Source organism: Ferruginibacter sp. HRS2-29 (assembly GCF_024343615.1).
Lineage (GTDB): Bacteria > Bacteroidota > Bacteroidia > Chitinophagales > Chitinophagaceae > Ferruginibacter.
In genome coordinates this window covers 1-57,671 of sequence record NZ_RJUB01000039.1, presented here as the reverse complement: position 1 = coordinate 57,671, position 57,671 = coordinate 1, and the positions used below count along the sequence as shown (strand labels likewise).

Sequence of the window (57,671 nt, the reverse complement as noted above, 5' to 3'; positions counted from 1 at the left end):
TCCCTTCGCAGGAAAGGATAGGTGCGTATTATGCGTCGGATAATTATGTGTCGCATAGCAATACACAAAAAGGGCTGGTCAACAGGTTGTATCACCGCATCCGCAGGATCACATTGGTTTCCAAAAGAAAACTCGTGCAATCGCACACAAAAAGATTCAGCGGGGAGATATTGGATGTAGGATGCGGAACGGGTGCTTTTCTCAACGAAATGCGGGGGGCAGGGTGGAGCATCACCGGCCTCGAACCGGATGATACCGCAAGAAAGAACGCGAAACAATTATTCAACATAGAGCCTCAGCAACCGAATGATCTTTTTACATTACCCGAAAAAAAATATGATGCCATCACGCTGTGGCATGTGCTCGAACATATACATCAGCTGCAGGAATATGTGATCCGTTTCAGGGAATTATTATCGCCGGATGGCGTATTGTTCATCGCCGTACCCAACTACACTTCCTATGATGCAGATGTATATAAGGAGTTCTGGGCGGCCTACGATGTGCCGCGCCACCTCTATCATTTTTCTCCCAAAAGCATGCAGATACTGATGGACCACAATGGGCTGGAGGTAGTAAGGATGAAGCCGATGTGGTTTGACAGTTATTATGTAAGCATGCTCAGCGAGCAATACCGTACCGGCAAATCAAATATCGTAAGGGCATTTTTTGTAGGGGCTATTTCAAACCTGAAAGCATTGTTCAATGTAGGGAAATGCAGCTCGGTGATCTACGTAATAAGGAAAATTAAGAATTAAGAATGTGTGAGGAGATAGAAGCGGAAAAAGGATCGCAGATTTCAAAGGGATGAAGGGGATTGCACAGATTGTTTTTACTTCGTAAAAACGAAAATGCAGTTTATAAGAAATTGAATGATTATTAAAAGTTCAACGCCTTATAAACTGCATTTCCATTTTGCGGCAGCAAAATAATCTGTGTAATCCTTTTATCCCTTTGAAATCTGCGATTTTCTCTTCGCTTTGATCCTTCTTAATTCAGCTTTAACTCAAACATCTTCGGCCACCTTTTTCCCGTTACAAACATCGTCTTTGAAGCGCTGTCATAAGCAATGCCATTCAGCACTTCATCACCGTCGATGGGAGTATAATCGGGGGCATATTGTTTGATCACACCGGTGAAATCCATATTGCCTACCACTTTGCCGGTTTCAGGATCGATCTTCACAATGTTATTGGTTTCCCAGATATTAGCATACACAAAGCCATTGATAAATTCCAGTTCATTGAGGTTCAAAACGGGTCCTTTATTATCCGTTATCGGCAAAATATTTTTCACCTGGAAATTATCAGGATTTACGAAGTAAAGATTTGGGTTAACGCCCGTGCTGATGATGAGATCGGTCGCATTATGGGTGATGCCCCAACCCTCGTAAGGCCATTCAAACGTTTTGATCGGTTTGGTGATGTCCTTGATATCGTACACATACACGATATTGCTTTGCCAGGTCAGCTGGTAAATTTTATCTTTGAAAATGGTGATGCCTTCGCCGAAGATCTTATCGCTTCCGATCGGGTGGTTGATCTCCACAGCACCCGTTTTATGGTTGGTGATGCGTAAAGCCGATTTGGCCCAATCGCCTGTTCCCTCGTACATTTTACCATTGTGCAGTTCTAATCCCTGCGTATAAGCGCCGCGGTCGTGCGGATATTGTGCGATGATCGTGTAAGGGATATTTGCAGGGGCGGCTACTGGCGCTACAGCAATATCCGGATCGGTTACCGGCTTGTCGGATCCGTTGTTACAAGCTGAAAATAAGAGAACAAGGGCAGTTACAGGCGCTATAAATTTCATCAGTATTTTTTTGAATAATGTGGTGCAAATTAGTGAATAGTGAATAGTCAATAGTCAAACCTTTGAATTTTATTCTTTTTTTTAAGATTTCTTATTGTCAGAGTTAACGTAAATACCGGTTTAAAAAATATAGCAGAACTATATGAACTTCAAACATTTGACTATTGACTATTGGCCATTGACTAAATAATATTTGTTTTTTCCAAAAACATTGCTATTTTTGACCACCTCTGAATCTGTATTTCCATTTCCCCAAAACTGGCAAATAAGATTTGAACCTTCCAACAGTTCCCCTGCTGAACTGATAATTCTATGTTTTCCCACTGATTATTTCACATTTTTTCCAAGTATCTGCTGATAAGATCATTCCTGTTTACTTTTTATTCTACAGAAATGAAATCTATTGTAAGTATCTTATTGCTGTTACTCTGCCAATGGGGAGCTCAGGCGCAGCGTGTTTGTGGTACGGATGAATATGCACGGCATATGCCGCTCCAGCGTGGAGGCGAAAGTACAGAAGGCATTCTCCGGGATACTGCCACTAACGAAAATATCATCATACCGGTAGTGGTGCATATATTGTACAACACGGCCGACCAGAATATTTCCGACGCCCAGGTGATCTCACAGATCACAGCACTCAACAATGATTACAGGTTGAAAAACCTCGATGCAGCCAGCATTCCCGACGTTTTCAAAGGTTTGGCGGCAGATACGCGTATCAATTTTTGCCTGGCCAAAGTGGATCCCAATATGCGGGGCACCACGGGCATCATTCATAAAAATACTTCTAGAACTTATTTTCTCGCTGATGACAAGATGAAATTTTCCGCCTCCGGTGGTGATGATGCCTGGGACAGGAAAAAATACCTGAACATCTGGGTGTGCCGGATCTTTGGCCGTACGCTGGGTTATGCTACGCCGCCGGGTGTGGCCGCCAACGTGGATGGGGTAGTGATCACCACCACATCTTTCGGAACTATCGGTAACCTCAATGCTCCTTTCAACAAGGGACGCACCGCTACACACGAAATTGCCCACTGGCTCGGTATAAAACATATCTGGGGCGACGAAGACTGCGGTGATGACGGCATTGGGGATACACCCAAACAGGAAACCTACAACTACAATTGCCCGGTTTTTCCCTCTGTAAGTTCCTGCTCGCCCAACTCCAATGGCGATCTTTTCATGAATTTCATGGACCTCACCGACGATGCCTGCATGAAATTATTCACCCACGGACAAAAAAAGAAAATGCGTGGGCAGTTTGCTATCAACGGCCCGAGAAATTCGTTCCTGAATGGATTCGCCTGCGACAGCTCGTATGCTCAAGGTGGCCCGCTGCCGATAGATACCGTAGCCAAACCGGCCGAAATACCCGCGGACCCTATTTCCCTCTTCCCCAATCCTGTTGATAATGTGCTCAATATACAGTGTAAGTCGGCAACAGCCCTTACTGGTAAAACAGCGCTTTTATTCACCGCCACAGGCCAATTGGTAAGGCAACAAACCCTTCAATCCTCCTCAGAAAAAATGTTGCTGGGACAATTACCCGCGGGGTTGTATGTACTTCAGATCGGCGAAAGGGCGGAGAAGAAAATATTTAAAGTCATTAAGAACTAGATGATAGATTAAAGTTTAGGGTTTAGGATCGAAGCGGGAGGCATTTAATCATCAACCCTAAACCCTGATCCCTAAACTTTTCTTAATCACATCTTTTACACAAACCGTGGAATTACGGAAAACGCTGTGGTAATTTTACTAATTTAGCCCCAAATGATCATTAGAATGAACTGCTTTTTACCTAAAAATATTATTGCTGTTTCACTGGCGTTTGCCTGTTTTATTCCGGCGGCGATGGCGCAGCCCAAGCTTAACCTGAAGTATAAAAGTTCGACCGTATATGCCGGTATAGAAGTGGGGTCTAAAGGGGTGAAGATGAGCATTATTGAAGTAGGTAAAAATTCCAGGAAAGACGGGAGTTTCAATGCATTAAAAGATACTTCGGTGAATACCGATTTCATATCATTTACACCGGCAACGTTTGCAGCTACGCTCAACGGGCTTACCGGATTATTCAATGCCGCGTTGAAAGATTACAGGATCAGTTCTGATAAGATCTATACCACTATCAGCAGTGGCGTGAAGATCCAGGCCGATAAGGAAAAGAAAGTGGAATGGCTGAAAAACCTTTCCGATTCGTTCCGCAACCGGATCAACGAGCCTAAACGCGAGGTAGCGGTGATCGATGTTATAGAAGAAGCCCGGTTGTCGCACCTGGGTATTGTACCCGAAGACAGGCGTTATACCACTTTCCTGATAGATATAGGAAGTGGCAATACCAAGGGTGGTTATTTTCCTTCAGGCAATACAAAAGATTTTAAACTGTTTCAGCTTTCGTGGGGTACCAAAAGCACTACCAATGCGGCAGAGAAACGTATGGGCGATGATAAGACCCTCGCGAATTACAACAAGAACCTTTTCCGGGTTTTGTCGGGCGATGCCAACAACGAGATCGTTTACGCAGTTAACATCAGCAACGCTTTCAACATGAGCGACTATGTGGCTTTCAGTGGTGGTATAGCCTGGGCAACCGCCACACTGATGTATCCCGAGCTGCTCGAAAACCCTGTGGTGCCGGTTACTTATGATGAACTGATGAAATTCAATGAAAAATTGTTCAGGGATTATTCTTCGGTTTCCGACAAGATGGTTGCGAAAAACTCCGCCGATCCATCCAATAAAGATGCGTTGGCAGTAGCAAAAGAAACGGCTACCGTAAATAAGGTTTTTGATCAGAAAGCCATGCTGGCCGGAACAGCGCTTTTGCTCAACATCATGCGCCAGTTTGATGGGGTGTACGATAAAAAACAATTTTACCTCGTGAAAAACGGGCAGGTTGGCTGGATATCCGCTTATGTGAATCAAAGCCTGGCTACACAATAACCAATTATGAAAGATATAAAAACATTGCTATTGTTGGTAGTGTCGATACTGCTGATAGTGGTGTCTGTCTTTCTGTTATGGACCTGGACGTACCGGGTCAATTCCATCACGGCTACTGTTGAAAAAAAAGGTAGCGGATCTTCTATGCCGGCCACTACGGCGGTTATTTCCAATGATGTCAATAATGCCGCGGTCACCGATTCGCTGCAGCGGTTTTACAATAGTGTGCTCGGTAATATCAACCGCAGCATCGATTCTGTAAAGAACAGCACCGATTCGCTGAAAGGCGGACTGGATGTGAAGCTTACGGAGTTTTACAAATTGCGCACAGAGATCAGCGAACTGCTGAAGACGAAATTATCCGACCAGGATATCGTGGTGGCCAAGCAAAAGATCATCGAACTTCAGCAGCGTGTTACGCAATTGCGCATCGCCAATACAGATATAGAGCAGGAAAATAAACGGTTGAGCAGCCTCGTTGCCCAATTGACTTCTTTCCAGAGAACGGTTGCTGCGCAAAACCAGGCAGCCACCACACAGCCAGTGGCGCAGCGTACCAGCGCTACTGCAACAGATGTTTCAGCTTCCGATATCCGCCTCAACGCGGTGATGGAAACGGATGATAACAATGAGCAGGAAACGGTGTGGGCGCAACAGACTTCCAAGTTTGTAGGGTCATTTACCGTAAAAAACAACAGCCCCCAGACCAGTATGATCGAAATGGTAGTGGTGGTATTGCAGCCCGATGGAAAAGTACTGCAAAAATCCACCTGGGAAACCGGCACGTTTGATACCAGGGAAGGCAAAAAGATATACTCTTATAAATTACGCGCCGATTACAATGGCGGCGAAGCCAAGCGCTTCCAGTTTTCCCTCAGCAATGATCGCTACCAGAAAGGGAATTACACCATGCAGGTGTACAATAAGGGAGTGATGATAGCCCGCATCGTGAAAAGTTTAAGCTGATAAAGTGACGGGGTGCGGGTTATTGATCGTTTATAAACATTGTGGTTCTCTGCGGTAGAACATCGCTCTCATCTTCACGAACGATCAAAACCCGCCACTCTTATTCTCTTATAAAAATGTGAAAACTTATCCCTCACGTCTTTACCGTATAATATTTGCGCCTCAAGATCGTTCACTTAGTTTGTATTCATTATTAAATCGCTACCAATGAGCACTTATTCCAACACACCGGTGCATTCCGCATCCGAGCAAACAACCAATAACTCTACCAGCTGGGTTGGCCACGCCAAAGGAGACCCGGCAGATGTCATTAAAGGGCAGACCTTCATGCCATCTAACGAAGGCGACCTGCAAGCCATCGAGGTATTTTCAAATATCGTTACCGCCCCGGGTAAAGTGATCATGACAGTTTATAAACTAGATGAGCAAAAAGAGTGGGGCAATCCGCTGGGGATGGCAAGCCTGCAGTTTAATCAATCCGATAGCGGAAAATGGATATCTTTTCCAATAAAAGGGCTTCATCTCGATAAAGGCCAGTCCTACGGTTTCCGGCTGGAGAGCCACGATTCGCTGATTGGTGTAGGTGAAGGCGCCGGAAGTGCCAGCGCCCCATTGTTCGGCAACGGGCAGGAATGGCGTTTTGTAAATAATGATAAAAACGGGGATAGTTTCTCCTACCTCAGCCTGGCATTCAAAGTGGCCATCAAAGATTGACAACGTATACTTCATCAACCATTCCCATAAATTCTGCAGGATGCCTGAGCATCCTTTTTTATCGGGGGAAATTTTTCTGTGTGGATTTTTTTGTGTGAATCTGGATTCACACAAAAAAATCCACACAAATTGTGTGAAAAAATAATTTGTAAAGAAAATCCACACAATTCCTTCAATTCAGCTAGCGTAAGCGCCTGATCAATGTGCCATCCAAATCAATGGATGCAACCACGCCATTTGGCGGGGCACGCAAAGGCACGTACCTACTAAACCCTAATCCCATATCGGCATTGATTTTGCTCCGCATTAACAAATTCTATATTTATGCGCCAAATCTACCTACTCATCAAAGCCGCCGTTTTTACCTTTAGCCTGCTGATCATTTCAACCCAACATTCTTCCGGCCAGATGGCCATCAGCTATGGCACCCCGCTCGTTACAGGGTTGGTCAATGCAGTAGATGTTGTGAATGCAGGCGATACCAGGTTATTCATTGCGCAGCAGAACGGGTTGATACGTATTTATGATGGTACCACCACGCTCACCACTTTCATGGATCTGTCGGGGCAGGGTTTGTTTCCCAATCCCTTGGGCAGTGAGCAAGGCTTGTTGAGCATCGCGTTTCATCCGCAGTTTGCTACCAACCGGTATTTTTTCATCTGGTATACCGCTTGGGATGGTGCTGTTACACTCGCCCGTTACCGGGCAAATGCGGGGCTTGCCACCGGCGACCCCGCCAGCGGTGTAATATTATTTTCTGTCGCCAAACCGGGCACGCCTTATTTCACCAACCATAACGGAGGGAAACTGAATTTTGGCGCCGATGGGATGTTGTACATCGGCCTGGGGGATGGGGGTAATGGTGGCGATCCGTTCAACAATGCACAAAACGTAACCAGCCTTCTGGGAAAAATGCTTCGCCTGGATGTAAGCGATTTCGCCATTGGCGCACCATATTACACCATTCCTGCAGATAACCCTTTCCTGGCAGCAGGCGATGGTATACGCGATGAAATATTTGCCCTCGGCCTGCGCAACCCCTGGCGCTGGAGTTTCGACAGGGCCAATGGCAGCATGTGGATAGCGGATGTGGGCCAGGGAAATTATGAAGAAGTGAATTATCGTACAGCTTCCGGCTCATCGGGCATTAACTATGGCTGGCGGTGCAGGGAAGGAAAACATGATTATAATACCTCGGGTTGCGGTTCGCTCACGCTTACGGAACCGATCTTTGAATACGATCACACCCTTGGGCAATCCATCACGGGTGGTTATGTATACCGTGGCCCTGATGCCGGCAATGCCGCACTGCTGGGCACTTACATCTGCACCGATTTTGTGAGCGGACGGATCTGGCTGTTGCAACCTGACGGCAGTTTCATCCTGCAGACTGTAAACACGGTTTCGAACATTTCAGGTTTTGGGGAAAGTTCCAATGGCACGCTGTATGCCATTCGCAGGGCGGCCAATGGTGGTTTGTATAAGATAAATTTATTGAATACCACCCCAGTATCCATCACCAACCTTTCGGGTACGCATGCGGCTGCATATAATACATTGACCTGGTCTGCCGGCAGTGAGGTCAATACAGCTAAATACATGGTGGAATACAGTGTGAATGGAAACGATTTTACAACAGCAGGGGAGGTGACCGCTATGGGCAACAGCGGCAGTGGCGATTACACATTCCGCCACGATATTGTAATGAACAACACCGGTTACTACCGCCTTAAGATCATCGATAACTCCGGTGCGTTCAAATATTCTTCCGTCCTAAGGCTGACAGCTCAGAATGACGATGCCATCCGTGTAACGCCGACTTATATCACCAACCGTTCGGTAAATGTTTCCTGGAATTTACCGGTTACAAAAGTTCAGTTGTTAAGTTCCGATGGAAAGATCGTTTTTGAAAAAGGGTTACAAAGCGCTTCGGGAACTATGGTGCTGAGCCTTCCGCAGTTGCCATCGGGTATATACATCCTGCAGGTAATTGGAAATGAAAAGGTGAAGAGGGAACGGGTATTCATACAATAATTTTACGCCGGGGCTCCGGCTTGTCACATAAATCTTATAAAAAACAAAAGACTCCGCAGGAGTCTTTTGTTTTTTATAACTGATCGAAGCAATGGCCTCGATGTCGGTTTTATAAAGTGATCGAGTCTTTCAGCAGCACCCCTTCTTTACTGAAATAAAGATATTTCTTCTGAAGGTCACTTTTCTTTACATATACACGATACATTTCTTTGCCATTGTCTTCGGTTACCAATACATAGGTCCTGTCTTCCCAGTCGTTGTATTTGCTTTTCGCGAGGCCATCTTTTACTGCTGCCGGAATTTCCTCTGTAGAAAGGGTAACTTCTGTTTTTTTCCAGGTCCCTTTTTTGTTGAAAGTAGCTTGTTGCTTATGAGAATTGGCTTCAAAAGTGGCTTCAAATCCGGTGATCTTGTCAGACCACTCTACGCTTTTAGCCTCAGGGAATTTTGCTGTAAAAGCATCGGTCACTGCGGCAGGGATTTTACGGATCTGTGCATCAGCGCTGGTGGTTGCACCAAAGACCAATGCCGCGGTCAGTACATAAATTAATTTTTTCACGTTGTAAATTTTAGAATGAATAATACGGACAGAAAAAATTATGCCATTCATAAATTTTTCATTTCGTAAGTTGCTAAATTAGAAGTATTTAACGAATTAATTGCAAACGACGGAAAACAGACCACGGACCACGGACGACGGAAAAGAGACCACCGACAATTAAAGGGAGAACTAAACTTTGAGCGAAGCACGCGCCTACAAACCTCTAAACCCTAATCTCTAATCTCTAATCTCTAATCCCTAATCCCTAATCCCTAACCTCCTCCCGCTGCTTCTTTATCTTTCGCCAGTTGGGTTTTCAATTCTTCCAGGCCATTAAATTTTATTTCATTTCTCAATCTTTTGCGGATAGTGATTTTCAGTTCACGCCCATAGATCATTTCATCAAAATCAAAAATATTCACTTCTATTACACGTTTCGTTCCATCAACAGTGGGCCGGACACCGATGTTCATCATGCCTTTCAATAGCACCGCTTTATCGCCTTTTGAAGGATCGAGCAACACGTCCACAGCGTATACGCCATTGGCAGGGATCAGCTTTTGTTCATCCTGTATCTGCAGGTTGGCGGTAGGATATCCGATGGTGCGGCCGAGTTTGTTGCCTTCGATCACCGTACCGGTGAAAAAATAATCGTACCCCAGGTAGGCCGATGCGGCCGTTATATCGCCATCGTGCAGGGCGTCCCTTACTTTGGTAGAACTGATGATGATATCCTGCAAAACTTTTTCGGGGATTTCTTTTACAATAACCCCATAATGGGCACATTCCTTTTCCAGCAACCTGAAATCACCTTCCCTGTTGCGCCCAAAACGATGATCGTAGCCGATAATGATTGTATGCGGATGAAATTTATCTACCAGGAAATTTTTGATGTATTCCGCCGCAGGCTGCTCTGCAAAATCTTTATTGAACGGCACTTCTACAATATGATTGATCCCTTTTTCTTCGAGCAGCCTGTATTTTTCGATTTGCGAAGAAAGGGTGTAAACAGGGTTCTTGTTGTTGATCACCACCTGTTTGGGATGCGGATAAAACGTGATCAGCACAGGCGTACCATCCACGGCTTTGGCCTCCTTTACCAGTTGCTGCAAAATTTTTGCATGCCCCAGGTGCACACCGTCAAATGTCCCGATGGTGACCACAGCATTCTTAAATTCCGGAAGTTCGGCGATGTTTTTATATACCTGCATATTGAAGTTGCAAAGCTAATGGATAATGGATAATTGTATAGTGGATAATTGATAATAATACTTTGGTTCAGCAGTATTGTAAGTTAGCCAAAGTCTTTCGAATCGAAAATATTGTTCATTGTACCATTATCCATTATACTAATATCCATTGTTTTAAGAAATGCGTTGTAAATTTGCCGCATCGATCATAGATCACACATCACACATCACACATCATACATCATTATGTCTTTATACGATAAACGGGGGGTTTCAGCACAAAAGGAAGAAGTTCATGAAGCGGTGAAAGCACTCGACCAGGGTTTGTTTCCGAATGCATTCTGTAAAGTTTACCCGGATCATCTCGGTAATGACAAGGATTTCATCAACGTGATGCACGCGGACGGAGCCGGCACAAAAAGCATTCTCGCTTATTTATACTGGAAAGAAACCGGGGATATCAGCGTCTGGAAAGGCATTGCCCAGGATGCTGTGGTGATGAACCTCGACGATCTGCTGTGCGTAGGGATCTATGACAACATAGTTTTTAACAGTACCATCGACCGCAACAAACACCTGATCACCGGTGCGGTATTGGAGCAAGTCATCAACGGAACGCAGTCATTGTTTGATACATTGGCATCTTATGGTGTAAAAATTCATTACCTCGGTGGAGAAACGGCCGATGTAGGCGATGTGGTGCGTACGGTGGCTGTCAACGGAACCATGACCTGCCGCTGGCCGAAAGATAAGATCATCAGCAATGATAAGATCGCCGCAGGCGATGTGATAGTCGGTTTTGCGAGTTATGGACAGTCCAGCTACGAAACCGAATACAACAGCGGACTCGGGAGCAACGGGCTTACCAGCGCCAGGCATGATGTGCTGAGTAAATTTTACGCAGAAAATTTTAAAGAAAGCTTTGATAATAACCTTCCGGATGATGTGGTGTACATCGGTAAAAATAAGCTGACGGATACCATCACTATCGGAAACGAACAGATCACGATCGGCAAACTGGTGCTCAGTCCTACACGCACTTTTGCCCCGGTGATGAAACCATTGCTGGAAGATCATTTTGAAAAAATACACGGACTGATCCATTGCAGCGGCGGCGGGCAGACAAAATGCCTGAAATACCTCCCCGGAAATTTCAGGATCGTAAAGGATAACCTGTTTGAAACTCCACCGGTTTTTAAACTGATACAGGAAAACAGCGGGACCAGCCTCAAAGAAATGTACGAAGTATTCAATATGGGCTGCAGGCTCGAAATATATTGCAAAGCCGAAGATGCGCAATTGATGATCGATGCAGCAAAAGCCTTTAACATAGATGCGCAGGTGATAGGAAGGGTGGAAGCGGCGGAGAAAAAGCAACTGCTGATAAAGGCGGGAGGAGAAGAAATACTTTATTAGTTTAGAGATTAGGGTTGAGGGGGAAACAAACTCTAATCCCTAAACCCTAATCCCTAAACCCTATCGTGTATCAGCCGACCAGCTGATGGTATCAGGAGCAACTTTGCCAGGCGTTTTGCGGTATTCGGTTACCGGTAATTTTTCACTTTTTGTCCTGATCTCTATTACTCCATCCTTTGCCTTGTCGCCGTACTTTCCTACAGCGCTGGAGCCTTTGAGTACGTTCACTTCCTTGATGGTGTTGGGATTAAGCTGCGACAGGTCTGCTTTCTCGATGATCGCACCATCCAATACATACAATGGTTCTGCCTGGCCGTTACCACGGATGATAATATTCCTGTCAGGCGAAAAACCTTTTTCACTGGCATTGATATGGAATGTATCGTTGTGGCGCGAATCGGTTGGGGCGACCCGAACGAGTGTTGCATTTCCTTCCAGAACGACCTTATTGCCATCGGATGATGTGAATTCCGGCCCGGTTTTTTTTCTTTCCTCAACTTTTAAAATTTCCTGTGAAACTCTTGTATCTCCAGCAGTAAGAGAAGCGGAAGCGTCCGGACGGCCGTTGATATTTTCGGCGAACCGGTAGATGGCTGCCAATAAATTACGGGCAAATTTTTCCTGTCCTTCTTCAGAATTAAGATAAGCCACATCTTTTTTATTGTTCATGTATCCGGCCTCGATGATCACCGCAGGGCACGCCGCTTCCTGTAAGATCCATACACCGGTGGTTGCCTGCATAGGATTTTCGGCCACGGGCAAACCAAAGCCGGATTTGAAAGAAGAGATGATGGCCGATGCGAATAATTTGCTCTGGGCTGTGTTGGCGTAATTGTCTTTTGCTACAAAAACTTCGAGCCCGGATTTTTCCGTTTGATCTGTTCCGGGGCCGCTATTGCCATGAATTGAAATGAAGAGGTCTGCGCCCATCCTGGCAGCCAGCGCCGCTTTTTCTTTCGGGCTCTGGTAAATATCACTTTCGCGTAGCAATAAGATATTGATGGAAGAATTGGTATTGAGTGATTTTATTTTTTTTACCAGGTTAAGGTTCAACTCTTTTTCATACAAACTAGCAGAGCGGGCAAGGGCGCCATTATCAGTTCCGCCATGTCCGGCGTCAAGCACCACGGTAAGTGTTTTTGTGGTTCCGGGAATGATTGTTTTTTGCGTTTTAAAAGTAAATGCCGCAAATACGATAGCTGCCAGTGGCAATACCAGCAACCTGCTGATATAACTGACTTTCTGGTTATTTTTTGTAAGCATAGCCAAACGACGTTTTATGGGTGAATAGAAAAAATTATTAGCAAGGGCAAGCTGATGATGGGGGTAGGCGGCTTGTAATATCATGGCTGCAAAAGCCGCGGTATCACCGTTTTCCACAGCTTTTTTGTCGGCGGTAAATTCGTGGATCATGTTGAGCTCTTTGCGCAGCAGCCAGAAGATGGGGTTGCACCAGAAAAAGATCAGTACGATATTGATGAAAAGTTTATCATGACTGTGCTTCTGCTCCACGTGAGCGAGCTCATGCCTGAGGATACGACCGCCGTTGTCGGTGTTCATATTGATGGCATCGTTCCAGAAAATATTTTTCAGGAAAGAGAACGGCGTGCTTTTATCAGTAGTATTGATAAGGCTGATGCCTTCATATTCCAGTGTAGGATTATTCTTTTTGAGCGACCATATCTTCAATAAGGTACGAAAGAATGCCAGGGCAAAAAACATACTAACGGCAACGAACACCCACAATGCGATCTGCTCTTTCGAAATGTGATTGGAGTTACTATATATTACTACATCCATATACTGATCGGTAGTATCCACCACCTGGAGCATTTTTATAACACCTGTTTCCGCCACTTTGTTTTCCTGCCAGATATTGAATTTGAGCATCGGCAGGGTAAGCGAAAGCACCAGTACAGCCAGCAGGTAAAAACGGTTGTAATGGTGAAACACTTTATTGCGAAGAAAGAACCAATAATAACCATAGAGCACTATTGAGCAGGTAATTACTTTGAGCAGATAATAAATAAATGGCAACATAGACTAATCAATTAAAAATTAAGAATTAAGAATTAAGAATTAAGAATGCGAATCAAGAATTAAGTCCTTCCACATGAAGGCATTCTTAATTCTTAATTTTTTTTCTTTAGTTCTTTCAACAGCGCTTCCAGCTCACTCACACTCAGATTATTTTCTTTGACCATGAAAGAGACCGCGTTGCTGAAACTTCCTTCAAAATAACCTTTCACAAAACTCTTCATAGTGCTTTTGCTGTAGGCATCTTTTGAAACGATGGGATGGTATTGATGTGTGCGGCCGAAAACCGTTACCGCGATGAATTCTTTTTCTACCAATATCTTGATGATAGTGGCAACCGTGTTGTTGTGCGGTTTTGGATTCGGCAATGCTTCAATGATCTCCCGCAGAAATGCTTTGTCGAGTTTCCACAACACCTGCATGATCTGTTCTTCCGCTTTTGTTAATGGCTTCATGTATGACTGATTTGATCTCATAAAACTAAATCATTAGTTTTAAAACTAAATAATTAGTTATCCACATTTTTAACATTAAAGTTTAAAAATATTTTAGTGTAAGCAGGTGAATCAGTTAAATTTGCTGTTCGGGCAAATGATAAACTCATCACCCATCAATTATCACTTATAACTTTTACCATGTCTCAGTCCATCATAGAATTAACCAACGTAAACATTTACCAGGGCCAGAGCCTTATCCTGGGTGATGTAAATATTTCGGTAGGCAAGGGGGAATTCGTTTACCTGGTAGGGAAAACCGGTACAGGAAAAAGCAGTCTGCTGAAAACCTTGTATGGCGACCTTGAATTGAGGGAAGGACAAGGTTGGGTAGCGGGCCATAACCTCAGCGAACTTACCTGGAAAACAGTGCCGTTCCTGAGAAGGAACCTGGGGGTGGTGTTCCAGGATTTTCAATTACTGACCGACAGGAATGTGAATGAGAACCTGAAATTCGTGTTGAAAGCAACCGGCTGGAAAGATGAAAAGCTGATGGATGAAAAGATTGCCGACGTATTGGATAAGGTGAACCTGAAAACGAAAGGTTTTAAAATGCCTTTTGAATTGAGTGGTGGCGAGCAACAGCGTATCGATGTGGCACGTGCATTATTGAATTCACCGAAGCTGATATTGGCCGATGAACCCACTGGTAACCTCGATCCGGAAACCAGCGATGAGATCATGCAGCTGCTGTTCCATATCTGCCGCGATTACAATACTACCATCGTAATGGCTACACACGATTATATGGTGATCAATAAATTTCCTGCAAGGACCATCAAGACGGAAAGAGGCAAAGTGATTGACAATGCTAGTGTAACAACTTTATAAATAATTCTGCATTTTTTTGATTGCTGTACTTTTCATAGAGTACAGCTTTTTTATGCTCTATATCTTCCTGGGTGAAAGGACGTTGTATTAATGTTTGTATAGCTGTTTTAAATTCTTCTTCGGTATCAGCAATGGTACATAATTCTTCGAGACCGGAACCTTTTACACCTGCAGAATTTACAACACAGTAGCGACTATTATAAAGAGCGTTCAGGAGTTTTAGTTTAACTCCTGTGTTATTAAAAGAAGGAAGTGCATTTATTAAAACATGTTGCAAACATTCATGAATAGTTGCATCTGTCGGATTTATCTCAAGGCTGATCTGTGGATATTTTTTTAACTGTGAAACAAGATAAGCTGATGGCGATTTTCCCAATATCATCATACTTATGTTCAGAGGGACAAATACTTTTTCCACAAGCCATAGAGCCGATTTCTCATTTTCGTTTACAGATAAATTTCCATGATACATACAAAAAGGAACTCCTCCTACTACAGATTCTACTTCATTCCAGGGAGTAAAAACTGGCAGTTCATGTACTTGTTGAGCGGCAAATTCTTTTAAATATAGCTGTTGATCATTTGTGCTCAGCGTTAATAAAATTCCTTTTGAAGCGGTCTGCCGCTCATAATTTTTCAAGGCAGTTGCTTCCAGTTTATAATAGCACCGTTTGAAAAAATTTCGCTCAATTTTCGCCAGTTGAGTGTAATACTGGTGTTCCACATTATGTATGCGAATGAATACCTGCCGGTTTGGAAATTTATTTTTATGCAACCAGTACGTTGTATGCACGCCTTCAAATAAAATAGGGTAATTATCTTTTGCAAGATTCGTCAGCAGCTTGTGGCTTTTGCGTGAGCTGACAATATAAGGTAGTGTGAGTGAAAAGCCCCGGAGGCCAGTTTTTCGTGGATAATAATGCACGCTTACGCAATACTTTTCCAGTTCAGGTTGTGGCTCTCTTCCTTTTGTAAAACAATGTAAATGTATTTTTACCCCTTGCTTGTGCAGCCAGACGATCTTGTAAAATACATCGATCACGCCGCCATAATCGGCAGGATAGGGTACATCAAACGAAACGATATGTAAATGTTTATCCAAAGATGTTGTTGTAAAATGCGATGAGTTTTTTTTCTTCGTTTTCCCAATTTAAAACTTTTGCCGCTTCCAGGCAATTGTTGTGCAGCAGCTGCCATGCAGCGTCATCGTTGAGCAGTTCATTCAACCTTGCGGCAATGCTTACGGGGCTGAGATTATTGATCAGTACCGCAACCTTGTATTGATCATTGATCTCCCGGTATACCGGATAATCTACACAAAGCTGTGGGGTGCCAGCCTGTATATAATCGAAAAAACGATTGGCCAATGAAAAGTAATTACTCAACCCTTTGTTCTCAAATATCGTGATGCCTATGTATGCTTTATTGGTAAAATCTTTCAGTTCTGCAGGAGCTATCATTCCTTTAAAGATCACTTTGTCTTCTACCTGGTGTTCTTTGGCCAATAGTTTTGCCTGTTCCATAAAATTGCCATCGCCACAAACGATCAATGTCCCGCTCACCATCCGCATAGCAGGGATGAGTGTTTCAAAACTTCTTCCTTCATTTACGGCTCCCTGGTAAAGGATATATTTTTCCTTCGGGTATTGGTTTCCGTTATACCGGGCGATACTGCGTACCACTTCATACTTGCTGCCATACATTCTGCGGAATTCATCGGCAATCGGCTGGTTGACGGTATATCCATGCGTAAAATGCGGAACAGTTTTTTGTTCGGTCTTTTTCCAGAATTTATAGATCGCGGGCCTTGTTACGATCTCTTTCATCTCGCAAAACAATTCATGGGCATCATAGATCCGTGGAATTTTTTTTAACCTGGAAATATAATAACAGGGGAGTATCGTATCCAGATCAATGGCACAGATGCCTTTCATTTTTTTGAACAAAAGATAAAAAAACAGCCGGGTATTATATTCTGCGTAAAATAATTTGCCTTTGTCAAATAAACAACGGATCCTTTTTTGCCTGTAGGGACGTTTCTCCAACTCCACAGAGGACGGGCGTTTGCGGCCAACCAATGTTACATCATAACCTGCTTCTGCCAGCGAAGTGCAGATGCGGGTCATGCGCTGATCGTAAGTGAGATCGGTAGTGACGGTGAAGAAGATCATTCAAATAAGGAATAAGAAATGTAAAATGAGAAATAAGAAATGTAAAATAAGGAATAAGGAAGTGTTGAACGTCAAAAATATTTTTACAAACTCCGTTTTTTGAATGTTGGTCCCAAAATGCGCCCCACCACTTCCTTATTTTATGTTTGGTATTTCTTATTCCTCATGTTGGCCCCATATGCTTTTGAAAACTCCATGGCCCTTTCCATATCGGTGTCGCACACGGCGGCAAGTTTTCCCACTTTGATGATCTGCTCTGCATGGCGCTTCGCGATCCTCAGGCATCCTATGATGGCGAATATCGGTTTCATTGGTTAAAGGGCGCCAATTTTGAAGGGAGAAGTGTTAAATAATGGATAATGCTATAGTAATGGATAATGTTATAGTGGATAATTGACAATGTTTTCGATCAGATGGATCCTCCCTGAACAGAAATAATTTCTGCCGGAAAGTTTATTGTCCATTATCCATTATCCATTATCCAATATCCTCATTCTATAAGCGTTCATGGCGGTAACGCCGAGTTTTTTGAGCAGACGATAATTGACCACGAATCCCACTGCGGCACCGATCACAGGGATCAGTTGCGCCAGCTTGGCAAGATCGATGTAATCGCGGTATTCCTGCTGAAAGCTGCGCCAGTCGAACTGGTGGACATCATCCGGCAGCGAAGCGGCTTTCTGATCCCAATCCCTCATCTGGTTATATACCTTATTGCGCTGCTCATGGCTGCAGAATGCCAGTTGGAAAATATGAAGGATATAGAGGCGTTCCTTGTAATCTGAAGTATCAAAACCATACCTGGCGGCAATATCAAACAGCATTTTGATCTTGATACCGATCAGCAGCGGAAAGTCGGCGAACGCCAGCAGCAATCCACCGGCGCCTGTGATGCCACCTTCGGCTGCGGCGGTCTTTTTATAGAGCTCAATTTTTTCCTGTATCACTGCTTCTGTTACTTCCAGCGAAGATGTTTCGGCGGGTTTGGAAGTGGTAATGCCCGCGGTAAACAATACGCCCCGGATCATCTGCTTGATAGCTGTGGTGATGGCGGTATGCACTTTTTCGGGGATCACTTTGTTGATCCTATCCTGCAGCTTCTTGGCCAGCCGGTTGGGCAGGGAAGGGCTGCGCTGCATTTCCCGCTGCCATTTGTGGAGTTCCTTGCGGGCAGCAATTTCGTATGAGGTCATATAATGGATAATTTTACAATGGATAATGAACAATGTGCCCGATTTGAAATATTCCAGTGATTGGGAATGTCTTACAACAGCAAATCATTATCCATTTTCCATTGTAAAATTATCCATTAAGAAACTTATCAACGTACTGTATATAAAAAAAGCGTGAATTTAATGTGCATAATCTTCGTTCGTTTAGATTATTTATAGTACTTTTGCACCCAATTATAAAAAGAAATTAAACAACCGGTTTAAAAAAAACAAAGAAATGCCGTATTTAACATTAGAGAAAAAAGCAAATATTTTTGCAACACATGGTGGGAAAGCCACTAACACAGGTTCTATCGAAGGGCAGGTAGCGTTATTGACAGAACGTATCAACCACATATCTAACCATTTGAAAACCAACAAGAAGGATTTTTCTTCTCAGCGTGGTTTGATGATGATGGTAGGTCAGCGTAAACGTTTATTGAGCTATCTCAGCAAACATAATCTTAGCGGTTACAGGGCACTGATTGAAAAATTAGGTCTGCGTAAATAATATTATAGAGTATGAAAGTATAAATATTCCCAACAGTTCTTACGTTGGGAATATTTCTTTATACCTACCTTCCTTAAACCAGGTGGGGTTCTCCCGCCTACAAATTATCAGATTACATGTCATTATTACATCCAAAATCAGTTAAGTTCGATATAGGTGGCGGCCGCGAGGTAACCATCGAAACCGGCAAACTGGCCCGCCAGGCTGATGGCGCCGTTACAGTTCGCCAGGGCAACTGTATCTTACTGGCTACAGTAGTAGCAAACAAAGAACCTAAAGCCGGACAAAGTTTCTTCCCGCTTTCGGTTGATTACCAGGAAAAATTCGCTTCAGCTGGTCGCGTACCAGGGTCTTTCTTCAAAAGGGAAGCCCGCCTGAACGATTACGAAATACTTACTTCACGTTTGATAGACAGGGCTTTACGTCCTCTATTCCCCGAAGATTACCTGTGCGATGTACAGGTATTGGTTTCCCTGATCTCTTCCGACGACCAGGTTATGCCTGATGCATTGGCCTGTCTGGCTGCATCAGCTGCATTGGCTGTGTCCGACATTCCTATCCAGGAGATCATCTCTGAAGTGCGTATCGGCCGTGTAAACGGTGAATTCATCGTAAATCCTACCCGTGCACAACTGGAAGAAAGCGACCTCGAATTTATCATTGCCGCTACCAGCAAGAATATCATGATGGTGGAAGGTGAAAGTAACGAGTGCCAGGAAGAAGACCTGATCAAGGCGATCGAACTGGCGCACGATGCAGTTCGCGTTCAGGTGAAAGCACAGGAAGATCTGCGTGCGCTGGTTGGTATCACCTCAAAAAGGGACTACGCAAAACCTTACCGCAACGAAGAACTCAACGAAAAGATCAAAGCTTTCGCGAAAGATAAAATGTACGCCATTTCTGCTGCCGCAACCGGTAAGCACGAAAGGAGTGACGCGTTCAAAGCATTGCACCAGGAAGTGGTAGAGTTCCTTGGGACTGAATTGCCTGATGAAGACAAGGCTTTGATAGGGCATTACACCGGCGAATTGCAATATTATGTAGTGCGTGATATGATCCTCAACGATCGTAAACGCCTTGATGGCCGTGGTACCAGCGATGTACGCCAGCTGGAAATGGAAACGGATATCCTTCCAACGCCACACGGCTCTGCATTGTTTACCCGTGGTGAAACTCAGTCACTTACGACAGTTACCTTGGGTACACCTTTAGATGAATTATTGATAGAAAGTGCACATTCTTCCGAATACAGCAAATTCATCCTGCATTATAATTTCCCTCCATTCAGCACCGGCGAAGTGAAAATGATGCGTGGTGTCGGCCGTCGTGAAGTTGGGCATGGCAATCTTGCTATGCGCTCTTTGAAGAAAATGATGCCTGGTTCAGATTATCCTTACACCGTTCGTGTGGTAAGTGATATCCTGGAATCAAACGGTTCGTCTTCTATGGCAACTGTTTGTGCAGGATCTCTTGCGCTGATGGATGCGGGTGTTCCTTTAAAGAAACACGTAAGTGGTGTGGCCATGGGATTGATCACCAAAGGTGACCAGTTTGCCGTGCTGACCGATATCCTTGGTGATGAAGATCACCTGGGTGATATGGATTTCAAAGTGACCGGTACACGTGATGGTATCTGCGGTGTGCAGATGGATATCAAAGTGGATGGTTTGAGCATGGACGTAATGCGCCAGGCGCTTGCACAGGCTAAAGAAGGCCGTATGCACATCCTGGATGCCATGTACAACTGTACCACAGCAGCAAGGGAAGAAGTGAAACCACATGCACCACGTATGGTGAAACTGATCATCGATAAAGAATACATCGGTGCAGTGATCGGGCCAGGTGGTAAAGTGATACAGGAAATTCAGCGTGAAACAGGCGCTACTGTAAATATCGAAGAAGTGAACAACCAGGGTGAAGTGAGCATCTTCAGTAAAGAGAAGACCAGTCTTGACAGGGCAGTAGCCTGGATCAATGGCCTGGTAGCTACACCGGTTGTAGGCGAAACGTACGAAGGAACTGTGAAAAGCATTAAGGAATTTGGTGCTTTTGTAGAATTCCTGCCGAAGAAAGAAGGTTTGTTGCACATCAGTGAAATAAGCTGGAAACGCCTCGAAACAATGGATGGCGTATTCAAGGAAGGCGATAAGGTAAAAGTGAAATTGCTGGAAGTTGATCAACGTACCGGTAAATTCAAACTGAGCCGTAAAGCACTGATGCCGAAACCAGAAGGACAGGGTGAAAGGCCTCCGCGTGAGCCAAGGCCACAGCAGGACTAATTCATTTTGAGATGATATAAATTACAACCTCCGCAGGAAACTGTGGAGGTTTTTTGTTGGAGTTGTATTTATAGGTTTTGATGATTTTACGCAGAACCAGGTTAACTGAGTAATCTTTCATCCCAAAAGTAATAAGATCGTTTTGAGGATTATTTTAATTGCAATTTGAACGTTGTCCCAACCCCTGGTGCAGAAGAAAACTCAATTACACAACCAATCGCCGCCGTCAGGTCGCGGATGAGATGCAGCCCAAGTCCATTTTTGCTGTTCACCTGCGCCCCTTTATTGTACAAAGCTTCCAGCTGTTTTTCATTTACGCCCGGCCCGTTATCGGTGATGGATAAAATTATTTTTCCGTCCTCGCGGAATGCTTTCCATTCTATGAGGCCTTGCTTATCACCCTGCAAAGCCTTGATGGCATTGGCGGTAAGGTTATGAACGATCGTTTTGAGATAATCTATATCGCTGATGAGGTTCAAATGTTCAGGATCCTGGAAAGTGAGCGTGTAGTTTTTTTCATCCGGAAAATTAACGCGGATATGATCAAACAATTCACTCACGTTTGTTTCCTGCTTCCGTGGTTTAAAATTGTCCATCTGGCTCTTGCTCCATTGCAGCATCGCTTCCATGGTTTCCAGCAGCGATTCGGCGGAGCCGGTGAGGGATGCCCGGTGTTTTTCTTCCTGTTCTTTGCTAAACACGCCGGGCTCTTTTTGCTGAACGTTTAAAAAATTCACCAGGCTTGCGACAGGGCTGCGCAGATCATGGCTGATGATCCCGAAGAACCTCGCTTTTACCTTGTTGGCTTCATCGAGTTCATTGTTCAATTTGAGCAAGGTAGTATTCGTCCTGCGCCTGATGCGGCTTTGCCGGTAGAGGAGTGCCCCGATGACGGCGAGTAGCAACAGCCCGGCAATGAGATAGATCCTGACTTTTTTTTGCGCAGCGATCGAGATATTATTCAGCTCGATCTGTTTATCCCTGATCGCCACTTCGCGTGCGCCTTCAACAGCCGCGATCTTATTTTTATTTTCCTGCGAATAGATCGAATCATTGAGTTGTATGAATTCATCCTGGTATTTGTAGGCAAGTGGATAATTCCCTTTTGCAGCTTCCACTTTTGCCAGCAACCCGGTAAAAAGATGCAGGTCTTTTTCGAGGTTCATTTCCTTACACTTATCATACGCTTCTTTCAGGTATAGTTCTGCTTTGCTCAGCAGGAATGCTTTGTCTTTTACAATTCCTTCTGCCGGTTGCAGGCGTTGAAAATTAGAATCTATGGTAGCAGAAAAATACGCATTGCCAAGATTGCCGATATTGCCGATAGCATTGGGGTGGTCGGGGGAATTTTCATCCCATATTTTTTTTGCGGTTAATAAATAACCGATCTGTTTATTCACACTATTCGATCTCAACAAGCTAAGATTGCCATATACGGTAGCCAAATGCAGTTTGTTGTTGGATTTTTCGAGAATACTAATGGCATTCCTGTAATATTCTTCCGCTTTCCGGTCATTGCCCATGTCTGCATAAATAAGCCCTACATTCAGGTAACTCCCGCCTTTACTGGCTTGGCTGCCTTTTTTTAGTATTATCTGTAAGGCTTTTTCGCCATAGATCAAAGCCTTTTCAAAATTGGATTGATCATAATATAATGCACAGATCGAATTATAGGTGTTGCTCATGGCAGTAGAATCTCCGGAAGCTTCACTCATCTTCAGTGCCTCAAATAAATTCTTCGCAGCTTCTTCATATTCCGCGTTGCGGGTATTGATGAAACCGATCTGACTCAAAGCCCTGATCTGCTGGCCAACATTTTTAAATTTTTTGCCCTCATCAAAAGCCTGCCTGAGGTAAAGTTTGGCTGTATCAGATTTTCCTTGCTGGGAGTACGCATTCCCTAACAACAGGTATTGATTTCCGATCATTTTGGAAGGCCCCTTTTCAGTAGTTATCGCCAGGCCCTGCCGGATATATTTTACAGAAAGCGATGGCTCGCTGTTCATATGGAATTTAGCAAGTTCATTCAGCGCCTTTATTTTAACGGTATCGATATTCGTTGTGTTGACGATATTCAACAGGGAGTCGGCTTTCCTGGTATTTTGTGCCACGGCATGTGCAACAAAAAAAACTAAAAGCAGGCTTGAGGAGAATTTCATGCAGATGGTTGCGGGGTGAAGAGATAAGTCGTATCATTTAAAAATACGGAAAAATCTATCTTTCTCCAGCACAAGTTTTTCCCGCAGGCTAACGCAGATGAATATACGCAGATGCCCGCTGAGTTGAAATATGCGAAAATCTGCGTGTATTCGTCAGTGCTTATCAACGGGAAATCTCTTATCAATCCATCCTTACCGGATGTACATTATCATATACATTGATGGTTATGGTTTTTCCTTCACTCATAGCTTTTATCGCGAAACTCTCTTCCCAGCCGGCATTGCGAAGCTCAATACTTTTGAGTGTCCACGTACCATTACGATCGGCAGTAAGTGTAAACTTCCGGTTCATGCGGTTGAGCGGCCCTTCTCCTTTGGATATCCTGTCCTGATTATCATGTGCAGTCTTGAAATATTTGCTGGTGACCGTAAGCTTTACTGTTGCGCCAGGAGAGGCTTTTCCGTACACCTTGTATTCACCGCGAACCTTCTGATTATTTTTGGGAAAAATGATGGAAAGCTGTGATGCCCTTTCGGGAATCATTCCTGTTATTTCCCAACTGTTTACTGGTAAGGGATTGACGGTTTCGGTAAAATAAAATTTACCCATTAGCAAACAACTGATCATTAAAAAAGTATTCATCGTAAAATGATTTAAATGTAAAATACCGGGGCTCATAATTCTGTCAGCTGATAGGCTTTTTTCCAGGGGATGCGCATGGTACTGGCAGGTTTGTTCAGGTACGAATACCGGTTGATGGAAACAAAGAATGTATTGTTCCTGATATCAATGAAACGTTGTGAACCATCGAGGTAAAATACGACTTCATTTTTATCAATAGTAAAACAGGGCGCTACCTTACATTTCGCTTCTATGGTAAAGATGGCCAGTTGCGGAAGTATCTTGTAATTGTTTACCAATACATTATTCCGGTAATGCCGCAACCCGTTCCTCGTTGATATTCTGATGATGTCGCCTGTTTTAAAATCCAATGAATTGTCTTCCTTTTTTCCGATCCGGAAAGTTTTTTCTACCGGGAAAGGGTTACGGACCTTCGCGTTATTTTCCTGCGTTGTTTTTGCAAGTTCTGCGAAATAAACAGGGTAGTCGCCTGTTGACGCTTCGGGAAAATCGGTTGGTTCGTATTCATTTGCAACAAAGGGTTTGAAACCTTGCCTGATGGAGAACCTGCCGGGAAAATAGGCGATCATCCTGCAGGAGTCATCGAAATATTTCGTGCCAGCAGGCTGATTGGAGTTGCAACCGATAGAGGCTTCCGAATTAAAAGCAAATACTGTTTTACCATTCTTCAACGTGTACGGTTTAGTAAATTGTTGACCGCCATTGTAAGAGCGGATGCTTTTGGATCCCGGGCGGCTGAGTTTTTTGATGCATTCGGGCACATTCACCGAATCGTTACCAGGCCGAAAAGCCGTTGCCACCAGGGTTGACCCGGTCAATAATAAACAGAGCAAGAGTATTTTTTTCATTGGAGGAAAATTTAAAGGCGATCTTTATGGCTTGGGCAATGTCATTCCTACGGGAACCGGCCCAACCAGCTCTGCACAGAAAATTTTGGCAGGTGTGCCTTTCGGATAGGCGCCGCCTTTCTGAGAAACAACCACGCCATTTTTGTCAAAATCATAAACACTGAGAGAATGTGTAAACATCACCGTAAAACCGCCTTCTTCGTTGAAGCTATAAATAGTACCCAGGTATGATTTGTTATCCGGGAACCTTGCTATCACTTCCGTATTCTCTTTCCTGCTTATGAGACAGCCATAAGTGTCGTCTGATATCTGGTATTCTACAAAAAGAAATTTGGTTCCTTTGGCGTATTTTCCGCCTTTGCTGCTCACCACGGTGCCTTCTCCTTCTTCGTTAGAAGTAAAAACATATTCTACATTCGATTGTACAAACCTGCAGGTAAATTGTTTTCCGTTTACGGATGTTACTGCGGCAACAAATATTGTTTTGGTATTATTATCAAATTGTCCGGCGATCAACATCCCCGGTTTTAGTGCTGCTTTCGCAAAGAAAGAAGACAGTATCACAAGGATCAGCAGGGTAGCGCTTTTGGCTGCAACAGATATTTTTTTCATAATGATTATTATTTTTTTTGTTTACACTGTGATATTTGAAAAGAACAGCTAACGTAAGAGCCATTCGTAATTCTTAATTTTCAATTCGTAATTGATTACTGCGTGGGTGGGCGCTGCATGATCTTCACTGTATAATTGAAGCTGAAGATCCTTCCGTTTATATTGGCGGGCACATCAAAGCTGGACACGGATTCCATGTCTTTCAACCGCACATCGTACTTCGGCACTTTGGTGTTGTCATTGGTACTTCCGCCGATACTGGTGCGATAGGTGACAATTCTTTTTGTATCTACCCTGAAGATCGGATTGCTCTCATATTCATCATTGCTGATTGTGTATTTCCTCGTAGTGCCTACACGATAGGGTTGTTTGAAATCTATTTCCGGCGGTACCTGGCAACCGCTCCAATCCTGCATCCAGCAGATGATCGGTTTATCGTTGCCCGAATTTTCATTCTTCCAGGTGCCGTTCGCCTGTATTCCTACTGATTGTGAGATACCCAGCTTTACACCTTCTCTTTTATTATTACTGATGCTGTTAAGTGTAACCGTAATATCCCATGGCTGCGGAGCTGCGGCCGCAGGTGGTTTGGGTACACATTGCTGGTAATTGATATTGCTGGCAACACTTTCCCAGCGCATGCCGATGTTGCGCATGTTCTTAAATGTATATTCGATAGGCACGGCAGCCTGTGCCGAGGTGTTCGTCATCCATTGATTGATGGTAGCCTGTACAGAAGCTGCTGTGGGATTTGGGATGGTGATCACTTCTCCATTGCCGCCAATAAATAACAGACGGACAGTAGTTTTTCCGCGACTCATCTTGTCAACAATGCCCAACCCAAGATTGGCGGACACACCGAAACCATCGTAGGATGCTTTCACACCCACTTCCATGTGCTCCTGGTCGAGTTCGGTCTCGATAATACCGATCACACGACGGCCATAGGTAACCGAAGACATATACACATTTTCATTTTTTGCATTTTCCGCAGGGTCTTTGTAAAACCCGCTGTCGGCACGGTCTGGCAGATTAGCGGTGATCACATAATTCTTTTGTTTGGCATCAATGCTCATGTATGTTTTTCTACTGTCGTAATTCAGGCCAAACTTTGCACTTGCTTTAAAACCATAACCACCGCCGCCGGCTTCCACGTTCAGTGCAAATGAGGCTTCATTCACGATCGTCTGTACATAAATTTCCGTGCTGAGATTATTGGCTTGTCTGGGCAAAGCATATTTCAATTTACCCACTTCTTCATCCAGGTTGTTCCGGGTAGGGTCCTGTACCAGTACCTGCTTTCCGTTACCGGAACTTGACGAGACCTGCAGTATGATGGGGTTTCGCGGCGACCGGTTATGAGGGGGCTGCACATTATTTTTGATATAATCATTGTAATTGTATGCCGCACCCGGATAAGTGAACGTCATCTTATCTGCCAATGGTGCATCAAAACTTTCGGACTCGGGGCTGAGTGACACGGAATAATTTTTACAGATAAGCCCATTATCCTCCGTAGTGCCTTTGTCTTTTGGCTTGGTCTTCCTGTCTCCCGCCTTATTGGTAGCCCTTACCTGGTCGAGCGGAACGATGACTGTCGATATCTTCTGGCCATTCAGGGTGGTTACCATCGGGTTGATATATCCCAGTGCTCTTGCCGCACCGGCATTGAGTTCGCCGACTTTTGCCTTTGACAGATCAGCAGAGCCGACTCCATTCTTCTTTGGCGGTTCCACCACCTGTACCTTTGGTGTAACTTTTGGATTCGTCAATACTTTGGTACTTTTTTTTAATTGTGCAGAAGCAATGCTGCAGGCCAGCAATAAAGGAAGAAATACGAGCGGTTTCATAATGAGAATTTATATTGTGAATTCATGTTGGGAATCCAACTTGCAATTATTATACAAGAGTAGGCTTTGCAGGAGTGGCCGGGGTGTTCAAATCGACGAACGACTAAAATAATAGACAAGTTGTTACTGTAGTTTAAAAACACAATATCTTTGCTGAAGAAATCTCAAAATTCTCCCTTCATCATGTTTCATGTTATTACAAAAAATATCCTGCTTGCAGTAGTGATATGTATTGCAACGCAATCAGCCTTTGCACAAAAACAAATAAAGAAATCCCTGTCCGAAAAGCCCGAATGGAGCCAGTCTTATCAGCCTTTTCGCATTGCAGGAAACCTTTATTATGTGGGTACAAACGATCTTGCCTGTTACCTCATCACCACTAAAAAAGGCAATATCCTTATCAATACCGGGCTGGCATCTTCGGATACACAACTTGCGACGAATATAAAAGCACTGGGTTTTAAGTTGAAGGATACGAAGATATTGCTGAACACACAGGCACATCACGACCATCTGGGGGCGATGGCTTCCATAAAAAAACAGACCCATGCAAAATTCATGATCAATGCGCCGGATGCTGCATCGGCATTAGATGGCGGCAGTTCGGATTATGCGCTGGGCGGGGATAGCATGAGCTTTGAACCGATCAGGCCGGACCGTTTGCTGCATGATGGTGATGTGATACAACTGGGTGATACAAAACTTACGATGCTGAGCCATCCCGGGCATACAAAAGGTTCCTGCAGTTTTTTACTGACCGTTAAAGATCCGGTACGTTCGTGGAAAGTGCTGATCGCAAATATGCCTACGATCGTTACGGACAGCGCATTTGACAGGATCCCGGCTTATCCGCAGATCACTGCCGATTACACCTACACCATCAAAGCCATGAAAGGGCTTGAGTTTGACATCTGGGTAGCTTCACACGCCAGCCAGTTTGAATTGCATAAAAAACATCAACCCGGAGATGCCTACAATCCTGCGGCTTTTGCAGACAGAAAAGGGTATGACGAATACCTGGATGAATTGCACCAAGAACTTAATGAGAGGCTTAGGAAATAACCCCATATCATCATCTGGTTCCTGCCTTCATTGTAATTCATGAATACTCCGTACCAGGGGCTTATTTCTGTTCCGTCTTTGATATCATTGCTGAAAAATTTTCCTCTAGGCGCACCATCTGTAGAAACATGAGGGAAACCTTCTCATCCGTTCATCCCATTTAACAAATCACTATTCCTTCATCTTTTATTTCATATTATATTGCGCTAAAATAAGCCTGCATGAAAGCTGTGTATTCGTTCTTTCTTACTTTTCTTTTCTTTTTCGCCACCGGCCAATTGGCCGCACAAAACATCACCGGCTCATGGGAAGGGGTGATGAGTGGAACCGGTGGTACTTTCATCCAGGTGAATATTCAGCAGCAGGGATATGATCTTTGTGGATTTACCTACGATTATGTATTATCCAATCCGGCCAGTTATTGCCGGGCAAAACTCGAAGGCAGATACGATCAGTCTAAAAACCTCGGACTGATGTTCGGCACCGTTTTTCTGCAAAACAGTGGTACGCATGTATTGATGCGTATAAAAATCTGGCGCCAGGAAGGGGATAACCGCAATACTTTACATGCCATGCGGATACACGAGGACCTGCTGTCTTCCTTCTTAGGCAGCAGCATCGATGAAGAAGATATTTTCATCATTAAAAGAGTATCCTCAACTCCGAAGAAATTTTCTTCCATGCCGCCATGTTTTCCCAAAACAACCAGTAGGACAACTCCGCCAAAACCATTGGTAAAAAAAGTTACTCCGGCCCCGCCGCCTGTTGTGGCCAAAGCGCCTGAAACAAAACCGACGGTAAAACCGGTAACTCCCAGGCCTGTAACGAAACCAGTGGTAAAACCTGCAGACAAGCCGATCGTGAAAACACCGGAGAAAAAAGAACCTTTATTGCCTGCCAAACCTGTGCAGGTACCGGTACAGATAAAACCAACTGAAACCAACAGCGCAATTTTGCGGCAAATGAATGCGAGGAAAAAAACAGAGCAAAGCAGGGTTACGGTCAGCACCAATCATCTAAACCTGAAGCTGTATGATAATGGTACGGTTGACAATGATACGGTCTCGGTTTTTTACAACGGCCGTTTACTGGTCAGCCATCAACGTTTGTCGGAAAAAGCCATCGAGCTCAACATCGACCTGGATGAAGGAAAAGAGATCCACGAGATCACCATGTATGCAGAAAATCTTGGCAGTATACCGCCTAATACAGCATTGGTGGTAGTTACAGCAGGCAAACAACGGTATGAGTTACGTTCCAAAGCAAGCATGGAAGAGAATGCAGTACTTGTATTTGAATATAAACCCTGAAGCAATTAAGAATTAAGAATTTTAGCGGAGCGAAGAAGGATAAAAATCGCTGATTTGAAATGGATGAATGGATCACGCAGATTATTCCTCCAAAGCAGGAAATGAAAATGCAGTTTGTAAAAATTTGAGTTAATGAACAAACTCAAAATTTTGCAAACTGCATCTTCGTTTTTCACGCAGTGAAGAGAATAATGTGCGTGATCCGCGTAATCATCTTTAATCTGCGATTTGCGTTTGTTTGTTTAATTTCGGGTTCTATTTATTTTATCATGGACTACAATGGTTTTCAACTCCGCCACGTGAACCTTACACGTTATGTCACACCGCTGCGTGAAGGTGGTTCGCTTCCGGCGATCATGGAAGCGGATGATGAATTTTTGTATGTAATAAAATTCAAGGGGGCGGGGCAGGGAGTGAAAGCATTGATTGCCGAACTCATCGGTGGAGAAATGGCCAGGGCATTGGGCTTGCGTGTGCCGGAGCTGGTGTTTGCCGAACTTGATACTGCTTTTGGCCGCACCGAGCCGGATGAAGAAATACAGGATCTGCTGAAAGCCAGTCATGGGCTTAATCTTGGCTTGCATTATCTTTCTGGTTCCATCACTTACGATCCTGCAGTCAATACCATCGAACCGTTGCCGGCATCAGAGATCGTATGGCTCGATTGCCTGCTGACCAATATGGATCGCACGGTGCGTAATACCAATATGCTTTGGTGGCACAAGGAGTTGTGGCTGATCGATCATGGTGCCGCTTTATATTTTCATCATAGCTGGCAAGGCTGGGAGGAGAAGGCGGTTCAGCCATTTGCGCTGGTGAAGGATCATGTATTGTTGCCGCAGGCGTCGGAACTTGATGCGGTGAATGAACGCTTCCGTAAAATGATCGATGGTGATACGATCCGCGCCATTGCGGCCTTGATACCCGACGAATGGCTGGCGGCTGATACGACATTTGCAACCATAGACGAACACCGGAATGTTTACATCCGCTTTTTAGAAACAAGATTGGCTCACTCGGAAATATTTGTAAAAGCAGCGCAACATGCCAGAGAATCACTTATTTGAATATGCTGTAATCCGCATTGTGCCTCGTGTTGACCGCGAAGAATTCCTGAATGCTGGAGTGATCCTGTATTGTCCTAAATTGAAATTCCTGCAGATACGTTTTGTTGTAAATGAAGAAAGGGTTCGTGCATTTTGCCATAAGATAGACCTGGATGAATTGAAAAACAACCTGCTGGCATTCGAACATATTTGTGCCGGTAAAAAAGATGCAGGCCCTATCGCATTACTGGATCTTCCATCAAGGTTCCGCTGGCTCACTGCTACCAGGAGCACCGTACTTCAATCTTCTAAAGTGCACCCAGGGTTTTGTATAGATCCTTTGGAAACACTTAATAAGTTGTTCGAACAACTTGTGTTGTAAACTCTTTATTGCCAAACGTTTCAGGCTCATCATGGCATTTTTTTTACCCATTTCCTTGTCTTGGCATGGATATTGGTTAATGTGTAAAAAATAATTTACTATGAAAAGAATATTCTTGTTATGTGCAGCTGCAATGTGCTTGTTTGCTGCGGAAGCCCAGACAACCAAAAAGGGTAAAAAATCTAAAAAAACAACTATAAGCGCTGAAGCTAAAGCAAAGGCAAATGCTGCAAAATTACAGGAAGAAAGGCAGCAGAAATTTGAAGAGGAAAGGCTCGAACGTATGCATTATGATTCAGTGCGTCACGAGAACGAACGCCTTGCAGATATGCGCCTTGACAGCGAAAGGGTAGCTTTCAAAGAAACAAAGTTCAAAGAGATCGACAGCACCAATAAAGAAACATGGAAGTCTGCCAGCATTCAGAAAGAAAATGCCTTGAAAGCGGAACGTAACAGGGACCTGATCGCCAGCAAAGCCAACCTTGGCCCACTGCAAAGCAGGCAGGTAAGGGATATCAACCAGACCTACAATGATAAAGCGAAAGCTGTAACTGATAATGCATCATTGTCTGAAACTGATAAACAAACACAGTTAGCCGCTTTGAACACAGAGAGAAGGGATAAGATAAAAGCAGTACTTGGAAAAGCAAGGGAAAGGCGTTATGAAAAAGAACGTAAGGAATTCGTTCAGAAAAATGGTGAAGATACCGAAGCTGCCTGGATCGATCAGTCTTCTATGGTAACTACAAAATCAAACTAATAAGGATACTAAATCCTCCTGAATAAAGAAAAATAATCTGGCCGTGGTCGTTCATCCGACTATGGCCTTTTTATTGGAACAGTTCAAGGGGTTCAAAATGTTCAAGAGGTTCAAAAGTTTGAAGATGCTTTTCTTAAAAACAACATTTTGAACTTTTGAACTTTTTACTGGCTCATTTTTTGAAGTAATATATCATACCCATGACCCTTACAGCTTCAGTTAATTTTTGTAACCGGTGACCACATCACCATAAATAATATTGATATGAAAGCAGTAAAATTAATTCTTGCCGGCGGCCTTATTTGTTTTTATTCGATAAATACAAATGCCCAAACACAGGCCAGCCCTATCACCAATGCACCTAAAGAAATCACGTTGCCCGCTGATACCAGCATGAAGGAATTTGTAAGCATGCAGGCCGGGCAAATGATCTTCGTTTCTGATAAAAAGACTTCAAAAATGAGCAAGGATATGGCGATGAGCGATGGTACAGTTGTTAAAACAGACGGAACAGTGATCACGAAAGACGGAAAAAAGATCGAGTTGCACGAAGGCGACAGGGTTTACATGAATGGAAAAATTGAAATCCAGGTGAAACCAAATGTGGGATAGTCAATCGGTAATAGTCAATAGTTAAATCTTCGGAGGTTATAATCTTCAGGGAGTTGGTGACATCAGCATGAAAAGCCAATAGTCAAATATTCGAAATTTATTTTCCATGAAGTTGGTAATTAAACAAAGGCTCATGATTTTCATGAACCTTTGTTATAATTGCCAGTAAATAGATTTCAAATCTCTTATATACTTTAATGATTTGACTATTGACTATTCACCATTGACTTTTACAAGCCCAGGCCTATTGCAAACCCACGGATCAAACCATTTACCTGTGGCCCCTGCGCAGCCGCACCGGTTGCAAGATTTACAGAATACAAACGTGCAGCCCCACCTACGGTGAATATTGCATAACCGACCGTATTGCTGCCCCCGGCGATATCAAAACCATTGGCTGCATCTACGTTGATGCCCAGCGCACCGATATCCACGATAGTTCCTGCATTTGGCGGATCTTGTTTTACCAGCCTGTCTGTTTGCGAATCAATATCAAACAGTACAGTAGTGGCAGCTCCGGCAAAATTGTTGGTATAAGCCGCACCGGTGATGACAGATGCTCCCGGATTGATAGCTCCATCTACAGCTGCAACTGTACCGTCTAACGGATTAAGACGAAGGTTCTGGCCGGTGTTGCTCACCACACGTATGCGATCAACGGTAGGATTGAAATCGAAACCGAAACCTGTTCCGTTCAGCAATGTTGAAAAAGTTCCTGTGCCAACCTGTGTCGCAATTCCTGTGTTTATATTGATGGTATACAGCCTGCTTGTGCTACCCAACCCGAAGAGTTGCCCTGTTGCAGGGCGCATATCGATACCCAGCAGGTTTTCTCCGGCTTGCAAACCAGTAATTGTTTTAGTAAAAACAGCAGTACCACTATTGAGATTAAGTACCTGCAACTCATTGGTGGTGGTGAGTGCGTATCCTACTGCATCTGTCGGGATAGCAAGTCCGATGATCACTTCGCTGAAGTCGCCCACTTTGGTGGCAGCGCCGCTGGTAAGATTGATCGTATAAAGACTGTTCTGAGAGCCCACGGTCATGGATGCCAGGGCGTAGGCGCTGTCGGAACTGATATCGAATCCTCCGGCTGAAACCACATCAACACCCAGATCTCCTACAGCTACCAAAGTACCCGCATTCGGCGGATCCTGGCGAAACAGTTTATCGGAAGTGACATCGATATCAAAAAGTATTGTACTGGTAGCACCTGCACGGCTTTGTGTGTATGCCACTGCACTTACAACAGCACCGGCCTGGCCGTTGATATTACCATCTGTAGCGGCAACAGTACCGGTTTCAGGGTTCAGGCGCAGGTTTTGTCCCGAAGAAGTTACCAGGCGAATACGATCCACCGTAGGATTAAAATCAAACGCTACCGACGTACCGCTGATGGCCGGTGTAAAAGGCCCGGAACCTACTGCAGTTGCGGCACCAGTTTGTGTATTGATGATGTATAAACGACTGCTGCTGCCAATACCGAAGAGCTGGCGGGTATTCGGCCGAAAGTCGATTCCCAGAATAGTTTCAGAAGGCTGAAGCCCGCTGATGGTAAGGGTTGTTTGCGGTGATGCCGTATTTTGAGCATTAAAGACCAGTAACCTGTTGTTGATACCAAGACCGAAAAAATTCACATCCGGTTTTTGTGGCATTGAAGGAGTATCATCCTTGTCACAACCGGTCAGCAAGACCGAAAATAAGACAGCGGGAATGATCGCACCGCGAAAGAATGAAAAGATTGTTTTCATGATGTTTTTTTAAATGTTTGAAATGGCCTGGGGTAATACTACTGCAGCCTTGAATTTTAAATATAAATGAGAGTCTGGAAGATCAGCAATTCCACGGTGGTGGAGTGGGTATGGCGAAATATTGTGCCGGAAGGCTTTTGTGTGTTGATATTGCCAAAAAAGTAATAGTTGAGGAACTGCTTATTGAAATACTTCGTAAAAAATTTACCGGGATGAAATCTGCTTTCTGATTGGTGGATTTTTCAAGGCAATTATCTTCCGCGGATTTTCCCTCCTGCTGCTCTGTCAGAGATTTTTGTATCGGAGGGATTATTGAGAATGCCTGTGCTACCAGCTTAATGCTGAACAAAAGTATCAGCACCACCGCACCTGTATATTTATAAGCTTTTCTCATTACAACCAGGGAGCAATAATAACGCCGTTTTTAAATTAAGGGAAAAGAGACCGTAACAGGTTTATCCACGTTACTTTTTCAGGTACGATAAAACGGAATGGAAAGTTTGGTAAACACTTATATATTTTAAACATAAATATTCGTGCAAATAAAAACAGTTGATTATTTTTAGTATTCACCAAACAAAAAGGAGGTATTCATGTCTACAGATAAATCATGGACGCCTTCGGTTATTATCGCGTAACCGGGCTTCTCCGTAAAAATAATCTGGGCCGAAAAGGCCGGAGCCTGTCTTGCGAGACAGGCTCTTTTATTTCAGGTATGATCGTTCCGTGAACTTATTTTTTGCGAAAAAAACGAAATGAATTGCCTGGATTCATATTGATCACTAAACATTCTTTTTTGAATCGTGTGGATGATATTGGGGTTTTCTGCATTAAATAAAAAAATGAAACGTTTTGTTTCTTTGTAACCCCTGATCTTGTTCCATGGTAATTCGTAAGTGATTTTTCCGCGGCGTATCATGCCCCAGTGATTGAACTGGACTACTACAGGTTTGAAAATACCCGGTTTAATGATTCTCATTACACCGGTACCAATGAAAATAAAAAAAGTAAAAAAGGTGAATAGGAATATTAGAGGCATAAGAAACTGTACGATGACGTTGACGGTATTGTTTTTAAAACTTGCAGGATTCAATAATGCCGATACCATTCCCAAAACACTTGCAATAAGAACTAGTACGATTACTAATCTCATTATTCTTATACGAAACAATTGAAAATACACCACACGAATAAATTCAGTGTAAGTAAAATGTTCTTCAATGCTAAAATTATCTTTCATTGATATGCTTTACTTTCTCTTTAACGAATCCAATAACCCTTCCAACCCATTCAGTTTAATTTCATACAACGTCTGCAACTGCATGCCCAGCTTGCCTTTGGGAAAGCCTTTTGCAGAAAACCATTCGAGGTAACTGACCGGCAATCGGCGTAATACGGTGCCTTTGTATTTGCCGAAAGGCATGGTCACAGTGATCAGATCCATCAATATCTGCCCGTCGGGCATAGGTACATCTTCCATAATTTTTATCGGCCCACGGCCGGAACAACGGGTAAACTTTCATTGCCGGCTGCATTCACAGCCTGCACAGCAAAAAAATAATTGTCTTTGGAATAGGGCAGTGTGATGTTGAGGTCAGCAGTAAATATCTTTTTCTGCCAGGTGGCACCCGTAGTTTCTCTTATCATCACATAATAACCTTTTACAGTTCCTGTTTTTGGCACCGACCAATAGAGGTAAGAAGTATTCCCTAATTTTTTTACATCGATCTTTACATCAACTGGCATGGATGGAGCTTTGGCGAGATTGGCAAGACTTGCCAGGTTGGCCGCGGTATTTTTGCGGAGATATTCAAAATCCATGAACTCGATGAGATCTCCGTACTGGATGCCATTTTCTTTCCGTACATCCTGATGCTGATGATAATAATTTTCGTTCATCTCGGTGATCCTCACCGCAGCATATCCATTCTCCACGTAAGGGGTATGATCGCCGCCACGCAAAAAACGATCATTACGATAGATCATCACTATTTCAAGATTATCGACATAACGTTCTGCTGTTTCTTTTACATAACGTGCCAGTTGCCTGCTTTTTCCATCATTTTCCAATCCGAGCTGCCGGATCGTTTTGGCATTCTTATCCAGCTCAAACGCAGGAAGGCCTTCGCTGAACACCCGCAGCCGGGTGTTGCTGATGATATTTGTTTCGCTGCTGTTATTGCTTCCCATGATATCATTGTTGAGCACCGCTTCTATATCGAGATGTTGCGCTTTCGATTTATTCGCCATAAAATAAGCGCCCAGTAAGCCCTGTTCTTCACCACTCACAGCTATGAAAATGATGGTGGCAGAAAAACTTCTTTTACTCATGATGCGGGCGCACTCCAGCACCGCTGCGGTTCCGCTTGCATCATCATTTGCTCCGGGTGCATCGCCGGTGCGATCCATCACACTGCTGCGCATATTATCCAGGTGCCCGCTGATAAGGAAAATCCTTTTATCGCTGGTATCCGTTCCCGTTAGTATAGCCACCACATTGCCCAGCAAAAGGGTCGTATCTACCCGTTTTTTGTCGGGCTGAAGCGTAGTGGTGTCAATGAAAGCCTTCATTCGTCCACCTGATTGCAAAGCAAAACGGTTGAATTGTTTGAGCACATAATTTCTGGCAGCACCGATCCCTCGTTTGGGATCTGTTTGTGTGCTCAATGTATTGCGTGTGCCAAAAGCCACCAGCGAAGTGATATAACCTTTAAGGCTATCCGAAGAAATTTCCTTTACCATCTGCTCAATGACAGGATCACGGTTAATGGTGGTTTGTGCCTGGCAAAACAAAGATGCAGAGACGAAAATGACAGCTAGGAAATATTTCACGGAATTGATTTATTGTTATTATTTAGGAACGCACCGAAGGCATGTTCATACAATTCGTAATTCGTAATTTTTAATTCGTAATTGATCCTTATTCTTCCGCATTTTTAAACTGACTGTACTTCCTCCATTTTTCAATTACAGAAGACATATCTTCCGGTATCGCACTTTCAAAGAACATGTCTTTGCCTGTAACGGGATGTTTAAAACCCAATTCCTTTGCATGCAGCGCCTGACGCGGGCATAAAGCAAAACAATTATCCACGAACTGTTTGTATTTGGTGTAAATAGTTCCTTTCACGATGCGGTCGCCACCGTAGAAATCATCGTTGAACAACGGATGCCCGATGGATTGCATGTGCACACGGATCTGGTGGGTGCGGCCTGTTTCGAGCCTGCATTCTACCAGTGTTACATAGTTGAAGTTTTCGAGTACTTTATAATGTGTGATCGCATCTTTACCATGATCACCATCCGGGTAGGTGGTGAATAATTTCCTGAAACGCTGATGCCTGCCTACATGAGCTTCGATAGTACCTTGCTCTTCTTCAAAATTTCCCCACACCAATGCCACATATCTTCTGTGTACGGTGTGGTTAAAAAATTGTTTGGCCAGGTCACTCATCACTTTTTGCTTTTTAGCCATCACCAGTAGGCCGCTGGTATTTTTATCGATCCTGTGAACGAGGCCATAACGTGGCAATTCACTTTCATCGATCTCCGGGTAATTTGTCTTGATGTAATAAGCCACAGCGTTGATCAAAGTGCCGTCGGGATTACCGCTGCCGGGATGCACCACCATTCCTACGGGTTTGTCGATCACAAAAAGATCGTCGTCCTCATAAACGATATTGAGTGGGATATCCTGGGGAATGATATCGGAAGATTCGGGTGAAGCCGTTTCATAAACAATCACTTTATCGCCCGATTTTACCTTATAATTATTCTTTATAGGCTTTTCATTTACCAGCACCATCTCATTTTCAATCGCCTGCTGGATCTTATTGCGGGTAGCGCCTTCGATGCGCTGCATCAAAAACTTATCGATCCGCAGGGGTTCCTGTCCGCGGTCTATCACCATCGAAAGGCGTTCGTACAGTTCTTCCGACTCGGGAAGTTCATCGTTCAATTCTATTTCTTCTGACATAATTTTTGATTACACGAATTAGGCGAATTGCACGAATTACACGAATTAAATTGAAACCTGTAATTGGCCAGTTACTTTTATTGGGTGACCAATTTGTGTAATTAGCGAAAATTCGTGAAATCCGTATCTTATCTTTGCAAATTAAAACCTTTCAGTTGGATAAGCAGCAAGTGATATATAAAGATTTGGGCGTTATTGGTTACAAAGAAGCCTGGGATCTCCAGGAAACCCTTCTGCAGCAGGCAGTTTCATTAAAATCGGAGGCAAGGAAAAACAATCCCTCTTATGTTCCTTCAGAACTGGAAACACAGCATTTTTTTTTATTATGTGAACATCCGCCGGTGTATACGCTCGGTAAAAGCGGGCATATGGAAAATGTGCTGCTGAGCGCTGAACAATTGCAGGAAAAGAACATTTCGTTCTTCAATACCAATCGTGGTGGTGATATTACTTTTCACGGGCCGCAGCAGATCGTTGGTTATCCGATCCTCGATCTCGAAAAATTTTATACGGATATCGGGCGTTACCTGCGCAATATGGAGGAAGCCATCATCCTCACCATTGGGGAATATGGGATCAAAGGCGAACGAAGCGCCGGCGAAACAGGCGTGTGGATCGATGCCGGCATCAAAGGGCAGGAGCGCAAGATCGCGGCCATTGGCGTACGTTGCAGCCGTTGGGTGACGATGCATGGCTTTGCGCTCAATGTGAATACCGATCTCGGATATTTCAGCCATATCATTCCCTGCGGAATAGTAAACAAACAGGTGACCTCCATGGAAAAAGAACTTGGTTGTAAAGTGGATTTTGAAGAAGTGAAGAAGAAGATATTGAAGAATTTTGAGAAGGTATTCGAAATGGAGATTAAAGAATGATGAGAGGGGATCACAGATTTTAAATGGATGAAGGGCATTGCACAGATTATTGAAGCGGATAAGAGGATCACAGATTTCAAAGGGATGAAGGGGATTACAAAGATTGTTTTCTGCTTTGCAGAAAACTAAAATGCAGTTTATAAGTACCGCAACTTTTTCGACAAAGTCAAGGTTTTATAAACTGCATTTTTATTTTTCACGCAGTGAAAAAGTAATCTGTGTAATCCTCTTTATCCCTTTGAAATCTGTGATCCTTATCTTCTTAATTCTGCTTTTTTGAATCCTTGGGAACGAAGAACTTATTCTTCTCCACCAGTTCCCCGCTTTCATAAATCTCAAAATGATACCATCCTGACCGCACAAAATTCACTTTTTCGATGATCAGGTATTCCTCGGTCAGTTTATTCAGTTCAAATACCACACGATCATTTTCATCAAAGAATTTGGCGGTGTATTTTTTTGTCGGCGCATCCGGTAAGTGGATCACCACTGAATTATCCCTGGCGGTAAATATTCTCCGGCTTGGATAAGTGATCACCGGTTTTGCCGGAATTCCCGGAGTGGAAGATGTTGGCGGCATTACGATCGACGAATCCAGTAGCGGGTTTACCTGCCATGGATAACGCTCTACCGGGGTGATAATGCTGTCTTTGCCCGATGCCGTCTGCACAACTGTTACCGGCACTTCTTTCACCGGCCTCACCGGTTTTGACAGGATATACGAACCTCCTTCAAAAACAATGAAGACACGGTAGTACATTTTACTATAGGGCGGATTGGCATCGGAATAACCATTTTCCCGGCTCTGAGGACTGAGTACACTTCCGATGGTGCTGTAATTTTTAAGGCTGTCGTATGAACGCTGGATGTTGAGGGTGCTGATGGGAAGCGCATACTCATTGCGCCAGCTGACAATGATCTTGCCGCCGATATTTTTTACGGTAATATCCGGCAGGATACTTTGTGCACGGGATGGCATGGCAGCAGCTAAAACAAAAAAACAAAACAACAGATATCTCTTCATAGTAAAATGGATGCCCGGTTACAAATATAATGTGCAATGAGGTTTGAAAATTAACATAAAGATAAAGGGATGTTAAAATGGGTTTAGAGATTAGGGATTGGGGGTTAGGGTTTTGGAGAATAGTTGCCGGTGAGGGGGCATGAATTATTCCGGATTAATAAGCATTTTCTCTGCGAAAACTCTTTTAAGTCTTGTTCTCTGCGGTGAAGAGAACAAGAGAACGCAAAGACTTCGCAGAGAAAGTTTCACGGCAATCCAACCCGCCAGTTAAAAAGCCAGCACCCCTTCAGGCAAAGAATCATTGCCTTGTAAACCGCCGGTGTGCAGGCAAACTACGGTGCTGCCGCTTTTGAAGTATCCTTGTTGCAGTTTATCAACTATGCCATACATCATTTTTGCGGTATAAACCATATCTGTAGGTACCTGATGCCGGCGATAAAAATCATTCATGAAACCGATGAGTGCGGGCGTTTTTTTGGCGTACCCCCCAAAATGATATTCATCCCACACGGTAAGCCGGTCCGGGATTACGTCATTGGTCAGGTATGCGATCCTTTCATTAAGATCATGCAGGTTTTTCAACACCGGTAACGCGATGATCTCCTGGTTTGAATTACTGCCGGCTATGATCCCCGAAAGTGTAGTGGCAGTGCCTACGGCCGTACAGATATGAGTAGCCATTTTGTTTTCCGGGATATCCATGATCAAAGCCGCACCGGCAGCGCCCATCGGGTGATAACCGCCTTCCGGCACCAAAGTAAAGTCGCCGAATTGTTCGTTGAGTTTTGCCGCATATTCCGGCTTATGCGCATATTTATATTCATCCCGTGGAATAAAATGCAATTCCATGCCATAGCTTTCACATTGCGCAAGCGTATGCGAAATATTCTCCGCAGCTTCGCCCCGGACGATGCCGATGCTTTTTAATCCGAGTTGGCGGCAGGCGAAAGCCGTAGCTATAAGGTGGTTTGAATAAGCGCCGCCGAAAGTGAGTAAAGTTCTGTGATGTGATGCTGTAGCGGCTTCCAGGAAATAATGCAGTTTGAATAATTTGTTGCCGGACACGATAGGGTGAAGCTGATCGAGCCTGCAGACCAGCATTCTTACCTTGTTTTTTTTCAACAGTTCACTATGCAATTCGGTAAAAGGTATATTATTTGTATCTAAAAGCATTGCCGGATTACAGTTCGTTTACATTATTTTTGCAAGCGACAAAATTCGACCATAATAATTTAATTATACATTATTCTTTATGCAACCAACATTACTCATTTTAGCCGCAGGAATGGCCAGCCGTTACGGCAGTATGAAACAGACAGAAGGTTTTGGCCCGTCCGGCGAAACGATCATGGATTACTCGATCTATGATGCTATCCGTGCAGGATTTGGAAAAGTAGTATTTATCATCCGTAAAGATTTTGCAGAGAATTTCAAAGCGCAGTTTGACGCGAAGCTGAAAGGTAAGATCGCTGTGGAATATGTGTACCAGGAAATGGATTCATTTGTAGACCCTGCGGATATGCCTGCAGACCGCACCAAACCATGGGGTACAGGGCATGCGGTACTTTGCGCCATCGATGTGGTGAAGGAACCTTTCGCCGTCATCAATGCCGATGATTTTTATGGAGTCGACGCTTTTGTGAAAGCTGCGGAATTTTTAAACAGGGCCGAAAATGATACTTACTCCATTATCGGTTACCGCCTGGATAAAACATTGAGCGAACATGGTACGGTTAGCCGTGGTGTTTGCCAGGTGGATGCACACAACAATCTTGTTACGATCACTGAACGCACCAAAATTTACAAAGAAGAAGATAAAGTGGTATACGAAGAAGGCGACGAAAAAGTGGAAGTGCCCGCCAATTCCAGCGTTTCGATGAACTTCTGGTGTTTTCAGCCATCTGTTTTTGAAAGCACCAAAAATCTCTTCAGTGTTTTTCCAAAAGAAAACAAAGATAATATCAAAGCCGAATTTTTCATTCCGATCATCGCCGATCATTTCATTAAAGAAGAAGGTGGCGCTATCAAAGTGATCCCGACATCATCGCAATGGTTTGGGGTTACTTATAAAGAAGATGCGCCGGGCGTAAAAGCGAGCCTTGATAAACTGATTGAGGCAGGTGAATACCCGACATCTTTGTGGGGGTAATTTTTGTTGCACGAATTAAACGAATTACACAGATTACACGAATTAACGAAGAATAAGATGGCAATAATCTTCGATAATTCGTGTAATTCGTTTTAATTCGTGTAATAAAAGAAATATTTTCCATGCGCTATATCTTCATCCTCCTCTTCGCCGGTCTGCTCCATTCCTGCACTGCACAACAAAAGCAATCGAAGGCAGTTGTTTCAAACCTCCCGGTGAATGCCGATGACAATACGTTGTTGTGGGAGATCAGTGGCAATGGGATCGATACGCCCAGCCATCTTTTCGGCACTTTTCACCTGATGTGCAGGGAGGATATTCATTTTAGTGAAAACCTGAAAACTGCCATCAAAAATTCCGACGAAGTTTATTTTGAAATGGATCTGGATGATCCGGCGAACACACTCGGCGCCATGTTTTACATGAACATGAAGGATGGCAAAAAGCTGAAAGATCTTTACACCGAAGCCGAATATAAACGCATCATTACTTTTTTCGAGGATAGCATGCAATTGCCATCGATGCTGCTCCAACGCATGAAACCCACGTTCCTCGAAGCTTTTCTTTATCCTGCAATGATGCCTTGCAAAACGATGAGCGGGGTAGAAGAAGAATTGATGAAAATTGCCAAAGCAGACAAGAAAGAGATCAAGGGGTTTGAAACCATCGCTTTCCAGGCATCGGTATTCGATAGCATTCCATACGATGTACAGGCCAAAAGCCTGCTCAAAACCATCGACAGCCTTCCGCTGTACCGGCTCAATTTTGATACGATGCTGAATGTGTACAAAAGCCAGCAGCTAGGCAAGATTGAAAAATTATTCAATGGAAGCGATCTTACCCAGGAAGAAAACCTGGATGTGATGTTATACAACCGCAACAAAAACTGGGTGAGCCAACTCAAAACGATCCTTAAAAAAGAAAATATTTTCATGGCGGTGGGAGCGGGGCATTTGGTAGGTTCGCAGGGGTTGATAGAATTGTTGAGGAAGGAAGGATATACTGTAAGGCCAATTAAGAATTAAGAATTGAGAATGCAGGATTGCGGGTGACGGGTTGTTTGACAGTTCGCGGCGTAGGAACTGCGCCTTTGGCGCGTTCTAACGAAAGCAATATTTTTTCACAGCGGAAAACATGAGTTAGCGAGGTTTCGCAGAGCACATTAGATAAAAAAAGTAAAACGTACGAAGTTTTCACCATTCACCATTCACTTCACCACCACTTCCCGGATCGTCTTTTCCCCCAGGGCTTCATTCACCATTTCGATGATCCTGTCTTTCTGATAAAGCAATTCATTTTTCAACGGGGCCACACTCGAGGTGATGAAAAGAGTAGTGCCGATGATCTGGATCTTTTCTGTGTATTTAGCGATCGTTTTTCCCATGATCTTTTCCCAGAGTTCTTCAATCTGTACTGCCTGAACCCCCGTCTTCAAACGGCTGTTCTTTAAAAACTGTTGCATCGCATCCTGGAAAGAAATTTCGCCCATAGCGCAAAGTTAGGGTTTAGTGATTAGAGATTAGGGTTTAGTGGGAAAACTCTGAACCTAAACCCTCATCTCTGATCTCTACACCAGTTCTATTATCTGGAATCCCACTTCAATCTCCTTCAAAGCAACTTCCAGCCTTTGCCTGTGCGTATCTGTTATGAATACTTGTCCTTGATTTTCAACACATACCCAATGGAGCAACTGTTGCATTCGTGCGGCATCCAGTTTTTCAAATACATCATCGAGTAATAATATCGGGCTAAAGCCTTTGTATTTTTTTATCAGTTGAAATTCTGCCAGCTTGAGGGCAAACAAGAGGCTCTTCCGTTGTCCCTGCGAAGCGATTGATTTGAAAGGCTGTCCATTGAGTTCAAAGCGCAGGTCGTCTTTGTGGATGCCTCCATTGGTACGTTGGAGTACCCTGTCTTTGTCCCTGTTGCGCAGGAAGATCTCTTCGAATGTTTCGGTCAGCAGGCGGCTGTCATAATCTACCGAAACCGTTTCCGCATTGCTGGCAAGCCGGTGATACAATTGCTGCACTACAGGTTTCAGCTCTTCTGTAAATGATCGTCTTTTTTCAAACACATATTTTCCGGGGGCCGATAACTGCAGGTTGAGGATGTCCAGCAGAGCTTCGTCTGTTTTTCCCTGCTCCGCAAAACGTTTGAGCAGGCTGTTTCGTTGCTGCAGCACTTTGTTGTAGGTCATCAGTTGTTGCAGGTAATCGGTATCCAGCTGGCAAAGGATCGTGTCGATGTATTTTCGCCTTCCTTCACTACCGCCGACGATGATTTCGATGTCGTCCGGGGCGATCATTACGGAGGGGAGCAGCCCGATATGTTTAGAGACTTTATCGTAGCCGCTGTCATTCAGTGAGATCTCTTTTTTTCCGGTGCCGCGGTGGATGCAGATAACTTTTTGAGGATCGCCGCCTTTTTCAAAGCGCCCTTCCAGCCGAAAACCTTCCTTATCAAAACCGATGTTGAGCAGTTCTGTAGCGGTAAAATAGCTTTTGGTAAAGCAGCAATAATAGATCGCATCCAGGAGGTTTGTCTTGCCTTTACCATTCAGGCCGCATATGCCCACCACATTACTGGTGAAATCAAAGGATGAAAGATCGTAATTCTTGAAATGGGTGAGCGATATTTTGCGAAGGGAGAGCATTGAAGATGCAAGATAGTGAATAGTGAATAGTCAATAGTCAAACCTTCGTGCGTCTTACATCAAAAGGGATGTACATTTTCACAGAAACTCAAGGAGCATAAAGAAAGGTGGGAATGAAGCGATTAAGCGTTCGTGCCGACTTTTTTTCAATTAATTAAAAACTTTTGAAGATTTGACTATTGACTATTCACTTTTCACTATTTCCCTTATCTTTGCCGCCTAAAATTCTCTTCAATTGGCTACAAAATTCTCTAAAGAAACATATTTGTATTGGTACGAACTGATGCTATTGTTACGCAAGTTCGAAGAAAAGACAGGACAGTTATATGGAATGCAGAAGATCCGCGGTTTTTGCCATTTATATATCGGGCAGGAAGCGGTGGCTGCAGGCTGTATGACGGCTACAAATCCTGATGATAAATTCATTACCGCTTACCGTTGTCACGCCCTGGGGATCGCCAAAGGCATATCTGCCAAAGCGAGCATGGCTGAATTGTACGGTAAAGCTACCGGTTGCAGTAAAGGAAAGGGTGGAAGTATGCACTTTTTCGGTTTAAAAGAAAACTTTTTCGGCGGGCATGGTATCGTTGGTGCGCAGATAGGTACCGGTGCCGGACTGGCTTTTGCTGAAAAATACCGTGGTACCGATAATGTTACCCTTTGTTTCTTTGGCGATGGTGCTGCAAGGCAGGGAATGCTGCATGAAACATTCAACATGGCGATGCTATGGGATCTTCCGGTAGTGTTCATCTGCGAAAATAACCATTACGCGATGGGTACTTCAGTTGCCCGTACCAGTAAGACGCTGGATATATACAAAATGGGGGATGCTTACGAAATGCCGGCAGATACGGTAGATGGCATGAGCCCTGAAGATGTGCATAACGCCGTAATGCGTGCTGCAACAAGGGCAAGGGAAAAAGGCGGACCTACCTTACTTGAAATTAAAACTTACCGTTATAAAGGGCACAGTATGAGCGATCCGCAGAAATACCGTACCAAAGAAGAACTGGAAGAATACAAAGAAAAAGACCCCATTGAACATGTGCTGAAAGTATTGCAGAACGATTTCAAAGTTTCAGATGCTGATATCGAAGCCATCAACGACCGCGTAAAAGCAGAAGTGGAAGAAAGCGTTCAGTTTGCAGAAGAAAGCCCATGGCCGGATGACAATGAATTACTGAAAGACGTATATGTACAGGAGGATTATCCGTACATCGTTGACTAATATACCAAAACTAATTGCCTGACAACAAATAATTTACAGGCATGTATCTAAAATTAATAACAAATTAAAATGTCAGAGAACAAAGTAGTAGTAACTCCTGAAGCAGCAGAAACCGTACCAGTGAAAAAAGATTTCTGGGCTTCATACAGCAAGCCGATCATCATTGTTGGTTCTGCGATAATATTGATTGCAGGCGGATGGTTTGGTTATAAAAAATTCGTAAAGGAACCAAATGAGCTGAAAGGGAACGAAGCGATTTTTGCAGCGGAAGCCATTTTTGATAAGATGGCCACCAACGGTTTTAATAAAGACAGCGTTGATATCGTAATCAATGGTCGTGTGATCGACGGAAACAAGATCACTGGTTTATTGTCTGTGATCAAAACTTACGGAAGCACAGAAGCTGGTAACAGGGCTAACTACATGGTGGGCGCCAGTTACCTGCACATCAAAGATTTCGACAAAGCCATCAAATACCTGAAAGAATTTGATGGTCATGGTGCTACCCAGGTAGAAAGCAAAGCTTACCTGATGATCGGTCACGCTTACGCCGAGCAGAAGAAAACGGACGATGCCCTTTCTTATTACAAGAAAGCCGCGAACGTTAATGATAAAGACGCTTCAGTTTCGGCAGATGCTTTGCTGATAGCCGCGAGTTATGCTGAAGCTACCGGCAAGTCAAAAGACGCGATCGAACTTTTTCAGCAATTGAAAACAAAATATCCGCTCAGCACACCGGTTTCGAACGGTGAAGTGGATAAGTACCTCGCTAAGCTGGGTATAGTAGACTAAGACGAAAAACAGAAGGAATGGCAATAAGCACATCCGAACTCATTAATACAGCAGGCATCCAACTCAACAAGGATGCCTGTGTTGTGATAGTACGAACCGAATGGAATGCAGCGGTGATCGATAAACTGCAGGAAGGCTGCATCAGGATACTGGAAGAAAAGGGCGTCCGCTATAAAGTAATTGAAGTGCCCGGGGCGATTGAGATACCCTTCGGTATCAAAAATTACTGGGATCATTTTGAAAACAGCAGCGACAGGCCTTCGGCTTTCATTGCACTCGGTTGCGTCATCCGTGGAGGCACTCCTCATTTTGAATATGTAAGCGGGTTTGTAACGGATGGTATTTTGCAGCTCAACCTGCAATTGCCCGTACCTACTATATTTGGCGTACTTACACTTAACACCCAGGAACAGGCCGACGAAAGAACAGGAGGTATTCACGGCCATAAAGGTGAAGAAGCAGCGGCTACCGCAATCAAAATGATGGCGCTTTCGCAGTCATTCAAGGGCAATCAATGACCCCTGCTTCAATTCTTAATTCTTAATTCTTAATTGATTTGAAGGTTCAGTTATTCATACCATGTTTCATCGATCAGCTCTATCCGGAGACCGCTTTCAATATGGTGAAAGTGCTGGAGAAAGCCTGTTGCGATGTGGTATACAATACCAACCAGACCTGTTGCGGACAGCCAGCCTTCAACGCGGGCTTCCTCGATGAATCAAGGGTTGTGGCCAATAAATTTGTAAAAGATTTTGAGGGGGCAGATTATGTGGTAGCGCCCAGCGCAAGCTGTGTGGGATTTGTCCGTAATTATTATCCGAAATTATTTGATAATGCGGCCAACCACAACCAGGTAAAAGATCTTGGGAAAAGGATATATGAATTCACCGAATTTCTTACAGATGTATTGAAGATTGAAAATTATGGCGCTTCGCTGGATGCAAAAGCCACTTACCACGATAGCTGCGCAGCGCTCCGGGAATGCAGGATCAAAGAAGGCCCAAGGAAATTATTAAGTAATGTAAAAGGGCTGGATCTTGTAGAAATGAAAGACAATGAAACCTGCTGTGGTTTCGGAGGAACATTCTCGGTAAAATTTGAACCCATCTCCATTGCCATGGCAGATCAGAAAATCCAGAACGCATTGGATACCGGTGCAGAATACATCATCTCTACCGACCTAAGCTGCCTTATGCAGATTGATGGAAGAATTAAAAAACAGGAATTACCGCTGAAGACGATGCACATCGCAGATGTACTGGCTAACGGTTGGGAATAGACGAAACATAATCAAATAAAAATGGCTGTCAGGTGACAGCCATTTTTTATTTGTTCCTTTATCTTAAGGAGCGATAAAAATAGATACGATATCCAATACCGCTTCTTTGGTCAGTGGTTCATCAAAACCAGCAGAAGCGTTGGCTGCATCGTTGAATGCTCCACCCAGGTTCACAATGTTTACTCCGGCCTGTGTGGTAACATCTTCTCCTGTATAACTTTTCTGGATTGCGGCATTTACCCCGGCATTACCAGTATCGATATTGCTTTGTGCCAATACGATCCATGGACGTGGTAATTGTCCGGCAGGAACCAGCATATTACGTGCAGCACGCATCTGGCGGATATGTGCCGCATGCCTTGCTTCTACGGAATGGATCCTGAGAGCGGATGTAAGTGCAACCCTGTTCGATTTAACATTCGCGGCCTGGCCTTTGTAAGCACGAACGCCAGTGTCTTCAAATGTCTGCGCCATTGCCAGCTGCACATCATAATTGGCAAGATATCCTGCAAATGGTCCTGTACCAGAACCTGCACCACCGCTGAAATCAAAATTAGGTTTTGCTACGGCAGCAGTTCCCAAAACCCTTTTCAGGAAAGCCACGTGTTTGTTTTCATCGTTGCGGATATTGGTCAGTGCCCCTTGTGCAGCAGCAGGTGCAGTAAGGTAGCCCGGCGATCCAACGATGTTGGTGTAAAATTCTGCTTCCAGGTATTCCAGTGTCAAAGCATAATTCAACACTCCATTTACTTCCTCAGGAGTTTGTCCGTATGCTTTTTGAAACATGGAGGCAATAGCCGTAGGCACGGCCGCAAGAGCGATCTTACTACCGATGTTGGCAAATTGTTTCATCACTTTGCGCCTGGTGTCAAACCTTTCGTACACCTCGGGATCTACTTTTTCGATCTCATTGATTATATTATCTAAGTTCATGATGATTGTTTTTAAGATGGTAAATTACTTGCGTCGATTACAGTTTTGATATAGGTTTTTGCTATTGCCAATACTTCGGCAGGAGTGCGCGCCCCGTCGAGGCCATCAGCATCTGCGTTGGCGGCTGCAGCAAACGTTCCGTTGCTACGCAGATCAGCGATCAGTGCCGCATGCCTGGCTTCTACAGATACGATCTTTCCTGCCAGCAAAAGATAAGCAGGGCCGTTACCGGAAGTAGAGATCAGCTGTCCTGCACCATTGTAAGCTGTCACACCCAGGTCTTCGAATGCCTGTGCTGTGGCAAGAACACTGGTTTTACTGGTAAAATCGATCGTAGAAAAATCCACTTCCAAAGATGGTATGATTGATGAAGGGGCCGCTGCCGTGATAGCCGCTTTAAAGAATTCGCGGTGACCTACTTCGTGGTTGCGGATCTCTGTGAGGTACGCTTTTTCAGTATCGGTTGCCCCGGTATAAAAAGAAGAAACGACTTTTTCATAAAAGGCTGCTTCCAGTTGTTCAAGCGCATATGCATAGTTAAGGATACCAACATCACCGGAACCAAGATTTACACCGCCATTGCTGGGATTTGGATCATCATCTTTGTTACAGGCAGAACCTATGGTGATAAGTGCAGCACCAGCTCCAAATATTTTCAGCATATTCCGGCGTTGCCTTCCATAAGGAGAGATCGTTGTTACTTCCTCTAAGGGTGGGGAAGAGATTGTTTTTTTCATAACGTGATTTTTAATGTGAATGTTTATTTAAAAGACCTTCGTTTGATGGCAAACCATTGCCTGTACCGAGCTTTGCCGATATCAGCATGGGGCATTTTGCAGTGCTTATTATTTATTAAGGTGGGTAACAAAAAAAACTGTAACGGGTATTACAGGTGTGGCATTATGCGGGCAAAGTTGATTTTGTTGTATTAACTTCCGGCTGAGGGGTTACGTTCATTCCTTTTTCTATTTCGGTTGAAACAGATTCCTTGGCATCTTTGAATTCTCTCATTCCTTTTCCGATACCTCTCATGAGCTCAGGAATTTTTTTGCCTCCGAATAATAGCAGCAATACTACTATGATCAATATCCACTCAGAACCGCCTGGCATCGAAAACAGTAGATTGAATTGGGTTAGGTTGTTTAGCATAAAATCTGTTTTAAAATATGAATAGTTAACTACAACTACGAGCGATGTTTCATTTTGGTTTTCGTATTTTCACATTTAATTAAAGAATACAGAAATATGGCCTATTGGTTAGTAAAGTCTGAACCCTTCAAATACAGCTGGGATCAGTTTGTAAAAGACAAGATCACCATGTGGGATGGTGTTCGTAATTACGCTGCCCGCAACAATCTTAAAGCGATGCAGAAAGGGGACGAGGTATTGTTTTATCACAGCAATGAAGGTGTTGAAATTGTTGGTATTGCCAAAGTGGCAAAAGAAGCCTACCAGGATCCCACAACAACCGAGGAAGCCTGGGTGGTGGTAGACCTGAAACCTTTCAAGAAATTAAAGAAACCGGTAACACTTGCACAAGTAAAAGCCGATAAACGATTGGCCAATATGGACCTGGTGAGATTGGGCAGGCTCTCCGTTGGTACGGTAAAAGAAGACGAATGGGAAGTGGTGATGGAATTAGCCGATATGAATTAGAAGGGAAATTAAGAATTAAAAATTAAGAATTAGGAATTAGGAATTAGGAATGTGAATGCAGGTTGTAAGGAATAGATATTCCTTACAACCTGCATTTTCCGTTTTACGAGGTACTGTTTCATAAACTGTGTAAGTGATCAAGAACTTGGGGTACCCCAAGTTCTTGATCACTTTTTTTATAACTTTAAAACACAGTTTAATTATGGACAACGAACAACAACTCACGGATGCTTTTTTAAAGCAACTCAAAACCGGCGACCAGCTCAACAGTTTTTTAGCCCAACTCCAAAAGCGGGGTATTGAAAAAATCCTGGAAGCTGAACTTGATGCACATCTGGGTTATGACAAGCATGAGAAAAGCAGCTCTTCCAATGCCCGTAATGGTACATCAGCCAAACAGGTAAAAACTTCTTTTGGAGAGTCTACCGTTCAGGTACCAAGAGACAGGGATGCTTCTTTTAACCCGATGCTGCTGCCTAAAAGGCAAAATATGGTGGATGGGTTAGAAAACGTCATTGTATCTCTTTACGCTAAGGGAATGAGTGTAAGCGACATTGAAGAGCAGATAAGAGAAGTTTATAATTTTGAAGTGTCTGCTTCCACCATCTCCCGTATTACTGAAACAGTAGCCAATGACGTTATTGCCTGGCAGAACAGGCCCTTGGAGCCGGTGTATTTAATTGTGTGGATGGATGGCATCGTTTTTAAGGTGAGGGAGAATAGTAAGGTCATCAACAAAACCATTTACCTGGCCGTAGGACTCAATAGGGACGGTAAAAAAGAAGTACTGGGTATGTGGTTGGGCAAAAGTGAAAGCGCCGCATTCTGGTTGGGTGTATTAACCGATTTGAAGGCAAGAGGCGTGGAAGATATCCTTATTACAGCTACCGACAATCTCAATGGATTTACACAAACTATCAAGCAAGTGTTCCCTCAATCACAGACACAGATATGTGTGGTACATCAGATCCGTAACTCAGCCAGGTATGTCGTATGGAAAGATAAAAGACAGTTTACAAAGGATATGAAGCAGATTTATGATGCGCCTACCAAACAGGCAGCTAAAGCTTCACTGGAACATTTTGCTTCGCAATGGAACCATAAATATCCATATGCCATTAAATCCTGGGAGGATAACTGGGAGGAACTCACCGTATTTTTTGACTTCCCGCTTGAAATCAGAAAAATCATTTACACCACCAATCTTATAGAAAATCTGAACGGTAAAATAAGGAAGTATACCAAAAACAAATTATCATTCCCGACAGATGAGGCAGTTTTAAAATCTGTATTTTTGGCCCTGAGAGAGGCTACGAAAAAATGGACGATGCCCATACAGAACTGGGGCTTAATCCTAAACCAGTTCTTAACAATATTTGAAAAAAGGGTTCAGCTTTAATAAAAAAGCCAAACCCTAATATTTTACTTACACACTTTATGGGATAGTGTCGCCAAATTAAATATTACGGTTTTTTCATACAATCTCTTATTCGTGCATTCGTGGCACCCTCACCTCCCCACACAAAAAAACCTCCCCCTAAGGGAAGGCTTTCTCTTATAACTTATCACTTAAAACTTATAACTCTTACGCTGCTTTCTGCTTCGTAGGCGCTTTTACAGGAGCTTTTTTCTTCACTTTTTTCAACGCTGCTTCAATCGCTTTGCTCAGTTCGTCGTAAGTAGCTTTCGCCACTTTTTCGCCGTTTACAAAGAAGGTAGGAACTTCTTTTACACCGCGGTTCAATCCTTCTTTCAGATCGCCCTGCACCTGCCAGCCGTAGGTAGCATTTACCAGGTCGTCGAGGAAGCGTTTGTTATTAACACCTGCTTCTTTGGAATGCAACTTCAGACTGGTTGTTCCCAGGTTCTTACGGTTTGCAAACAGGATGTTGTGCATTTCCCAGAATTTACCTTCCTGGGCAGTAGCCACAGCAGCTTCACCTGCTTTCAGACTGCGCTGGTGGATATTGGTGAGCGGAAAATGCCTGAAATTAAAACGGATCTTACCATCATAATCTTCCAGCAACCTCTTTACTACCTCGTTTGCTTTTGCACAGGATTCACTCTCATATTCTCCAAATTCTTCTAAAGTTACATCTGCCTTCACATTTCCTACAAATACATCTCTTGGTTCTATTATTTCAACCACTTCTTTCTTAAATGCCATATATAATTTCCTTTTACTTAAATAATTACGATCTATTTCATCTCGCCAACCCGATCGTCATATGTTGTTTTTTTTGCTTCTGAATTGGATGAAGATAGCATTTTTTGCCACTTAACAAAACCCGTCTATCAAGTTTTTCCAAAAACGACAGTCAAATTGTTGATTGTCAACAAAATACAGATTTCATTAGTTTGTTACCACTGTGTTAACAATCCCGGGCTTCTCATTTCTGAATACCACGGTACCATCAAACACATCCACCAGCACCGGCACAGTACGGTCTATATCACCGGCTAAAATGCGCTTACTCAATTGGTTAACAATCTCTTTCTGGATCAGTCTTTTCAACGGCCTGGCCCCGAATTGCGGGTCATACCCGTTTTCGGCCAGGTAATCGAGCGCATAATCGCTGAACTCGAGCTGGATGCCATTTTGAGCCACCAGCTTTTTCAATCCCTGCAACTGGATATTGATGATGCCACGGATCTCCTTCTTCATCAACGGATGGAACATGATGATCTCATCGATCCTGTTCAAAAATTCCGGCCGGATGGTCTGTTTCAACAATTCCACCACTTCATATTTCGTTTTTTCAATCACCTGTTCCAGGTTGTCCTCATTCACTTCTTCAAAATTCTCCTGTATCACCTGGCTGCCCATATTGCTGGTCATGATGATGATCGTATTCTTGAAGTTCACGACCCGGCCTTTGTTGTCCGTCAGCCTTCCGTCGTCCAGCACCTGCAGCAATACATTATATACATCGGGATGGGCTTTTTCAATTTCATCGAGCAACACTACGGAATAAGGTTTGCGCCTTACCGCTTCGGTCAGTTGCCCGCCTTCATCGTATCCTACATATCCCGGAGGCGCTCCCACGAGCCTGCTCACCGAATGTTTTTCCTGGTATTCGCTCATATCGATACGTGTCATCATCCCGTCGTCGTCAAAGAGGTAATCGGCCAGCGCTTTGGCCAGTTCCGTTTTACCTACACCCGTAGTACCCAGGAATATGAATGACCCGATCGGTTTTTTTGCGTCCTGCAAACCTGCACGGCTCCTGCGGATCGCATCCGAAACCGCTTCGATGGCTTCATTCTGCCCCACTACCCTTTTGTGCAATTCGTCCTCAAGGTTGAGGAGTTTTTCGCGTTCGCTCTGCAACATTTTTGTTACAGGGATACCGGTCGCTTTCGCGATGCTTTCAGCAATATCTTCTGCATCTACTTCTTCTTTCAGCAATCTTTTTTCAGAGAGGCCCGACAATTGTTTCGTCAGTTCCTGGATAGCTGTTTCCTGTTCTTTCACTTTACCATAGCGGATCTCAGCCACTTTACCATATTCCCCGTTACGTTCCGCCTGCTCGGCTTCCTGTTTCAATTGCTCGATAGCGGCTTTGCCATTCTGTATTTTATCCACCAGTTCTTTTTCGTCTGCCCATTTGGATTTGTACGTATCGCGTTCTACCGAGAGGTTGGCGATCTCCGTATTCAATGCTTTCAGTTTCGGTTCATCGTGTTCGCGTTTGATCGCTTCCCGCTCGATCTCCAGCTGACGGATCTGCCTTTCGAGTTTATCCAGTTCTTCCGGCATCGAGTTCATTTCAAGACGCAGTTTGGCTGCACTTTCATCGATCAGGTCGATCGCTTTATCGGGTAAAAAACGATCGGTGATATAACGGTGCGATAATTCCACCGCCGCGATGATCGCTTCATCTTTGATACGAACGTGATGATACGTTTCATACCTGTCTTTCAACCCGCGAAGGATCGAAATGGCGTCTTCCACACTTGGCTCGTCGATCAGCACTTTCTGGAAACGGCGTTCCAGCGCTTTATCCTTTTCAAAAAATTTCTGGTATTCGTTCAACGTGGTAGCCCCTACCGCCCTCAGCTCGCCACGGGCCAATGCAGGCTTCAAAATATTGGCCGCATCCATCGCCCCATCGCCTCCGCCAGCGCCTACCAGCGTATGTATTTCATCGATAAAAAGAACGATCTCACCTTCACTGCCCTGCACTTCCTTCACCACCGATTTCAATCGTTCTTCAAATTCACCTTTATATTTAGCACCGGCAATGAGCAAGCCCATATCCAGAGCATAGATCACTTTTGATTTTAAATTTTCAGGCACATCTCCATTTACGATACGCATCGCCAGTCCTTCGGCGATAGCCGTTTTACCCACCCCCGGTTCACCCACCAGGATAGGATTATTTTTCGTACGCCTGCTGAGTATATGCAATGTCCTGCGGATCTCTTCATCGCGGCCGATCACCGGATCGAGTTTTCCGGAACGGGCCATTTCATTGAGGTTCTTCGCGTATTTGTTCAACGCATTGAATTGTGTTTCCTGCGTTGGTGAATTCACCGTTGCGCCTTTGCGTAATTCTTTGATGGCGGTGATCAATCCCTTTTCAGTAAGCCCCGCATCTTTCAGCAATTTCGCGGAAGCATCATTGCCCTGTACGATGGCCAGCAGCAAATGTTCGGGCGTAACAAATTCATCGTTGAAAGATTTCAACGAGCTTACCGCACGCAATACCACATTGTTGGCTTCGCGGCCCAATGCCTGCGCAGGTTCGCCGGATACCACCGGTAATTTATTGATGAGTTCTGTAAGTTTCGATTCCACAAGGTTTACGGTCACGTTGTTCTTCTTCAGCAGGTGATCGATCGGGGAATCTTCCATATTGAGCAAAGCCTGCAGGATATGCTCGGTTTCGATGCTCGGGTTCTTATGATCGAAAGCTATTTGTTGCGCATTTTGCACAGTTTCGGCAGCTTTGATCGTGAAATTATTTAAATTCATATGTTATAATTAGTTGTATTTGATTTTCGATAATGGCTGCAAATCAAACACCAAAAAACAAACCAGTAATTATGGCGCATAAAACGATCAAAAACTGCCTGTATAGCAGCATAATCATCACGCTCCTGCTAATATATCAGCCGGTGCAGGCGCAATACAGTTTCCCGAAAGTAGATGACTGGTTGAGCGATAATGTAAAGGACCTGGGTGGCCGTGCGGTGATATTGATTTATAAGGATGGCAGGATGATCTATGAGCAGGCTGAGAATGAATTGAATGCGAAGCAAAAATTCGTTACGCGGCGCATCGCGAAAAAAACAGGCCGCAGCGCCAGCGAAATGCTGAAGGATTTTAACGGCGATACAAAGCTTTTGATAGCCAGTTGCAGCAAATGGTTGAGTGCCGCTTTGGTGATGACTTTCGTGGATGAAGGGAAACTGAAACTCAGCGACAGCATCGGACAATTTTTACCCGTCATGTCGGCCACCGGAAAAGGAAATATCGCGCTGCTGCAATGCCTCAGTCATACCACCGGTATCAAACCGGAGCCAAAAGAGAACAAGGCATTGTCTTCTGAAGTAGCCACAATGGATGAAGCGATGCGCAATATTGCAGCGCATCAAATGGAAGCCCTGCCCGGCGAAGGTTTTCACTACAGCAGCATCGGATTGCAGATTGCGGCAGCGGTAATTGAAAAGATCAGCGGGAAAGATTTCGAGACCTTGTTCCACGAAAGGATAGCTGTTCCCTGCGGGATGACGAATACCGATTTCGGCCATAAGCATGTGCCGCTGGCAGCAGGCGGCGGACAAGGCACGGCCAATGATTACATCCGTTTTTTGCAAATGATATTGGCGAAGGGGTTGTACAATGGCAAACGCGTTTTGCAGGCTTCTTCCGTGGAACTCATGCAGCAGAATTATACCGCGGGTAAAAAAATAATTTCCACACCTGCCGAAGCGGACAACTGGGGTTATGGATTGGGAGAATGGATGCTGGAAGAATCGCCCGGTGAAAAAGTTGCCAACGCGGTGACCAGCCCGGGATTGTTCGGTAGCTTTCCATGGGTGGATAACAAACGGCAATACGTTGGGATTTTATTCTGTTTTAACCTGAAGAATAAAGGCAGAGCGGAAAAATACACCACATTAAAAAAACTGGTAGATGAACAACTGGATAAATAGACTAAGCATGCACACTACAAAAAATCTTCACATGGTTTTATTTATCGTATTGGCTTCGCTGATCATTTCGTGCAATAATGGTCAGCAGCAACCTATACAACCAGAATACGTGAAGCTGTCCAGCATACCGGGCGATACTTTTCCTCCACCTCCCCGACCACCATCCAGGATTGACCCGGCGGATATCCTGAAAGAAAAAGAGTTGAAAGATTATCTCATGACTACTCCTGCAATTTCCCCAAACAAAAAAGCGGGTGCACCTTTTAACACCATGGATTATGATAAGGTCATCGCATATGATTTCGACGGGGGTAGAGATGACATCGCAGTGATCGATGAAAAAGGTAAATTTGTTCCGGTCATCACCAAACAGCAATTCCTTACCCGGCAGCAAGCTGATAAGATCACGGCTGCATTGTCCAGTAACTCAACTTATGGAGATGGTACCGCCGCTTGTTTTGAGCCACATCTCGGGCTGGTGTTTTACAAAAACGATACGATGGTGAACCAGGTGAATATCTGTCTTGGCTGCAACTATCTTATTTCTACCATAGCAATACCTGCCACCACACACCAGGTAATGAATAAAGGAAAGGAAGATGAATATGCATTGATCGGTTTTACAGCCGCCGGCAAAAAAGCGATCAAAGGATTGTGCAGGGAATTAAACTTTTATTACGGCGAATAAACCCCGGAGGTTTAACCCCGGAGGTTTCTTTTAACCTCCGGGCGTTTGATCCAAAACACTCCGGGGTT

At 44.0% G+C, this 57,671-nt stretch carries 56 protein-coding genes (1 of these 56 running past the window's edge); 27 read left to right on the top strand and 29 right to left on the bottom strand.

The window, feature by feature from the left end; all coding sequences use genetic code 11:
• A protein-coding gene (locus tag EGI32_RS10255; protein WP_255155304.1) for a class I SAM-dependent methyltransferase crosses the window boundary here: on the top strand, positions 1-758 show its 3' portion. The gene continues 139 nt to the left of window position 1, outside the view; the window shows 758 of its 897 coding nt (coding positions 140-897); its start codon lies beyond the left edge, outside the window; its stop codon occupies positions 756-758.
• 232 nt (positions 759-990) lie between these two features.
• Here the strand turns inward: EGI32_RS10255 and EGI32_RS10250 are convergent, their stop codons facing one another.
• The gene (locus tag EGI32_RS10250; protein WP_255155303.1) at positions 991-1,812 is read right to left on the bottom strand and encodes a glutaminyl-peptide cyclotransferase; all 822 of its coding nucleotides are present in this window, start codon (positions 1,810-1,812) and stop codon (positions 991-993) included.
• A 393-nt stretch (positions 1,813-2,205) separates the two neighbouring features.
• Here EGI32_RS10250 and EGI32_RS10245 point away from each other — a divergent pair, with 393 nt between their 5' ends.
• The 5 genes from EGI32_RS10245 (at position 2,206) to EGI32_RS10225 (ending at position 8,472) form a co-directional block, all read left to right on the top strand.
• Positions 2,206-3,435 carry a M43 family zinc metalloprotease gene (locus EGI32_RS10245; protein ID WP_255155302.1) on the top strand — a complete coding sequence of 410 codons (1,230 nt, stop codon included), beginning with the start codon at positions 2,206-2,208 and terminating at the stop codon, positions 3,433-3,435.
• Between the two features lie 165 nt (positions 3,436-3,600).
• Positions 3,601-4,758: a hypothetical protein gene (locus EGI32_RS10240; RefSeq protein ID WP_255155301.1), complete on the top strand. Its 1,158-nt coding sequence runs from the start codon at positions 3,601-3,603 to the stop codon at positions 4,756-4,758.
• A 6-nt stretch (positions 4,759-4,764) separates the two neighbouring features.
• On the top strand, positions 4,765-5,724 hold the full coding sequence (locus EGI32_RS10235; protein ID WP_255155300.1) for a hypothetical protein: 960 nt from the start codon (positions 4,765-4,767) through the stop codon (positions 5,722-5,724).
• A gap of 207 nt (positions 5,725-5,931) precedes the next feature.
• Complete coding sequence (locus tag EGI32_RS10230) at positions 5,932-6,438, top strand: hypothetical protein (protein ID WP_255155299.1); 507 nt, start codon at positions 5,932-5,934, stop codon at positions 6,436-6,438.
• Positions 6,439-6,762: 324 nt separating this feature from the next.
• The gene (locus EGI32_RS10225) at positions 6,763-8,472 is read left to right on the top strand and encodes a PQQ-dependent sugar dehydrogenase (RefSeq protein ID WP_255155298.1); all 1,710 of its coding nucleotides are present in this window, start codon (positions 6,763-6,765) and stop codon (positions 8,470-8,472) included.
• 109 nt (positions 8,473-8,581) lie between these two features.
• Here the strand turns inward: EGI32_RS10225 and EGI32_RS10220 are convergent, their stop codons facing one another.
• Together EGI32_RS10220 and EGI32_RS10215 are read right to left on the bottom strand one after the other, a co-directional pair.
• The gene (locus EGI32_RS10220) at positions 8,582-9,031 is read right to left on the bottom strand and encodes a PepSY-like domain-containing protein (RefSeq protein ID WP_255155297.1); all 450 of its coding nucleotides are present in this window, start codon (positions 9,029-9,031) and stop codon (positions 8,582-8,584) included.
• Positions 9,032-9,285: 254 nt separating this feature from the next.
• Positions 9,286-10,224, bottom strand: a complete 939-nt coding sequence (locus EGI32_RS10215; RefSeq protein ID WP_255155296.1) for a bifunctional riboflavin kinase/FAD synthetase — start codon at positions 10,222-10,224, stop codon at positions 9,286-9,288.
• 225 nt (positions 10,225-10,449) lie between these two features.
• On the opposite strand from EGI32_RS10215, the gene EGI32_RS10210 reads away from it, so the two are divergent.
• Positions 10,450-11,619: an AIR synthase-related protein gene (locus tag EGI32_RS10210; RefSeq protein WP_255155295.1), complete on the top strand. Its 1,170-nt coding sequence runs from the start codon at positions 10,450-10,452 to the stop codon at positions 11,617-11,619.
• A 60-nt stretch (positions 11,620-11,679) separates the two neighbouring features.
• On the opposite strand, the gene EGI32_RS10205 is transcribed toward EGI32_RS10210, so the two are convergent.
• Both EGI32_RS10205 and EGI32_RS10200 read right to left on the bottom strand, forming a co-directional pair.
• Positions 11,680-13,659, bottom strand: a complete 1,980-nt coding sequence (locus EGI32_RS10205) for an N-acetylmuramoyl-L-alanine amidase (RefSeq protein WP_255155294.1) — start codon at positions 13,657-13,659, stop codon at positions 11,680-11,682.
• Between the two features lie 92 nt (positions 13,660-13,751).
• Positions 13,752-14,111 (bottom strand): BlaI/MecI/CopY family transcriptional regulator, encoded by a 360-nt coding sequence (locus EGI32_RS10200; protein ID WP_255155293.1) that lies wholly within the window; start codon positions 14,109-14,111, stop codon positions 13,752-13,754.
• 180 nt (positions 14,112-14,291) lie between these two features.
• Here EGI32_RS10200 and EGI32_RS10195 point away from each other — a divergent pair, with 180 nt between their 5' ends.
• On the top strand, positions 14,292-14,981 hold the full coding sequence (locus EGI32_RS10195; protein ID WP_255155292.1) for a cell division ATP-binding protein FtsE: 690 nt from the start codon (positions 14,292-14,294) through the stop codon (positions 14,979-14,981).
• Here the strand turns inward: EGI32_RS10195 and EGI32_RS10190 are convergent.
• From EGI32_RS10190 to EGI32_RS10175, 4 genes are all read right to left on the bottom strand, one after another.
• A complete protein-coding gene (locus EGI32_RS10190; RefSeq protein WP_255155291.1) occupies positions 14,962-16,083 on the bottom strand; it encodes a mannosyltransferase in 1,122 nt (373 codons plus the stop codon). The genes EGI32_RS10195 and EGI32_RS10190 overlap by 20 nt on opposite strands.
• Positions 16,076-17,152, bottom strand: coding sequence for a glycosyltransferase (locus tag EGI32_RS10185; protein ID WP_255155290.1), 1,077 nt, complete (start codon positions 17,150-17,152; stop codon positions 16,076-16,078). The genes EGI32_RS10190 and EGI32_RS10185 overlap by 8 nt, the downstream gene beginning before the upstream one ends.
• 140 nt (positions 17,153-17,292) lie before the next feature.
• Positions 17,293-17,463 (bottom strand): hypothetical protein, encoded by a 171-nt coding sequence (locus EGI32_RS10180; RefSeq protein ID WP_255155289.1) that lies wholly within the window; start codon positions 17,461-17,463, stop codon positions 17,293-17,295.
• A gap of 159 nt (positions 17,464-17,622) precedes the next feature.
• Positions 17,623-18,345 carry an EcsC family protein gene (locus EGI32_RS10175; protein ID WP_255155288.1) on the bottom strand — a complete coding sequence of 241 codons (723 nt, stop codon included), beginning with the start codon at positions 18,343-18,345 and terminating at the stop codon, positions 17,623-17,625.
• A 256-nt stretch (positions 18,346-18,601) separates the two neighbouring features.
• Here EGI32_RS10175 and rpsO point away from each other — a divergent pair, with 256 nt between their 5' ends.
• The gene (gene rpsO, locus EGI32_RS10170) at positions 18,602-18,874 is read left to right on the top strand and encodes a 30S ribosomal protein S15 (RefSeq protein WP_255155287.1); all 273 of its coding nucleotides are present in this window, start codon (positions 18,602-18,604) and stop codon (positions 18,872-18,874) included.
• A gap of 116 nt (positions 18,875-18,990) precedes the next feature.
• Positions 18,991-21,153 carry a polyribonucleotide nucleotidyltransferase gene (gene pnp, locus EGI32_RS10165; protein WP_255155286.1) on the top strand — a complete coding sequence of 721 codons (2,163 nt, stop codon included), beginning with the start codon at positions 18,991-18,993 and terminating at the stop codon, positions 21,151-21,153.
• A gap of 149 nt (positions 21,154-21,302) precedes the next feature.
• Here the strand turns inward: pnp and EGI32_RS10160 are convergent, their stop codons facing one another.
• The 5 genes from EGI32_RS10160 to EGI32_RS10140 form a co-directional block, all read right to left on the bottom strand.
• Complete coding sequence (locus EGI32_RS10160) at positions 21,303-23,312, bottom strand: tetratricopeptide repeat-containing sensor histidine kinase (protein ID WP_255155285.1); 2,010 nt, start codon at positions 23,310-23,312, stop codon at positions 21,303-21,305.
• A gap of 181 nt (positions 23,313-23,493) precedes the next feature.
• On the bottom strand, positions 23,494-23,955 hold the full coding sequence (locus EGI32_RS10155) for a hypothetical protein (RefSeq protein ID WP_255155284.1): 462 nt from the start codon (positions 23,953-23,955) through the stop codon (positions 23,494-23,496).
• Positions 23,956-23,987: 32 nt separating this feature from the next.
• Positions 23,988-24,803, bottom strand: coding sequence for a hypothetical protein (locus EGI32_RS10150; protein ID WP_255155283.1), 816 nt, complete (start codon positions 24,801-24,803; stop codon positions 23,988-23,990).
• A gap of 24 nt (positions 24,804-24,827) precedes the next feature.
• A complete protein-coding gene (locus EGI32_RS10145) occupies positions 24,828-25,415 on the bottom strand; it encodes a hypothetical protein (RefSeq protein ID WP_255155282.1) in 588 nt (195 codons plus the stop codon).
• Positions 25,416-25,510: 95 nt separating this feature from the next.
• Positions 25,511-27,265 (bottom strand): thiol-activated cytolysin family protein, encoded by a 1,755-nt coding sequence (locus EGI32_RS10140; protein WP_255155281.1) that lies wholly within the window; start codon positions 27,263-27,265, stop codon positions 25,511-25,513.
• 183 nt (positions 27,266-27,448) lie between these two features.
• Here EGI32_RS10140 and bla point away from each other — a divergent pair, with 183 nt between their 5' ends.
• The 6 genes from bla (at position 27,449) to EGI32_RS10110 (ending at position 32,437) form a co-directional block, all read left to right on the top strand.
• Entirely contained in the window at positions 27,449-28,327 is an 879-nt protein-coding gene (bla, locus tag EGI32_RS10135) for a subclass B3 metallo-beta-lactamase (protein WP_255155280.1), read from the top strand.
• A gap of 221 nt (positions 28,328-28,548) precedes the next feature.
• Positions 28,549-29,637 (top strand): hypothetical protein, encoded by a 1,089-nt coding sequence (locus EGI32_RS10130; protein WP_255155279.1) that lies wholly within the window; start codon positions 28,549-28,551, stop codon positions 29,635-29,637.
• A gap of 269 nt (positions 29,638-29,906) precedes the next feature.
• Entirely contained in the window at positions 29,907-30,704 is a 798-nt protein-coding gene (locus EGI32_RS10125; protein WP_255155278.1) for a HipA family kinase, read from the top strand.
• Positions 30,682-31,065, top strand: coding sequence for a DUF3037 domain-containing protein (locus EGI32_RS10120; protein ID WP_255155277.1), 384 nt, complete (start codon positions 30,682-30,684; stop codon positions 31,063-31,065). Before EGI32_RS10125 ends, EGI32_RS10120 begins: the two co-directional genes overlap by 23 nt.
• A 100-nt stretch (positions 31,066-31,165) precedes the next feature.
• A complete protein-coding gene (locus tag EGI32_RS10115) occupies positions 31,166-31,825 on the top strand; it encodes a hypothetical protein (protein ID WP_255155276.1) in 660 nt (219 codons plus the stop codon).
• 264 nt (positions 31,826-32,089) lie between these two features.
• On the top strand, positions 32,090-32,437 hold the full coding sequence (locus EGI32_RS10110; protein WP_255155275.1) for a DUF6799 domain-containing protein: 348 nt from the start codon (positions 32,090-32,092) through the stop codon (positions 32,435-32,437).
• Between the two features lie 230 nt (positions 32,438-32,667).
• Here the strand turns inward: EGI32_RS10110 and EGI32_RS10105 are convergent, their stop codons facing one another.
• The 6 genes from EGI32_RS10105 to EGI32_RS10080 form a co-directional block, all read right to left on the bottom strand.
• On the bottom strand, positions 32,668-34,188 hold the full coding sequence (locus EGI32_RS10105) for a DUF4394 domain-containing protein (protein ID WP_255155274.1): 1,521 nt from the start codon (positions 34,186-34,188) through the stop codon (positions 32,668-32,670).
• Between the two features lie 82 nt (positions 34,189-34,270).
• Positions 34,271-34,582: a hypothetical protein gene (locus EGI32_RS10100; protein ID WP_255155273.1), complete on the bottom strand. Its 312-nt coding sequence runs from the start codon at positions 34,580-34,582 to the stop codon at positions 34,271-34,273.
• Positions 34,583-34,897: 315 nt separating this feature from the next.
• Positions 34,898-35,428: a YcxB family protein gene (locus EGI32_RS10095; RefSeq protein ID WP_255155272.1), complete on the bottom strand. Its 531-nt coding sequence runs from the start codon at positions 35,426-35,428 to the stop codon at positions 34,898-34,900.
• Between the two features lie 9 nt (positions 35,429-35,437).
• Positions 35,438-35,668: a DUF3820 family protein gene (locus tag EGI32_RS10090; RefSeq protein ID WP_255155271.1), complete on the bottom strand. Its 231-nt coding sequence runs from the start codon at positions 35,666-35,668 to the stop codon at positions 35,438-35,440.
• A gap of 5 nt (positions 35,669-35,673) precedes the next feature.
• Positions 35,674-37,020: a M28 family metallopeptidase gene (locus tag EGI32_RS10085; RefSeq protein ID WP_255155270.1), complete on the bottom strand. Its 1,347-nt coding sequence runs from the start codon at positions 37,018-37,020 to the stop codon at positions 35,674-35,676.
• Between the two features lie 88 nt (positions 37,021-37,108).
• On the bottom strand, positions 37,109-38,164 hold the full coding sequence (locus EGI32_RS10080; RefSeq protein ID WP_255155269.1) for an RluA family pseudouridine synthase: 1,056 nt from the start codon (positions 38,162-38,164) through the stop codon (positions 37,109-37,111).
• Positions 38,165-38,319: 155 nt separating this feature from the next.
• Between EGI32_RS10080 and lipB the strand changes: the two genes are divergently transcribed.
• Entirely contained in the window at positions 38,320-39,039 is a 720-nt protein-coding gene (lipB, locus tag EGI32_RS10075) for a lipoyl(octanoyl) transferase LipB (protein WP_255155268.1), read from the top strand.
• 262 nt (positions 39,040-39,301) lie between these two features.
• Here lipB and EGI32_RS10070 read toward each other — a convergent pair whose 3' ends face one another.
• Together EGI32_RS10070 and EGI32_RS10065 are read right to left on the bottom strand one after the other, a co-directional pair.
• Positions 39,302-40,063: a hypothetical protein gene (locus EGI32_RS10070; RefSeq protein WP_255155267.1), complete on the bottom strand. Its 762-nt coding sequence runs from the start codon at positions 40,061-40,063 to the stop codon at positions 39,302-39,304.
• A gap of 267 nt (positions 40,064-40,330) precedes the next feature.
• On the bottom strand, positions 40,331-41,236 hold the full coding sequence (locus EGI32_RS10065; protein WP_255155266.1) for a 1-aminocyclopropane-1-carboxylate deaminase/D-cysteine desulfhydrase: 906 nt from the start codon (positions 41,234-41,236) through the stop codon (positions 40,331-40,333).
• 79 nt (positions 41,237-41,315) lie between these two features.
• On the opposite strand from EGI32_RS10065, the gene EGI32_RS10060 reads away from it, so the two are divergent.
• On the top strand, positions 41,316-42,212 hold the full coding sequence (locus tag EGI32_RS10060; protein ID WP_255155265.1) for a sugar phosphate nucleotidyltransferase: 897 nt from the start codon (positions 41,316-41,318) through the stop codon (positions 42,210-42,212).
• 122 nt (positions 42,213-42,334) lie between these two features.
• Complete coding sequence (locus EGI32_RS10055; protein WP_255155264.1) at positions 42,335-43,237, top strand: TraB/GumN family protein; 903 nt, start codon at positions 42,335-42,337, stop codon at positions 43,235-43,237.
• Between the two features lie 182 nt (positions 43,238-43,419).
• Here EGI32_RS10055 and EGI32_RS10050 read toward each other — a convergent pair whose 3' ends face one another.
• On the bottom strand, positions 43,420-43,701 hold the full coding sequence (locus EGI32_RS10050; protein WP_255155263.1) for a DUF721 domain-containing protein: 282 nt from the start codon (positions 43,699-43,701) through the stop codon (positions 43,420-43,422).
• Positions 43,702-43,779: 78 nt separating this feature from the next.
• Positions 43,780-44,865, bottom strand: coding sequence for a DNA replication/repair protein RecF (locus EGI32_RS10045; RefSeq protein WP_255155262.1), 1,086 nt, complete (start codon positions 44,863-44,865; stop codon positions 43,780-43,782).
• Positions 44,866-45,100: 235 nt separating this feature from the next.
• Between EGI32_RS10045 and pdhA the strand changes: the two genes are divergently transcribed.
• From pdhA to EGI32_RS10025, 4 genes are all read left to right on the top strand, one after another.
• On the top strand, positions 45,101-46,093 hold the full coding sequence (gene pdhA / locus EGI32_RS10040; protein ID WP_255155261.1) for a pyruvate dehydrogenase (acetyl-transferring) E1 component subunit alpha: 993 nt from the start codon (positions 45,101-45,103) through the stop codon (positions 46,091-46,093).
• 69 nt (positions 46,094-46,162) lie between these two features.
• Positions 46,163-46,885, top strand: a complete 723-nt coding sequence (locus EGI32_RS10035; RefSeq protein ID WP_255155260.1) for a tetratricopeptide repeat protein — start codon at positions 46,163-46,165, stop codon at positions 46,883-46,885.
• A gap of 17 nt (positions 46,886-46,902) precedes the next feature.
• Entirely contained in the window at positions 46,903-47,403 is a 501-nt protein-coding gene (gene ribH, locus EGI32_RS10030) for a 6,7-dimethyl-8-ribityllumazine synthase (RefSeq protein WP_255155259.1), read from the top strand.
• Positions 47,404-47,441: 38 nt separating this feature from the next.
• Positions 47,442-48,164: a (Fe-S)-binding protein gene (locus EGI32_RS10025; RefSeq protein WP_255155258.1), complete on the top strand. Its 723-nt coding sequence runs from the start codon at positions 47,442-47,444 to the stop codon at positions 48,162-48,164.
• A gap of 63 nt (positions 48,165-48,227) precedes the next feature.
• On the opposite strand, the gene EGI32_RS10020 is transcribed toward EGI32_RS10025, so the two are convergent.
• From EGI32_RS10020 to EGI32_RS10010, 3 genes are all read right to left on the bottom strand, one after another.
• Positions 48,228-49,097 carry a ferritin-like domain-containing protein gene (locus EGI32_RS10020; protein ID WP_255155257.1) on the bottom strand — a complete coding sequence of 290 codons (870 nt, stop codon included), beginning with the start codon at positions 49,095-49,097 and terminating at the stop codon, positions 48,228-48,230.
• A gap of 11 nt (positions 49,098-49,108) precedes the next feature.
• Complete coding sequence (locus tag EGI32_RS10015; RefSeq protein WP_255155256.1) at positions 49,109-49,834, bottom strand: ferritin-like domain-containing protein; 726 nt, start codon at positions 49,832-49,834, stop codon at positions 49,109-49,111.
• A 163-nt stretch (positions 49,835-49,997) separates the two neighbouring features.
• The gene (locus EGI32_RS10010; protein WP_255155255.1) at positions 49,998-50,246 is read right to left on the bottom strand and encodes a twin-arginine translocase TatA/TatE family subunit; all 249 of its coding nucleotides are present in this window, start codon (positions 50,244-50,246) and stop codon (positions 49,998-50,000) included.
• Between the two features lie 96 nt (positions 50,247-50,342).
• On the opposite strand from EGI32_RS10010, the gene EGI32_RS10005 reads away from it, so the two are divergent.
• Both EGI32_RS10005 and EGI32_RS10000 read left to right on the top strand, forming a co-directional pair.
• A complete protein-coding gene (locus EGI32_RS10005) occupies positions 50,343-50,753 on the top strand; it encodes an EVE domain-containing protein (protein ID WP_255155254.1) in 411 nt (136 codons plus the stop codon).
• A 202-nt stretch (positions 50,754-50,955) separates the two neighbouring features.
• A complete protein-coding gene (locus tag EGI32_RS10000; protein WP_255155253.1) occupies positions 50,956-52,152 on the top strand; it encodes an IS256 family transposase in 1,197 nt (398 codons plus the stop codon).
• Positions 52,153-52,338: 186 nt separating this feature from the next.
• Here the strand turns inward: EGI32_RS10000 and EGI32_RS09995 are convergent, their stop codons facing one another.
• Positions 52,339-52,920, bottom strand: a complete 582-nt coding sequence (locus EGI32_RS09995) for a thioredoxin domain-containing protein (protein WP_255155252.1) — start codon at positions 52,918-52,920, stop codon at positions 52,339-52,341.
• Between the two features lie 186 nt (positions 52,921-53,106).
• Positions 53,107-55,731 carry an ATP-dependent chaperone ClpB gene (gene clpB / locus EGI32_RS09990; protein ID WP_255155251.1) on the bottom strand — a complete coding sequence of 875 codons (2,625 nt, stop codon included), beginning with the start codon at positions 55,729-55,731 and terminating at the stop codon, positions 53,107-53,109.
• 71 nt (positions 55,732-55,802) lie between these two features.
• On the opposite strand from clpB, the gene EGI32_RS09985 reads away from it, so the two are divergent.
• Together EGI32_RS09985 and EGI32_RS09980 are read left to right on the top strand one after the other, a co-directional pair.
• Positions 55,803-56,915, top strand: a complete 1,113-nt coding sequence (locus EGI32_RS09985) for a serine hydrolase (protein ID WP_255155250.1) — start codon at positions 55,803-55,805, stop codon at positions 56,913-56,915.
• Positions 56,916-56,946: 31 nt separating this feature from the next.
• Complete coding sequence (locus tag EGI32_RS09980) at positions 56,947-57,603, top strand: hypothetical protein (RefSeq protein WP_255155249.1); 657 nt, start codon at positions 56,947-56,949, stop codon at positions 57,601-57,603.
• Positions 57,604-57,671: the final 68 nt, after the last annotated feature.

Bases quoted from the DNA above. Each gene is read 5' to 3' on its own strand.
- EGI32_RS10175 (WP_255155288.1), bottom strand. From the start codon at position 18,345: ATGACCTCATACGAAATTGCTGCCCGCAAGGAACTCCACAAATGGCAG.
- EGI32_RS10180 (WP_255155289.1), bottom strand. From the start codon at position 17,463: ATGAAACCGATATTCGCCATCATAGGATGCCTGAGGATCGCGAAGCGC.
- rpsO (WP_255155287.1), top strand. From the start codon at position 18,602: ATGCCGTATTTAACATTAGAGAAAAAAGCAAATATTTTTGCAACACAT.
- EGI32_RS10200 (WP_255155293.1), bottom strand. From the start codon at position 14,111: ATGAAGCCATTAACAAAAGCGGAAGAACAGATCATGCAGGTGTTGTGG.
- EGI32_RS10080 (WP_255155269.1), bottom strand. From the start codon at position 38,164: ATGTCAGAAGAAATAGAATTGAACGATGAACTTCCCGAGTCGGAAGAA.
- EGI32_RS10005 (WP_255155254.1), top strand. From the start codon at position 50,343: ATGGCCTATTGGTTAGTAAAGTCTGAACCCTTCAAATACAGCTGGGAT.
- EGI32_RS10185 (WP_255155290.1), bottom strand. From the start codon at position 17,152: ATGATCTTCTTCACCGTCACTACCGATCTCACTTACGATCAGCGCATG.
- EGI32_RS10110 (WP_255155275.1), top strand. From the start codon at position 32,090: ATGAAAGCAGTAAAATTAATTCTTGCCGGCGGCCTTATTTGTTTTTAT.
- EGI32_RS10230 (WP_255155299.1), top strand. From the start codon at position 5,932: ATGAGCACTTATTCCAACACACCGGTGCATTCCGCATCCGAGCAAACA.
- EGI32_RS10000 (WP_255155253.1), top strand. From the start codon at position 50,956: ATGGACAACGAACAACAACTCACGGATGCTTTTTTAAAGCAACTCAAA.
- EGI32_RS09980 (WP_255155249.1), top strand. From the start codon at position 56,947: ATGGTTTTATTTATCGTATTGGCTTCGCTGATCATTTCGTGCAATAAT.
- EGI32_RS10225 (WP_255155298.1), top strand. From the start codon at position 6,763: ATGCGCCAAATCTACCTACTCATCAAAGCCGCCGTTTTTACCTTTAGC.
- EGI32_RS10140 (WP_255155281.1), bottom strand. From the start codon at position 27,265: ATGAAACCGCTCGTATTTCTTCCTTTATTGCTGGCCTGCAGCATTGCT.
- EGI32_RS10120 (WP_255155277.1), top strand. From the start codon at position 30,682: ATGCCAGAGAATCACTTATTTGAATATGCTGTAATCCGCATTGTGCCT.
- EGI32_RS10020 (WP_255155257.1), bottom strand. From the start codon at position 49,097: ATGAACTTAGATAATATAATCAATGAGATCGAAAAAGTAGATCCCGAG.
- EGI32_RS10100 (WP_255155273.1), bottom strand. From the start codon at position 34,582: ATGAGAAAAGCTTATAAATATACAGGTGCGGTGGTGCTGATACTTTTG.
- EGI32_RS10150 (WP_255155283.1), bottom strand. From the start codon at position 24,803: ATGAAAAAAATACTCTTGCTCTGTTTATTATTGACCGGGTCAACCCTG.
- EGI32_RS10050 (WP_255155263.1), bottom strand. From the start codon at position 43,701: ATGGGCGAAATTTCTTTCCAGGATGCGATGCAACAGTTTTTAAAGAAC.
- EGI32_RS09995 (WP_255155252.1), bottom strand. From the start codon at position 52,920: ATGGCATTTAAGAAAGAAGTGGTTGAAATAATAGAACCAAGAGATGTA.
- EGI32_RS09985 (WP_255155250.1), top strand. From the start codon at position 55,803: ATGGCGCATAAAACGATCAAAAACTGCCTGTATAGCAGCATAATCATC.
- EGI32_RS10010 (WP_255155255.1), bottom strand. From the start codon at position 50,246: ATGCTAAACAACCTAACCCAATTCAATCTACTGTTTTCGATGCCAGGC.
- EGI32_RS10145 (WP_255155282.1), bottom strand. From the start codon at position 25,415: ATGAAAAAAATATCTGTTGCAGCCAAAAGCGCTACCCTGCTGATCCTT.
- EGI32_RS10195 (WP_255155292.1), top strand. From the start codon at position 14,292: ATGTCTCAGTCCATCATAGAATTAACCAACGTAAACATTTACCAGGGC.
- EGI32_RS10070 (WP_255155267.1), bottom strand. From the start codon at position 40,063: ATGAAGAGATATCTGTTGTTTTGTTTTTTTGTTTTAGCTGCTGCCATG.
- EGI32_RS10015 (WP_255155256.1), bottom strand. From the start codon at position 49,834: ATGAAAAAAACAATCTCTTCCCCACCCTTAGAGGAAGTAACAACGATC.
- clpB (WP_255155251.1), bottom strand. From the start codon at position 55,731: ATGAATTTAAATAATTTCACGATCAAAGCTGCCGAAACTGTGCAAAAT.
- EGI32_RS10205 (WP_255155294.1), bottom strand. From the start codon at position 13,659: ATGTTGCCATTTATTTATTATCTGCTCAAAGTAATTACCTGCTCAATA.
- EGI32_RS10245 (WP_255155302.1), top strand. From the start codon at position 2,206: ATGAAATCTATTGTAAGTATCTTATTGCTGTTACTCTGCCAATGGGGA.
- EGI32_RS10035 (WP_255155260.1), top strand. From the start codon at position 46,163: ATGTCAGAGAACAAAGTAGTAGTAACTCCTGAAGCAGCAGAAACCGTA.
- EGI32_RS10215 (WP_255155296.1), bottom strand. From the start codon at position 10,224: ATGCAGGTATATAAAAACATCGCCGAACTTCCGGAATTTAAGAATGCT.
- EGI32_RS10240 (WP_255155301.1), top strand. From the start codon at position 3,601: ATGAACTGCTTTTTACCTAAAAATATTATTGCTGTTTCACTGGCGTTT.
- EGI32_RS10235 (WP_255155300.1), top strand. From the start codon at position 4,765: ATGAAAGATATAAAAACATTGCTATTGTTGGTAGTGTCGATACTGCTG.
- EGI32_RS10065 (WP_255155266.1), bottom strand. From the start codon at position 41,236: ATGCTTTTAGATACAAATAATATACCTTTTACCGAATTGCATAGTGAA.
- EGI32_RS10055 (WP_255155264.1), top strand. From the start codon at position 42,335: ATGCGCTATATCTTCATCCTCCTCTTCGCCGGTCTGCTCCATTCCTGC.
- EGI32_RS10160 (WP_255155285.1), bottom strand. From the start codon at position 23,312: ATGAAATTCTCCTCAAGCCTGCTTTTAGTTTTTTTTGTTGCACATGCC.
- EGI32_RS10095 (WP_255155272.1), bottom strand. From the start codon at position 35,428: ATGAAAGATAATTTTAGCATTGAAGAACATTTTACTTACACTGAATTT.
- EGI32_RS10155 (WP_255155284.1), bottom strand. From the start codon at position 23,955: ATGAATACTTTTTTAATGATCAGTTGTTTGCTAATGGGTAAATTTTAT.
- EGI32_RS10105 (WP_255155274.1), bottom strand. From the start codon at position 34,188: ATGAAAACAATCTTTTCATTCTTTCGCGGTGCGATCATTCCCGCTGTC.
- EGI32_RS10210 (WP_255155295.1), top strand. From the start codon at position 10,450: ATGTCTTTATACGATAAACGGGGGGTTTCAGCACAAAAGGAAGAAGTT.
- EGI32_RS10060 (WP_255155265.1), top strand. From the start codon at position 41,316: ATGCAACCAACATTACTCATTTTAGCCGCAGGAATGGCCAGCCGTTAC.
- EGI32_RS10090 (WP_255155271.1), bottom strand. From the start codon at position 35,668: ATGGAAGATGTACCTATGCCCGACGGGCAGATATTGATGGATCTGATC.
- EGI32_RS10125 (WP_255155278.1), top strand. From the start codon at position 29,907: ATGGACTACAATGGTTTTCAACTCCGCCACGTGAACCTTACACGTTAT.
- pnp (WP_255155286.1), top strand. From the start codon at position 18,991: ATGTCATTATTACATCCAAAATCAGTTAAGTTCGATATAGGTGGCGGC.
- EGI32_RS10115 (WP_255155276.1), top strand. From the start codon at position 31,166: ATGAAAAGAATATTCTTGTTATGTGCAGCTGCAATGTGCTTGTTTGCT.
- ribH (WP_255155259.1), top strand. From the start codon at position 46,903: ATGGCAATAAGCACATCCGAACTCATTAATACAGCAGGCATCCAACTC.
- EGI32_RS10250 (WP_255155303.1), bottom strand. From the start codon at position 1,812: ATGAAATTTATAGCGCCTGTAACTGCCCTTGTTCTCTTATTTTCAGCT.
- EGI32_RS10045 (WP_255155262.1), bottom strand. From the start codon at position 44,865: ATGCTCTCCCTTCGCAAAATATCGCTCACCCATTTCAAGAATTACGAT.
- bla (WP_255155280.1), top strand. From the start codon at position 27,449: ATGTTTCATGTTATTACAAAAAATATCCTGCTTGCAGTAGTGATATGT.
- EGI32_RS10130 (WP_255155279.1), top strand. From the start codon at position 28,549: ATGAAAGCTGTGTATTCGTTCTTTCTTACTTTTCTTTTCTTTTTCGCC.